The following is a 55,656-nucleotide window of genomic DNA, read 5'->3' on the forward strand; positions in this document are numbered from 1 at the left end:
TTGCGCAAGACGCAAGGACGAGCAAAGTTAACAAGGCGAGGGGTGGAACGCAGAGGTCTAAAACCAGGGCCATAAGAGCGGAGTTCTGTGTCTTCAGCGCGCGCAAGAAATAGCGGGGCACCTCGCTGGCAATCATGCCCAGATGGCCATGTTCCCAGCGTGTGCGTTGGGAATTGACACCTTCGCGGTTCTCTGGAAAAACGCTGGTGACAAGGGCATTGGGGCAGAAGACCGGTGAGAAGCCTTTGTCGGCCAGTTCTATGCCCATTTTTAGGTCCTCGACGATATGACCGCTTGCTAGCGAGACCTGACGAATGACTGACCACGGGAATGCCATGCCGGTGCCCATCAATTGGCAGGGCTGTCCAAGCCGGAGATATCCTAGCGGACGAACAAGATTCTTTACTAACCAGGCGAATTCTGCGATGGGGGCCATCGGTCCGGCTGTGATGGGCGTCTTCATAAGGTACAGAGCTTGCACAGGCCTGCATTGGGCCGCAGATTGACGCGCGATGATGTCAAGGACGTTTGGCTGCACGATACAGTCTGCATCTACGATCACGACGACGTCAGGCGTATCGAGTGCGAGGTGCTCGACGCCAAAAGCTAGGGCGTAACCTTTACCTCGATGCGATGCGTCGTTGCGTTCCAGCACCTCCGCGCCAGCTGTTGCCGCGACTTGTGCGGTGTCGTCAGTGCAGTTGTCTGCCACGACGATGATGCGATCGCCTAGGGTCAACTGCTGCCGGATCGAGTCGAGCGTGGCAAGAATGCCACGGGACTCGTTGTGCGCTGGCACAAGCACTGCCACGCGCGGGTGTGCGGTTGCAGGTGTGGGTGAATGACGTCGGGAGGCGATCGCAGCAATTACTTGAACCAGTAGTAGGGAGCAGACCAGCAGTAGGATTCCCACTGGCATCAGTAAGACAACATTCAATGCAATATTCATGAAAATTTGAGGACCGATTTTGTGAAGGCCGCTATATCAAGCGTCAGGTAAGCAAACCGAAAAGGCCGTCTTTATGTTGTGCGTAGATGTTCAAAGTGGACCTCTTGAAGTATGTGTTGAGTTGCCAATAATGTATGGTTTGTTATGGATGGAGTATTTAGTCAAATTTTAATAATTGCTGGGTTTGAGCGGCGATATCTTTTATTTTGTTTTTGCTTGTAATCAGGGTAAGTTAAATATTTTCCCCCTGGATTGCCACTGTCTTTATTGGTGATTGGTGGAGTATTGTCGTATCTGTCGTGACAGTTTCTTTCCAAGCGAGATCCATTTTAACTCATAGAAATGTGTGGATGCGTATGCAATTGCAACCAAGGCAATGAATAGAATTGGGCGTTTTGCATACTTCTCAAGTAATTCTCCACTACCCAGCCAAGAGTGAGCCAGCATCGGATGTATAACATATAGTGCATACGATATACTTGCGGTAAAAAGCAGTGGCCGAATGCTTAAAAGGCGAGAAAATTTGGATTCTGGATTGAGCATCGTAATGGCTACGAGCAGGGCTGCAAAATAAGGTCTGAGTAAATATAGTTTCCCAATATGCAAACAAGAGGCAATCAGCAAAGGCAAGATCAACCAGAGTGGAAGCCTCTGTATTTTGCCCAGGAGATTCTTGCTAATTTGGCCATGCCAAACAAGTGCGAGAATACATCCGGCGAGTATTTCATCGATTCGATAATAAGTGGCAATCACTGCATCAACGCTGTTCCAGGCCCTCAATGCAGTGAATGAAAGCGCTACCCATGGAAGCCATAAAAGCCCGCGTGTGCCGGCGAACCTGTACCAGATCGCTATTGCGACATAGAACTGTACCTCGACACAAAGACTCCACATATGCTCCGTCATGGGAATGAAGTCTTCGGGCGGCATATTGGCGTAGAAGAAAAAATGGGGCCACCAGCTTCTTGGCGATGCGGTCCAGGCAAGCAGAACCACGCTAAAGTAAAGCCATGCGAGTGGAATAACCCGAAAGAATCGACGTGTCAGAAACTCTGGGACGGAGATACCTGTCAGAAGTATCGAGGTAATGAGAAAGCCTGACAGTATGAAAAAAATCACCATGCCCAAAACACCAGTGGCGAAGTTCAATCCCCAACTTTTAGGCCCCAGGGGCAGTAGGTGTGCTGCAAGGACCAAAAGGATGCTGATGCCTCTCCAGCCGTCCAGAACCTTGATATGCCCGTTTTGATTCATGTATCTTGTTGGATCGGATTTTTGAAGTACTAAGGAATCTGTGCACCTGATGGAGCGCGTCATTGGAAGTTAGGCAGCGAGTTCGAGATAGATTTTTTCGAGTTCGGCGGAGGTTGTAGTGATGTTGAATAAACGACGGCATGTCTCATGCCCTCTTACCCCCATAAGTTGTCGTAGTTCGGCATTATTCGCCAACTGGCTCAGCGCATCGATCCATGGCTGCTCCTGGAATGGATCGCAAAGAAAACCATTTTTTCCGTTTTCGATGAACTCAGCATTGCAGCCCACGCCATCCGACACGACTACGGGTACTTTCATTTTGAGTGCTTCAAGGATGGCGATCGAATGGAGTTCGAGAAATGAAGGAAGTAAAAATATGTTCGATGTTGCCAGTAACCCATACATATCTTGATGAAATCCCATGAAAAGCACATATCGATCAAGGCCTAATTGCCGGCAGCGCTCGCGGTATTCATCAAGATAAGTGCCATTGCCGGCCACCAGAAAAAATACCTGCGGTGCTGCTTGTACAATTTTTTTAGCGATTCGAAGGATCAAATCGACGTTTTTGGTTGGGTCCATGCGTGCGCTGGTCAGGATTACCACGGCATCAGCGGGAATACCGAGCTTTTCCCGAAGATTGCTGGATTCATTTGGTATCAGCTCATCGAAGGGAATACCGTTTTGCATCTCCACAACTTGCTGAGCCTGTGCAAAACCATTCTTAACTACGTAATCGACATCACCCTGAGTAAGCACGATCACACGATCGGCTTGATTTCGAAAGTATTTCGTGAATCGGTATTGGTCCTGGAGGCCATGCCGCCGGGCTAATTCCTGGGTGGATGTGTAGCGAAAATCGTGTACATGCTCGATCAATTTTGTTCGACTCAGTTTTGCGGCCATCAATCCCCATACATGACCATTGAAATTATGGGTTTGAATAATATCAATTTTGTTTTTTTTAATATAGCGTGCGAGTTTTAAGACGATTGATATTGTGTGCAAACTTTTTACGCGATGGCTTTGATTGGCATATTTAAAAAGACGCATACCCGTATCTCTAAATCTTTGCTCTATTTCCCCGCCATAAGAATAGGCGACATGGGTTTCGATTTTTTGATGGTCGAAGGCGCCAGCGAGATTCAATAGATTTGTCTCGGCCCCACCCAAACCAAGGGTTTTGATAATATGTAAAACTTTAATTTTCTTGGTCATACAGCCTTCGTTTGATTTGCTCTTGCTTGGATTTTGATCACGATCGGAGCTGTTGGAGCTAATAAGTAAATTTGGCTGAAATAGTGAAGATATTGCTCTTGTAATCTAACCCTGGATCGCTGGATGTCCGACGGGAGTTTTGCAGTGATGCGCTTACATTTACCGAAGTCAGGGGATGCCAGTCCAGTACCACTGCGGCATCTCTGTTGATATCACTCCGGTCCGAGATGAATCCGAGACCGGGCGATCCGCCGTAGTCTCGGTTTGTTACACCCAGCTGCATACCTAGCCGAGTTTTGCTACTGAGTTGCCACGCAGGTCCGATGGAAAAACGATCGACCGCTGAGTAATTGAAGCTGGACGTCTGAAAGGCTGAAATGTCGCGACGCCATTCGACGTTTAGCGCTGATTTAGCCGAAATGAGCCAGCTGAGCCGGGCATTGCCAGCTAAGCCGCTGTAGTTGCGTTCGGAGAAGTGGGGGTGGTGCCTTTTCAGGTAAATAAGGGCGAAGTTCGCACTTGTCTTTTCACTTACTTGCCAGAGCATGTTCACTTCACCTTCATTTTGTGTGAAGGCGTTTTCAAGTCGATTCGCGCTCGAGGTGGCTTGGTCGGTATAGGTACCATCGTAGTTGCGTAGCGCGAAACCCATATAAGTTCCAGAGGGAAACTCATAACGCAGTCCTGCGTCCGTGACGGTTTGTCGAGATCCACTTTCGGTAATCAAGGGTTGGCGGTTGGTCTGTGCTGTTTCCATAAGTGAACCGAGGACATGCCATCTCGCCCCCATCTCGTAGTTGAGGTCTACGCCAGTACTTGTGTTGACGCGTTCGTTACGCTGGTTGAACCCGAGGAAGTCTGAGAAGCTGTTCAACGTCTTCTCGCGTGAACTGGTCACATTACCGTAGAGATGGGGTGTGACACTCCAGCGCCAGCCCGCGTGGTAGTTGAGCGCGTCAAAGTTCAAGTAACTGAAATTCTGGTAGCGATAGTCAACTGCGCTAACGTCGAGTTGTACCCGCTGAAGGCTGTACTGTTGGTCGAATTTGAGACCCAGCGTAGTTGCGTAAACGGTTTCTGCGGGGGACGATCGACCAATCAAGGCCTGTGCGTTATCAGTGGAGGAGAGTCGGAACAGGTTGCTTTCATGTCGCACGCTTTCTGATGCGTAAAACTTTGTAGCATTTCCCTCTTCGCTGTGCGCCGACCCCATTGCCAGCAGGAAAAAGGCCAAAAAATTCGCTAGATACAAATATTTGGCTGACCTCGTGTGAATGAATGCTCGATGCGTCTGACGACGGTTGTTGAGCGCGGCTGTTGTCGATACGGCCCTTGGTGTGCCCAGGCAAATACGAAAAGAACTAAAGCGTAGCGATGAGGACAAGAGCAAGGAACCTTATGACGGTGGTGGCGAATAATGTTCTAAACAGCTTCGCATTTTTGCTTAAAGGATCAGGATTCTCTCCATCGATTTGAGCCACTGCTGTGTCGATGTGTCTCTTTGCACTTTTATATCGACCGAGGACAAGCGCTGCATCCTGCGGATACCGACGGTCTCATACATGGTGAGTCGGTTTTGTGGGAGTCACCATTAGCTCGCATTGCGAGCTAATGGTTTTTGAAGTTCCACGCGATTTATATCGTTCAGTAGATATCTACTGTACAAGATGAATCAAGAGCTGTGCAGTCTATAACTTTTTTCCGTGGCGTATGAGCAGAGTAGCGGCTATTAGAGCCGGTTACACTCCTCACGATTTTACCCAAAGTGTCATATTTCTGACGCAATCCCCCCTTAGGAGTCTCGCCATGCTGTTTGGCAAGCTGTTGCCGCGTGAAGGCAATTTTTTCGAAATGTTCAACCAGCATGCGGATCGCATTGTGGAGGCGGCGCGGGCTTTTTCCTCGTTGGTGGCGAACTATGGTGATCCGCAGTTGCGCGAGCGCTATACCCGTGAGGTGGATACGGCCGAGCATGCGGCCGACCGCGTCACGCGCGAAGTCAACAAGATGTTGCACAAAACTTTCATCACGCCGATTGACCGGGAGCAGATCCATCAGCTGATCAACACCATGGATGATGTGGCGGACGTGATCCAGGATTCTGCGGAGACCATGTCTTTGTATGACGTGCGCCACATGACGGAGGACATGTCCCGCTTGACTGAGTTGAGCCTCAAGTGTTGTGAGCGCCTGAAGGATGCGGTTTATATGCTGGCCAAGATCGCCGAGCCCAAGGTTGCAGAGGCCGCCCTGAAGACATGTGAAGAGATCGACCAACTGGAGTCGGATGCAGATCGGGTCATGCGCTCCGCCATGAGCAAGCTGTTCCGCGAGGAGCCCGACGTGCGCGAGCTCATCAAGCTCAAAGCTATTTACGAGTTGCTGGAAACCATCACCGACAAATGTGAGGATGTTGCCAATTTGATCGAGGGCGTTGTCCTCGAGAACTCCTGAGTCGGGGCTTTAGATGGCTACGGTGCAGGTGGGTTTGTGGGTGGTGGTAGTGCTGGTCGTCATGGCACTGTTGTTTGATTTCATGAACGGTTTCCACGATGCGGCGAATTCAATTGCGACGGTGGTGTCCACGGGGGTGCTGAAGCCAGTGCAGGCGGTGGTGTTTGCTGCGCTGTTCAATTTCGTCGCCTTGTTTATTTTCCATTTAAGCGTTGCGGCGACGGTAGGCAAGGGGATTGCCGACCCGGGTGTGATTGACGTTCACGTGGTGTTTGGTGCGCTGATGGGGGCGATTTTCTGGAATCTGGTGACGTGGTACTACGGGATCCCCAGCAGCTCCTCGCATGCGCTGATTGGCGGCATTGTGGGGGCGGTAGTGGGTAAGGCGGGTTCGGGGGCGCTCGTGGCTAGCGGCATTTTGAAGACCGTAGCATTTATTTTTGTGTCCCCGATTCTGGGCTTCTTTTTGGGGTCGCTGATGATGGTGGCGGTGGCCTGGATTTGTCGCCGTGCAACGCCATCTAAGGTGGATCGCTGGTTCAGGCGGCTGCAATTGTTGTCTGCGGGGGCCTATAGTCTGGGCCATGGCGGCAATGATGCGCAGAAGACGATCGGCATCATCTGGATGTTGCTGATTGCGACCGGCCACGCGGCTGCTACCGACGCCTCTCCGCCGACGTGGGCCATCGTGAGTTGTTACACGGCGATTGCTGGTGGAACCATGTTTGGTGGCTGGCGCATCGTGAAGACCATGGGGCAAAAGATCACCAAGCTCAAGCCTGTGGGTGGGTTTTGCGCTGAAACTGGCGGTGCATTGACCTTGTTTTTGGCAACGGCCTTGGGCATTCCTGTCTCCACCACGCACACCATCACTGGTGCCATTGTGGGTGTGGGTTCAACCCAGCGTGCCAGCGCGGTGCGTTGGGGGGTGGCTGGAACCATCATCTGGGCCTGGATTTTCACCATTCCCGCCAGCGCTTTTGTGGCTGCCGTGGCCTACTGGTTCAGCCTGCAGATTTTCTGATCATGGAGTGCTTTTGGGCGTTACTTCAATTTGGTATTCGAAGTAACGCTGAAAGCTGAAAGCCAGGCTGGCCATCAGGGTGCCGGTGCCGAACAGTAGGGCGCAGACCAGTGCACCTACTGTCAGCCAGTTGGATTGGCCAGGCGCCGCCTCGGCGTCTGTAGCGGGGTTGTAGGCCGAATTCCATTTCTCTGGCGTCTTGAGTCCATAGACCAAAGCAGACAGCGCGCCTGCGCTAATGGTCAGCCCAAGCAGCGGAATTAATACCCAACTCCAATGGTCGTCCAGACCCATCTGCTGCGCGCGAATGACGCCATACAAGCCTAGTGCCGAGGGAAAGGGGTACAGCCAGCCCCAGATATCGCCCATGCCGCGTAGGTAAAAGCGGTGCAGACCCAGTGGGCCGCCCAGAAAGGCTAGCCAGGCCGCGAGTGTTTTATTTTTCATGTGTGGGTCTATTCGGGGGGGTGGGCGTCGCCCGCGCCGATGGCTTTTTCCATCAGCACCACGTCCAGCCAGCGACCAAATTTCCAGCCGCAAGACTTGAGTATGCCCACCTGGGTGAAGCCCAGGTTGCGGTGCACGCCGATGGAGCCCGCGTTGGCCGAGTCTCCGATGACGGCGATCAGCTTGCGTACACCAACTCTTTCGGCCTGCGTGGCCAGCTCGGTCAACAACAAGCGTCCCAGGCCTTTGCCTCCAATATTTGGGGCCATGTAGATGGAGTCTTCGGCAGAAAATCGGTACGCGGGGCGTGGTTTGAACCAGTTGCAGTAGGCAAAGCCCAACACCTGGTCTGCGTTCTCTAGCACCAGATAAGGCAGGCCTTTGGCGAGTACGTCGGCTCTGCGGCTGGCCATGTCTTCGGCGCTGGGAGGGGTGGTTTCAAAGGTGCCGGTGCCGTGCAGGACGTGGTGGGCATAGATGGCGGTGATGGCGGGAATATCTTTGTCGTGGGCGGGGCGTATGGTTGGCATGTAGAAGGACGTTATAATGGAGGGCTTTTCAGCGTGTCACTGGCTAGGTGGTCAGTTGCGTGTCTCAACGCTGGAATATATCGCTAGGTCCCTACATCAAGTTGGGCCTGGTACATCGGTTGAAATGGTTCAACCATCCCGAAGGATAAATCATGGTCGTTATTCGACTCGCCCGTGGCGGTGCAAAAGCACGCCCGTTTTTCAATATTGTTGTGACCGACAAGCGCACTCGCCGCGACGGTCGTTTCATTGAGCGCATCGGTTTTTACAACCCGATCGCTACCGCCAATGAAGAAAGCATCCGCATTGCCCAGGATCGCTTGACCTACTGGCGCGGCGTTGGTGCACAAGCTTCCCCCACGGTGGAACGCCTGATTGCACAAGCGGCCAAAAAAGCTGCTCCTGCTGCTTAATTAAATGTATTTGGGCAGAGCCGGGTCGCTAATGCGGCCATGCCTGCCCCGCAAAATCCCATGATGCCTCTTTTAGATACCGCTGAATTGCCGGCGGATGCCGTCGAAGTGGGGCGCATCGGTGATGCATGGGGAGTCAAAGGCTGGTTCAAAGTCGTCTCCCATAGCGCCGCACCCGAGGCGCTTTTTTCTTCCAAACGTTGGTATTTGCTCCCCACCGAGCGTGGCGCCAAGCACTTTGAAGGTGCTCGCCTGTTGCGCGTGGCTGAAGCCAAGGAACATTCCGGCGGCGTGGTGGCCCAGGCGCATGAAGTCGTGGGGCGCGATGCCGCTGAGGCTTTGCGTGGCTCTCGTATTTTTATTGCGCGTGCCAACTTTCCAAGCGCTGCGACCGATGAATACTATTGGGTCGATCTGATCGGCCTGGATGTGCTGAACCGCGAAGGTGTGGCCTTGGGGCAGGTCAAGGAGCTGATGTCTACCGGTGCGCAAACCGTGCTGGTGGTGGCTTACGAGGCCCTGGATGCCGCGGGCGTTGCGCAGACGCTTGAGCGCATGATCCCGTTTGTAGCGGCCTATGTGGACAAGGTGGATTTGCCCACGCGCTGTATCACCGTGGACTGGCAGCCGGACTACTAGGCTGTAAGGCGCTGCGTATGCGGTTCGACGTCATCAGTCTGTTTCCCGAGATGTTTTCGCCGTTTTTGACCAGCGGCGTGGCACGGCGTGCGTTTGAATCTGGCCTGGTACAAGTCCAAATTTGGAATCCCCGTGATTTTGCTGACGGCAACTACCGCCGCGTCGATGACCGTCCGTTTGGCGGCGGTCCGGGCATGGTGATGATGGCGGAGCCCCTGGCGCGCTGTCTGCGTGCAATCCAGGCGGATCGTGCCGATGCCTCGCCGACGCCTGTGGTACTTTTTTCTCCCCTTGGGCGGGCCCTGAATCACACAGCGGTTGAGGCCTGGTCCGCCAGCGCTGGTGCTGTGCTGGTGTGTGGGCGTTACGAGGGCATCGATCAGCGCTTCATTGATCAATTTGTGACCCACCAGATCAGTCTGGGTGACTTTGTCCTGTCCGGCGGCGAAATTGCGGCCCTGGCTTTGCTTGATGCGGTGGCGCGGTTACAGCCCGGTGTGTTGAATGACGAGGGCAGCCACCAATTGGATAGCTTCAACCCCGCCCTTGATGGGTTGCTGGACTGCCCGCACTACACCCGGCCTGAAATATGGGAAGAGCACCCGGTGCCGGATGCGTTGATGTCCGGCCACCATGCGCAGATCGAGCGCTGGCGCCGAGACCAGCGCCTGCAATTGACGGCGCAGCGGCGCCCGGATTTGCTGGAGGCGGCGCGGGCTGCGGGTCGCATCAGCCGGCAGGACGAAGCTGCCTTGAAGGCTGCGTCCCGTAGCTGAATGGCGTCGTTGGGGCGAAATGCTATAATCAAAGGCTTTTCGATCCTCTGCCTGGCCGCTTTGCCATCCCGGTAAAAGCATTTTTTAGGCGCATGCATGATCACTAGAGGAAAACCATGAACTTAATTGAAATCCTAGAGCAAGAAGAAATTGCCCGTCTTGGCAAGACCATCCCCGCTTTCGCCCCCGGCGACACGGTGATCGTCAGCGTCAATGTGGTTGAAGGTTCGCGCAAGCGCGTGCAGGCCTATGAAGGCGTTGTGATTGCCAAGCGCAATCGCGGCCTGAACAGCGGCTTCACCGTACGTAAGATCTCCAGCGGCGAAGGCGTGGAACGTACGTTCCAAACCTACAGCCCGCTGATCGCTGGTATTGAAGTCAAGCGCCGCGGTGATGTCCGCCGTGCCAAGCTGTACTACCTGCGTGACCGTAGCGGCAAGTCGGCTCGTATCAAGGAAAAGCTGCCTAACCGTGTCAAAGTGGCCGCAGCAGCAACAGCCGCTTAATTCGCACTGTTCTCCTTGGAAAAACCGCCCAAGCGTCAAGCTTGCGGCGGTTTTTTCTTGGGGCGTACCATCTGCTGCTGTGACCCAGCCTTCCCCCATTCCTTTGTCCAAGCTGCCCAACTTCGATCCGCGCCAGGTGCCGGTGGTGGGTAGCGACGCGCATTTGCCGGCGGTCACCGCCACGGCCTTGCAGCCGGATGCCTTGCGCCAGCGTTTCCTGTTCCCGCCGTCCTGGCAGCCTGAAGTACGGGCCGAGCCGCGTTTTACCGAGCGCGCGCCGGTGCATGCCTCCGTGTTGATCCCCATCGTGCTGCACCCCTGGGAGCGGGGCGGCCCTAGCGTGCTGTTGACTCAGCGCACCACCCGCATGTCCAACCATTCTGGTCAGATTGCCTTTCCGGGTGGCAAGGCCGATGCCACCGATGTAGATGCTGTCGCCACGGCCTTGCGCGAGGCTTGGGAAGAGGTGGGCCTGCCCCGTGCCTATGTGCAGGTGTTAGGTGAGCTGCCGGTTTATTTGACCGGCACAGCCTTCATCGTTACGCCGGTGGTGGCACTGGTGCAGCCCGGCTTCACCCTGGTGCACCAGCCTGAGGAGGTGGCCGATGTGTTTGAAGTGCCCTTGGCATTTTTGATGGACCCGGCCAACCACCGGCGCCACCATTTCGACTGGGAAGGCGGGCAGCGCGAATGGTTTTCCATGCCCTACCAGGATGCCCATGGCGAACGTTTCATATGGGGCGCCACTGCCGGAATGCTGCGAAACTTCTACCGTTTCCTATCGGCCTGAAAGCGCGTCGCCGCAGGTCGTTATGATCGTGGGATGAGCTTTTTCGCGATCATGTTTGCGCTGCTGCTGGAGCAGGTCCGCCCCCTGGCCCGAGACAACCCGATCCACGGCATGCTGCGCGCTTGGGTGCGCGGCTGTAGCCGTAATTTCGATACGGGCTCCGCCCAGCATGGCTGGTTGACCTGGTTGTTGGCGGTAGGCCTGCCCAGCCTGGTGACCTTGGGCTTGCATTGGGTTCTGGCCTGGTTCGCGGGCTGGCCATTCGCGGTGGTGTGGAACGTGGTCGTGCTTTATGTCACTCTGGGTTTTCGCCAGTTCAGCCACCACTTCACCGAGATCCGTGATGCGTTGGAAAGCGGCGACGAGCCCTTGGCGCGCCAGCTGCTCGCGCGGTGGCAGCAGGTCGATGCCACCGAGCTGCCGCGTAGTGAAATCGTGCGCCATGTGATCGAGTATTCGGTGCTGGCCGCGCACCGCCACGTGTTTGGCGTGCTGGCCTGGTATTCCATCGGCGCAGCGTTGGGCCTGGGCCCGGCTGGTGCGGTGTTCTACCGCCTGGGTGAATTTGTATCGCGTTACTGGCGCTACAAGGACCCACAACAACTGGCCAGCCCTGCGCTGCAGCAGGTGGCTAATGGCGCCTGGACTTTGATCGACTGGCTGCCCGCGCGCATCACGGCGTTTGGTTTTGCCGTGGTGGGCAGCTTTGAAGATGCCATCGACGGCTGGCGCAATTACGCCCAGCGCTTTCCCAACGACAACGACGGCGTAGTGCTGGCCGCTACCTCGGGCGCCTTGAATGTGCGCCTGGGCGGCGAGGCCTTGAAGACCACCGAACCCCCGCAGTCCGGCCACGGCCTGCCGCTGGAGATGGATGTGGATACCGAATCCACCCCCGGCCGCGACCCCGAGCTGGGCCATCTGCGTAGCGTGGTGGGCCTGGTGTGGCGCACTGTTGTCCTCTGGATGGGCTTGCTGGCCCTGCTGACCCTGGCAAATCTGCTGGGTTAGTGTTTATAAAAAATCGGGCTCTGGCGCAGGTAATGCCTATGCTGGCAGCTATGAAAGTAGTAGCATTTTGACTTCTTCTCCACCGTCTTTCTGGAGCCCGGTTGTTGCCGGGTTGGTGCCTTATGTGCCGGGCGAGCAGCCCAAGCTGCAGAACCTGACCAAGCTCAACACCAACGAGAACCCTTACCCGCCGTCCCCCAAGGTGCTGGCCGCCATCCAGGCCGCGGCGCAGCAGGGCTTGCAGCTGTATCCCGACCCCGAATCCACGCTGCTGCGCGGTCGTATCGCCCAGCAATACGGTCTGCAGCCCGAGCAGGTGTTCGTGGGCAATAGCTCGGACGAGGTGCTGGCCCATGCCTTTTTTGCGCTGTTCCAGCATGGCGATGCGCCGCTGGTGGTGCCGGATGTGACCTACAGCTTCTACCAGGTGTATTGCGGCCTGTACGGCATCCCTATGCATGTGGTGCCGCTGGACGAAGGGCTGCGCGTCAATGTGGACGCCCTGGTCGGCCCCGGCGAGGTGGCTGGCGTGGTGCTGGCAAATCCGAATGCGCCCACGGGCATCGGCTTGCCGCTGGCGCAGATTGAGCGCCTGTTGCTGCTGCATCCGCAGCGCGTGGTGCTGGTGGACGAAGCCTATGTGGATTTTGGCGGTGCGTCTGCCGTGGGCCTGATTGACCGCTATCCAAATCTACTGGTGACCCAGACTCTGTCCAAATCGCGTTCGTTGGCCGGTTTGCGGGTCGGTCTGGCCTGTGGCCAGCGGCATCTGATCGAGGCGCTGGAGCGGGTGAAGAACAGCTTCAACTCTTACCCCTTGGGTCGCCTGGCGCAGGCCGGTGCCTTGGCCGCGTTCGAGGACCAGGCTTACTTCGCGCAGACCTGCTCCGCCGTGGTGCACAGCCGCGAGGGCCTGACGCTGCAACTGGAAGACATGGGCTTCGAGGTCTTGCCATCGCAGGCCAATTTTGTATTTGTCCGTCACCCCCTGCACGACGCGGCCAGACTCGCTGCTGAGCTGCGTCAACGCGCGGTGCTGGTGCGCCACTTCAAGCAAGAGCGCATCGCACAGTACCTGCGCATCAGCATCGGCACGCCGGCGCAGTGCGATGCCTTGGTACAGGCGCTCGCAGAAATCCTGGGCTAAAACTTCGGGGCGTTCAGCTCGGCGAACAGGTCACTATATATTTTGTAGCGCCTGTCGCTGATACTACCTGCGCTGCCGTCGCTTTTGACTGCTGCCATAACGCCGCAGCCGGGTTCGTGCAAGTGGGTGCAGTTGTAAAACTTGCAGCGTTCCACAAAGGGCTTGATGTCCGGCATCAGTCCCGAGAGATGCCGGGCGTCGATGTGATGCAGGCCAAACTCCTGGAAGCCGGGCGAGTCGATCAGCGCGGTTTTTGCCTCTTTGTCCACCCAGTACCAGGTGGTGCTTGTGGTGGTGTGCTTGCCGGTGTTCAGCGCCTGCGAAATTTCGCGTGTGGCGGCGAGCGCGCCGGGCACCAGATGGTTGGTCAGCGTGCTCTTGCCCGCCCCCGACGGGCCCAGCACCAGCGTGGTCTTGCCGGCCAGCTCGGCTTTCACGGCCTCCAGGGTGCCGCCGCCGTCTTTCAGCGACAGCGGCAGCATGCGGTAGCCCATGTCGCGGTAGGCGGCCAGCCAGCCCCAGGCGCGCTCGAAGGGCACGGTCAAGTCTTGCTTGTTCAGCGCGATCAGCGGCGTGATGCGTTCGGCCTCGGCGGCTATCAGCGCGCGTGACAGCTGGGTTTCGGAGAACTCGGGCTCGGCGGCGATCAGTATCAGCACCTGGTCCAGATTCGCGGCAAAGGACTTGGTGCGGATCTCGTCCTGGCGGTAGAACAGGTTGCGGCGCGGCTGCAGCTTCTCAATGGTGCCGTCTTCGCCCTGGCCGGCGGCCGCAGGCAGCCACAGCACCTTGTCGCCGACCACGGCGCTGCTCTTCTTGCCGCGCGGGTGGCAGATCAGGCGGCTGCCATCCGCGCGCTCCACCATGCAATGCCGGCCATAGGTGGCGACCACCAGGCCCGGGGTCAGGGCAGGGTGCTTGCTCACAGGGCCAATAGCCCGTTGATGCGTGCCGCGCAGTCGAAGTCGGTGGACGTGAGGCCGCCCACGTCGTGGGTGTTGAAGCGCACCGTACAGCGGTTGTAAGACACCTGCAGGTCCGGGTGGTGGTCTTGTGCGTGAGCCACCAGGGCCAGCGCATTCACAAAGGCAATGGTTTCAAAGTAGTTGGCGAAGCGAAAGGTCTTGGTAATGGCTACCTCGGCTCCGTCGCCGTCCAGCGTCCAGCCCTCGACGTGGGATAGCTTTGCTACGATTTGTGCAGCATTCAACGCAGGCCGTTTCTGCGCCGCCCAGTCTTTTTTCTTGAAATCGGAGGTCATGCCGATGCTCCTTGTGCAGCGCCTTGCGCCATGCGTGCCAGCCGCTCGGAGGCGGGTGGATGCGAGTAATAGAACTTCACGAACACCGGGTCGGGGGTGAGCGTGGAGGCGTTGTCTTCGTACAGCTTGAGCAAGGCGGTAGACAGGTCTTGCCCGCTGGTTTGCTGGACGGCGTAGGCATCGGCCTGGAACTCGTGCTTGCGCGATACCTGGGCCGATAGCGGCGCGATGAAGAAGGTCAGCACCGGCGTGGCCAGCATGAACAGCAGCAGGGCCAGCGCGTCGTTCGGTGCGCCTGACATATTCGGGATCACGCCCAGCCCGGTGTAGAACCAGGCCTGGGCCGACAGCCAGCCCAGCAGCGCGAAGCCGACCAGGCTCAGTGCAAACATGGTCACGATGCGCTTCAAGATGTGTTTGTGCTTGAAGTGACCTAGTTCATGGGCAAGCACCGCATCCACCTCGCCGGGGGCCAGCTTGGCCAGCAGTGTGTCGTAGAACACCACGCGTTTGGCCGCGCCAAAGCCGGTGAAATAGGCATTGGCATGTGCGCTGCGTTTGCTGCCGTCCATCACGAACAGGCCCTTGGCGGCAAAGCCGCAGCGCTGCATCAGGGCGGTGACGCGGGCCTTCAGGGTTTCGTCTTCCAACGGCTTGAACTTGTTGAACAGCGGAGCGATGAAGGTGGGGTAAATCATCAGCAACAACAGGTTGATGCCCATCCAGGCGCTCCAGGCCCATAGCCACCACAAATGGCCGGCGCTGCCCATCAGCCACAGAATCAGCGCGGCAATCGGCAGGCCGATGACGATGCCGACCAGGCTGGACTTGAGCATGTCGGCCAGCCAGAGCTTGAGGCTGGTTTTGTTGAAGCCGAAGCGCTCTTCGATCACAAAGGTCTGGTATAGCGCCACGGGGATGTCGATCAAGCCGCCAATCAACACAAAACCGGCCAACACCGCCAGCTGTTGCAGCATGCCGCCGCCCAGCCAGGCCAGCAGGCTTTGGTTCAGCCAGTTCAGGCCGCCCAGCAGGGTCCAGCCCAGCAGCACCGTGGTGCTCAAAGCCATCTCCAGCAGGCCAAAGCGCGCCTTGGTCACGGTGTAGTCGGCGGCCTTTTGATGGGCTTCCAGAGTGATGTTGCTAGTAAAAGCGGCGGGTACGGCGTTCCGGTGGCGGACCACGTGGCGGATCTGGCGCGTAGCCAGCCAAAACTTGACCCACAAACCAATGATCAGGAGGGCGGCAAAGCCCAGCGTGAGGGCGGCCGAGGGCGAAAAAACGGCGGTATCTTGCATGGGCGGGAGTGTAGGCCATCGGTGACAATGCGGTTTATGGCTGAAATCAATACCCTATCCCCCGTGTCATCAGAGACCTTGCTAGCAAAATCGGACCACAACTTGATCTGGCTGGACTGTGAAATGACCGGTCTGGACCCTGAAGTGGACCGTCTGATCGAGATCGCCGTGGTCGTCACCGGCCCCACTCTGGAGCCGCGTGTCGAGGGCCCGGTTTTTGTCATCCACCAGTCGGACGCGCAACTGGACAAGATGGACGCCTGGAACAAGGGCACGCACGGCAAAAGCGGCCTGATCGACAAGGTCAAGGCATCCACCACCACTGAAGCCGAGGCCGAGGCGCAACTCATCGCCTTCCTGGCGCAGTACATCCCCAAGGGCACGTCGCCCCTGTGCGGCAACAGCATCGGCCAGGACCGGCGTTTTCTGGCCAAGTACATGCCCAAGCTGGAGGCTTTCTGCCATTACCGCAACCTGGACGTGAGCACCCTCAAGGAACTGGCCAAGCGCTGGCGGCCCGAAGTGGCGGCCTCCTTCAAAAAGCAGCAAAAGCATACGGCTCTGGCCGATGTGCATGAATCTATTGAAGAACTTGTGCACTACCGCACACACTTTTTGAAGATGGCCGCAGAGTAATTAGGTGGAAACCCGAATTCGGGCTATAATTCGAGGCTGCACTGAAATCAATTAGTGCACTTTGCACATCTCCCTTCACTCATCTGGCGCACAAAGTTGCGCCAACTGATGCCAGGCCAGCAGGCCTATAAAGGTATCGGCTCCGTTTGATGGTTGATGTTTTTTAACCATTTACGGGGCAGTCCGCGGGCCATTGCAGCTTCGCGTTCTCTCCATGTGAGTAATTAAATGAACGACTCTTTTGACGTCGCGGGTGACTTTTCGCCTGCAGCTTCCTTCTCTTCTTCCAACGACACCTTCGTGACCGAGACTTTGCAGTCCGAAACCGAAGTGGCTACTACCGCGCAGCCTGAAGTGCCGAATGGCTTTGTGACCCTGGGCCTGGCGCCTGAACTGGTGCAAGCCGTGGCTGATCTGGGATACACCCAGCCTACCGCCGTGCAAATGCAAACCATCCCCATGGCCATGCAAAGCGAGTCCGCCCGCTTTGTCGACCTGATGGTTTCCAGCCAAACCGGTAGCGGCAAGACCGCCGCCTTCCTGCTGCCCGTGCTGCACACCTTGCTGAAACAGCAAGCCGAAGCCGAAGCCGCTGAAAAAGCCGAATACGAAGCCGCTGTCGCCGAAGCCGCTGCCAAGGGCGAACCTGCTCCCAAGCGCGCCAAGCGCAAGGACCCCACCAATGCCCGCAACTTCAAGGCCGCTACCCCTGGCGCCCTGATCCTGTGCCCGACCCGCGAACTGGCCCAGCAAGTGGCCCACGACGCCATCGGCCTGGTGCAGCATTGCCGTGGCCTGCGCATCGCCAACGTGGTGGGTGGCATGCCTTACCAACTGCAAATTGCCAAGCTGCAAAACGCCAACCTGGTCGTGGCCACCCCTGGCCGTCTGCTGGACCTGCAACGTTCGCAGCAAATCAAGCTGGACCAAGTCCAGTTCCTGGTGGTGGACGAAGCCGACCGCATGCTGGACCTGGGTTTCTCGGACGACCTGGCTGACGTCAACCAGATGACCATTGGCCGCAAGCAAACCATGATGTTCAGCGCCACCTTCGCGCCGCGCATCCAGCAACTGGCTTCCCGCGTGATGCGCGAACCCCAGCGCGTGACCATCGACAGCCCGCAAGAAAAGCACGCCAACATCAAGCAAATCCTGTTCTGGGCCGACAACGCACAGCACAAGCGCAAGCTGCTGGACCACTGGCTGCGTGACACCAGCATCGCCCAGGCGATCGTGTTCGCCAGCACCCAGATCGAGTGCGATGGCTTGGCCAACGACTTGCAACAAGAAGGCTTCAGCGCCGTCGCATTGCACGGCGCGCTGAGCCAAGGTCTGCGCAATCGCCGCCTGATGGCCCTGCGCCAAGGCCAAGTGCAGATCCTGGTAGCCACCGACGTTGCTGCTCGTGGTATCGACGTGCCCAGTATCAGCCACGTGTTCAACTTCGGCTTGCCGATGAAGGCCGAAGACTACACCCATCGTATTGGCCGTACTGGCCGTGCGGGTCGCGACGGTATCGCCGTGACCTTTGCTGAAATGCGCGATCGTCGCAAGATTTTCGACATCGAAAGCTACAGCCACCAGCAGTTCAAGGCGGAAGTGATTCCAGGTATGGAGCCACAACAGCGCCAGCCCGATTCGCGTCCTCCACGCGGTGCAGGCGGTGGTTTCGGCGGCCGTGACGGCGCTCCCCGTGGCCGCAGCTTCGGTCCTTCGCCACGCGGCGATCGTGGTGGTTTCGGCGGCGGCAACCGTGAAGGCGGTGGCGGTTATGGTGGCGCCAGCGGTTTCAACGACCGTAACAGCCGTCCACCAGCACGTACCGGCGGTGGCTATCAAGGCAACCGTGACAACGGCGGCGGCTTCGGCGGTGGCGATCGCGGTGCAGACCGTGGTTTCGGCGGCGGCGCTCCCCGTGGTGACTTTGCACCCCGTGGCGATTTCGCTCCCCGTGGTGACCGTGCCGAACGTGGTGACTTCAATGCACCCCGTCCCGCTTTCTCCAAGCCAGCTTTCAGCAAGCCCGGCGCGGGTGCTGGCAATGGCGGCAAGGTGTTTGTGCCCCGTGATACCAAGAAGCGTTTGACCAAGCCCGCACGTTAATTCGCTGCGCTCTTGTACCTCGCAAACCAGGCCCTTGTGGCCTGGTTTTTTTTCGTCTGCGCGCAGCGCCAGCCGGCGAGGCTCGATGGCAACCTGCACAATACCGGCCAGGAGGTTCTGCTGTGTCCCATGTGTCATCCCCGGCCGATTACGCGCAATTGTTCGATTTGGCCCCCGTTTCGCTGTGGCTGGAAGATTTCAGTGGGCTCAAGCGCCTGTTCGATCGCTGGCGCAGCCAGGGTGTTATCGACCTGAACGCACATGTGCAGACCCATCCGGACTGCCTGGCGGAGTGCGCGGCTTGCCTGCAGGTGCTGCAGGTCAACCAACGCAGCCTGGAGATTTTTGGCGCCCGCAGCCAAGACGAGCTGTTGGCCAATCTGGACCAGGTGTTCCGGGGGGATATGCTGGGCAGGTTGATGGAGCAGCTTTTGCCCATGTGGGAGGGTGCGCTGGGCTTTTCCGTGCAGACGGTGAACTACAGCCTGGACGGCCGGCGGCTGGATGTGAAGGTCCAGGCCTGTGTGCTGCAAGGCTATGAGGGCAGCTGGGCCCGCGTCATGGTGTCCCTGGAAGACATTACGCAAGAGCTGCAGACTTCTCGGCAGTTGGTCGCCAGTGAACAGCACGCACGTGACTTGTTCGACTACTCCCCGGTATCACTTTGGGTGGAGGACTTCAGCGCGGTCAAGTTGCTGCTGGATGAGTTGCGCATGCGCGGCATCGAGGACTTCCGCACCTTCATCAATGTGCACCCCGAATTCGTCTCGCGCTGCATGCAAGAGATCCGCGTCATCGACGTGAACCAGCAGACACTCAGCATGTTTGGTGCGCAAAACAAGGCCGAGTTGCTGGCCCGCCTGAGTGAAGTCTTTCGCGGCGAGATGCGCGACTCGTTTGCCGAGCAATTGATTGAGCTGTGGCAGGGCAAGACCACCTTGATGCGCGAGGTGGTCAACTACCGGCTCAGCGGCGACCTGATCAACATCCATATGCAATTCGCTGTTTTGCCCGACCACCTGGTCAACTGGGATTTGGTGCTGGTTTCGTTGGTGGACATCACGGCCCGCAAGAAGGCCGAGGCTTATCTGGAATACCTGGGTAAACACGACTCCCTGACCCAGCTGCGCAACCGGGCTTTTTACATGGACGAGCTGAACCGGCTTTCGCGCAAAGGCCCTTGGCCGCTGAGCGTGCTGGTCATCGACCTGAACGGTCTGAAGCTGGTGAACGACGAAGACGGCCATGTGGCCGGCGATGCATTGTTGCGCCGCGCGGGCGAGGTGTTGGGCAAGGTGAACAACCCGAATGCCTGTGTGGCCCGTACCGGAGGCGATGAATTCGCCATGCTGTTGCCGGGGGCCGACGAGCGCGGCGCGCAGGCCGTCATTGAACGCATCCAATCCTTGCTGGAATTGAACAACCAGTTTTACTCGGGCCACAAACTGAGCATGGCCATCGGTGCCTCCACCTGCCACGCTGGCGACCAGTTGGAAGCCGCGTTGCACCGTGCCGACCGCGCCATGTACGTCGAGAAAACCCGCTACTACCACGAGAACCAAATTGAGCGGCGCCTGCATTCCTAGGCGGCTATGAGCCAGACGCTGGACCAGGCCATGCAGGCCTTCGCGCCCCAGCTGCCGCTGGCGGTGGCCTTCAGCGGCGGAGCGGATTCCACTGCCTTGTTGTTGGCCTGTGCTGAGCGTTGGCCCGGCCAGGTGCGGGCGCTGCATATCCACCACGGCCTGCAGGCTGCGGCAGACGACTTTGCGCGGCATTGCCAGGTCTTTTGCGGCAGCTTGAACGTCCCACTGCACGTGCTGCATGTCGATGCGAGGCCAGCCCAAGGCGACAGCCCGGAAGATGCGGCACGCCGTGCGCGTTACAAGGCTTTTAGCCAGTTTGCGCAGGCAGACTCTGCGCAGGTAGCTATCAAAACCATAGTATTGGCACAGCATGCCGATGACCAGGCCGAGACCCTGCTGCTGGCCCTAAGCCGGGGTGCGGGCCTGCCCGGCCTGGCCTCCATGCCCGCACGCTGGGAGCGTGACGGCATTTGCTACCAGCGCCCATTGTTGGGCGTGCGTGCCGACCACATCCGCGCCTGGCTGGCGCAACGCGGCGTGGCCTATGTGACCGACCCGACCAATGCGGACGAGCGCTACACCCGCAACCGCATCCGCGCCCGCGTACTGCCCGTGCTGGATTCCGCTTTTCCTCAGTTCCGCGAGACTTTCGCGCGCAGCGCAGCCCATGCGGCCCAGGCGCAATCCCTGTTGACCGAGGTGGCGATGCAGGACTTGGCTGCGGTGGGTAGTCCGCCCGTAATTGCCCGCCTGCAAACCTTGTCGGAGGCACGCCAGGCGAATGTGTTGCGCCATTGGCTGGCTGTCACGCACCAGACCACGCCTAGCACCGCCCAGTTGCAGGAACTGCTGCGCCAGGTGGCAGCCTGCGTGACACGTGGGCAGAAGATCCATATCAAGATCGGCGCCGGCTTTGCCCTGCGTCGTGGCGCGGCACTGGATTGGTACAATCCAAAGGCTTCAGGCGCGGTAGCCGGCATGCGCTCTGCGCTACCTCCTGATCCATCTTGATGCGTGCCCCACGGCAGTCTTTCTAGCGTCTTCTACACTCCATGGCATTGATCGTTCACAAATACGGCGGTACGTCGATGGGCTCTACCGAGCGCATCCGTCTTGTTGCTAAACGCGTCGCCAAATGGGCGCGCGCCGGCCACCAGATGGTGGTGGTGCCGAGTGCCATGAGTGGTGAAACCAACCGCCTGCTGGGCCTGGCCAAAGAGCTGGCGCCCAGCAAACCCGGCGATGCCTACCAGCGTGAGCTGGACATGTTGGCTTCCACCGGCGAGCAGGTGTCGGTCGCATTGTTGGCGATTGCGTTGCAGGCGGAAGGCATGGAGTCAGTCAGTTACGCCGGCTGGCAGGTCCCGATTCTGACCAACAGCGCGCACACCAAGGCCCGCATTGAATCGATTGACGACCAGAAGGTCCGCGCCGATCTGGCCGAAGGCAGGGTCGTGATAGTGACCGGCTTCCAGGGTGTGGACGAGAGCGGCAATATCACCACCCTGGGTCGTGGCGGCAGCGACACCTCGGCCGTGGCCGTGGCGGCGGCCATGAAGGCGGCTGAGTGCCTGATCTACACCGACGTGGACGGCATCTACACCACCGACCCGCGTGTCGTGCCCGAAGCACGCCGCTTGCACACCATCGGCTTTGAAGAAATGCTGGAAATGGCCTCCATGGGCTCCAAGGTGCTGCAGATCCGCTCGGTTGAATTTGCCGGCAAATACAAGGTGCCGCTGCGCGTCTTGTCCAGCTTCACCCCTTGGGACATCGGCATTGAAATCGAAGCCAAATCTGGCACCCTGATCACTTTTGAAGAAGATGAAAATATGGAGCAAGCCATTGTCTCTGGCATCGCGTTCAACCGCGACGAAGCCAAAATCTCCGTGCTGGGCGTGCCCGACACCCCCGGTATCGCCTACCAAATCCTGGGCACCGTGGCCGATGCCAATATCGAAGTCGACGTGATCATCCAGAACGTCAGCAAAGACGGCAAAACCGACTTCAGCTTCACCGTGCACCGCAATGATTTCGCCAAGACGGTGGATCTGCTGAAAGAAAAAGTGCTGCCCACGCTGGGAGCCACCGAGATCATTGGCGACGCCAAGATCTGCAAGGTCAGCATAGTCGGTATCGGCATGCGCAGCCATGTTGGTGTGGCCAGCAAGATGTTCCGCTGCCTGGCTGAAGAGGGCATCAACATCCAGATGATTTCCACCAGTGAGATCAAGACCTCGGTGGTGCTGGACGAGAAGTACATGGAGCTGGCAGTGCGCGCACTGCACAAAGCCTTCGAGTTGGACCAGCCTACGGCATAAAAACGACCCAAAACCATGCCATAATAGCTGGATTGGAAACGTGACCGAGTGGCCGAAGGTGCTCCCCTGCTAAGGGAGTATGGGGTGTAGAGCCTCATCGAGGGTTCGAATCCCTCCGTTTCCGCCAAGATATCCCCTGAGTGCCTAGTGTGCTCAGGGGTTTTCTTATTTTTGGGCTACGAATTGGCGTACACGGTCCCGCTGATCGATGCGGTGTCCATCTTGATGGAATGGCTTACGGGTTGGCTGGCCAAGTGGCACCAAGTGGGGGTACCCACAAGACATTACAGTGCAGCCATGTCCTTACCTGAACACTGCCTTCCTGTTCCGCTTGAAAAAGCTTATCGCCTGCTCAACCACGGCCCCACGGTGCTGGTGTCTTCGGCCTCTGCCGGGCGCAGCAATGTCATGGCGGCGGCCTGGTCCATGCCGCTGGACTTCAGCCCGCCCAAGGTCACGGTGGTGATCGACAAGGCCACGCTGACGCGCCAGCTGGTCGAGGCCAGCGGCGTGTTGGCGCTGAATGTACCCTGCCGCGCCATCGCTGCGCAGACGCTGGCCGTGGGTTCCGAGAGCGCGCTGGATGCACCCGACAAGCTGGCCAGACTGGGTGTCAGCACCTTTGCCGCCAGCCAGATTGAGGCGCCTCTGGTGCACGGCTGTGTGGCCTGGCTGGAATGCCGGGTGCTGCCCGAGCCGCACAACCAAAACCAGTACGACCTGTTCATCGCCGAGGTGGTGGCCGCCTGGGCTGACCCGCGGGTCTTCAGCGACGGCCATTGGCATTTCGACGGCGCGCCGGAAGAACTGCGCAGCCTGCACTATGTGGCCGGCGGGCAGTTCTATATGACGGGCGAGTCGCTGGTAGTGCAAGCCCCTGAAAAGTCTTGAATCTTTTGGGGCTCTGGCGCAGATGGCATCTGCGCTGGAAGCTATTGAAAGTGTAGCAAGCGTCCTGCTCACAGCTGGCTCATGCCGCCGTCCACGATCAGCTCGGTGCCGACGATGAGGGCCGCCAGGGGGACGCCAGGTAGACCACGGCGCTGGCCAGCTCCTCGGGCGTGCCGAAGCGCTTCAGCGGCTCTAGCGCAGATCCCAAGAGAGCCCTGTTTCGCTATATTTTTCAGGTCACGTCAAACCGAGGTGGTGAACGGAGTTCTGACCGCGCTTGCTGGCGGGAAAACGGATTTCCGACCCCGGTCGGTGTTTAGGCCCAGTGGGCCTTGAAGTCCTGCGCGTACTGTTCCAGACGGATCGGCGCCTTCCCGGTGATGCGCTGCACCGCGTCGGTGGTGCGCTCGGCATAGCCGGTCTTGAAGGCACCCAGGATCGCCAGCAGGAACTCGGCGTAGTCCGTCGGCAGGCCCGCGCCCAGCAGGCCCTGGCGCATTGCGTCTTCGGGAACGTCGGTGTAGCCAATGGTCCGGCCCGCGGCCTTCGACAGGATTGCCGCCACCTGGGTGTGGTCGAACGCCTCGCTGCCGGTCAGGTCGTACGACTGGTTCACGAAGTCGTCGCTGCTCAGCAGCTTGGCGGCCACGGCAGCGACGTCGCGCGTGTCGATGAAGCTGCCCTTCGCGGCGCCCACCGGCAGGAGGATCTGACCTTGGGTCTGGATGCCCTGCAGCCAGAAGGTGTGGAAGTTCTGCATGAACCAGTTGGGGCGGATCACGTTCCAGGCCAGACCTGAACGCTCCAGGTGCAACTCGGCGCGGCGCAGCGGGATGCTGTCGTCGGCGTTGGCACCCATGGCGGACATCAGCAGCACCTTGCGCACACCAGCGGCCTTGGCGGCGTCGATGGCGGGAATCAGCAACTCGTCATGGTTGGAATAGCCGGAAGGCGCCAACAGGAACAGCTGGTCGGCGCCGGCCAGGGCCGCAGCCAGGCCTTCGCCGGTGGCCAGGTTGAGGTGAACCTCGCCGGCCTGGGTGGGGGTGCGGCTGGTGGCGCGGCGCACGGTCTGGCCCTGGGCGGCGAGCAGCTCAACGAGGGGGGAACCGTTTTGGCCATTAGCGCCGGTCACGAGGGTGGTGGTCATGCAAAATTCCTGTTTGTGGTTGAGAAGGCTCCCAGTGTGTACGGTGCTCGCAAAAATATGAATGCATGAAATTCCACAATTCATGTCTAAACGTCCTAAAATTTCAATGATGGACATACTCTCTGACATCCTGCGTATCGCCGGACTGCGCCGCCGCCTGCTCAACCTGTACGCGCTCGCGCCCGGAACGTCGCTGCGCTTTCCCTGCGACCGCAGCTTCGGCCTGCACGCGGTCACGCGTGGTCGCGCCTTCGTGCACGCGCCCAACCTGGATGCGCCGCTGGAGCTGCAGGCGGGCGATCTGGTGCTGATGGCCCGCGGCTGCGTGCACCAGCTGTCGCTGGACCGCACAACGCCCACGCACAGCACCACCATGACGATCACACCATTCGCAGGCGCTGGTCTGGCAGACGGAGCACCGTTCTCTAGGGCTGGGGCCGACGACAATCCGCGCACCCAGTCCTCCGCGCAAGTCATCAGCGCGGCCTACCAGTTCTGGCACGACCCGCTGCATCCTTTCCTGCGCAGCCTGCCGCCGTGGTTCGTGGTGCGCGGCCACACTCTCCCGCCACTCTCAGCCCTGCCCCTGACCCTCGGCCTGCTGGACCGCGAGCTGGGTGAAGAGGGGCTGGGCGCCAGCTCGGCCACCCACGGCCTGCTCGACGCGCTGTTTGCCTTTGCCTTGCGCGAGATTGCACAGCGCCAAAGCCCCAACGGACCGGGCTTGCACCACGCAATCGCCGATCGACCGATCCGCCAGGTACTCACACTCATGCATGGCAACCTCGGCCACGGCTGGACGCTCGAAGAACTGGGCCAGCAGGCCGGCCTGTCGCGTTCGGCGCTGGCCGAGCGCTTCCGCAACGCACTGGGCGACACGCCGCTGAACCACCTGCGCACGCTGCGCATGCAAAAGGCCATGCAGCTGCTGGCCGACACCCGGCAGCCGCTGGAACAGATCGCGCAGGCCGTGGGCTACCAGGACGCCTTCGGTTTTTCCAAGGTGTTCAAGCGCACCATCGGTCAGTCGCCACGCCAGTTCCGCGAGCAGGACGCCGCAGACCGGCAGAACCCGTACCGGGCCCAGGAGGCCTGATCCGAAGCTCGGACACCAGTGGGGGAACCGTGTCGGCCATCGTGCTCCTGTGTGCACGACATCCCATGCACCGTGATCTTGCCCGCCAGCTCCCAGTGCTAATCCGCCTTCATCTACGAAGACGGTGAGCTCTACATCTGCCCCGAATGCGCCCACGAGTGGATCAAGACTGCGTCGGCCGAGGCTATCGAGGACTATTGCGACTTCTTGCCCAAACACCATCCCCCGCACGCTACTATCCAATGACCCTTGTGTTGCACTTGGGATTGAATCCGCCCAGTATTTAACTGCGCTGGTAGCTATTTTTTATGTAGCGCGGATAGGCCTTAACCGTTGACCAGCTTGTCGTAGGCAGCCCGGGTTTCGCTGCCTACGGCGTCCAGCACCTGGGCGTAGGCGGTCTGGTGGCGCACCAGCAGGCGGGCCGAGGCCACGTTTTTCGATTTGCAGAACCAGTGGCAGCTGTGCTGCATCAAGAACAGCTCGGCCGACACGGTGAAGGCCTTGTCGCGCGGTGAGCGCTGGGCTTGGTTCGCCACCGCCCGGGTCAGGCCCTGGGCGTGCAGCTTGAACATGGCGCGCAGGTCGAAACTGGCTTGCGGCCACCAGCGGCTGGCATAGGGCAAACCGGCGGGCAGGGTGCTGACGCGGGCCTGCTCGGCATCGACCTTGGAAAATTCATTGGCGAAGCGCTCGAACTGGCTGCACAGCTGGGCCTCGGTGCTGCCCAGCAGGCCCCAGATCTGGTCGCGCCGCTCGGCATCTTTTTCGCCCAGCGCGCGCAGATAACCCTGGGTTAGGGCTTCCATTAGCTTTTCTACCTGGTAGTTGCTGAGGTGGCTGCCCAAAAGCGCGATGCGCTGGCGCTGGTCATAGGCGTTGAGCCCAAAGCCGCCCATGGCGGCCAGAATCGCCAGAGTCAAGAAATCCATGCTGAACCAAGTAAAGGCGTTAGGGGAGGCCTGGAGTGTAGCCACCTAACGCCCCACTTTTGGGCGTAGCCCGCGCTAACTTGGGTTGCAACCTGCCATGGCCGGCTGCAGGGCCACCGGGCGGCGGTCCAGCCGGGCGGTGTATGCGGTCAGCCCCAGGGCGCACACGGCCACGCCGGCCGACACCAGGGGCAGGGTTTGCAGCGACCAGCCAAGGTCAATCACCGCGCCACCCAGCCAGGCCCCCAGGGCGTTGCCCAGGTTGAAGGCACCGATGTTCAGCGTGGACGCCAGGCTGGACGCTTCGCCGGCCTGCGACACCACGCGCACCTGCAGCGGCGCACCCACGGCGAACGAGGCCATGCCCCACACCATCAGCGTGATGATGGCCGGCCACAGCCAGGCGCTGGTGTAGGAAAAGGTGGTCAGCACCGCGGCCAGCGCGGCGAAGATGGCCATCAGCGAGGGCATCAGCTTCCAGTCCGCCAGGCGGCCGCCCAGCAGGTTGCCTATGGTCAGGCCCACGCCGCACAGCAGCAGCACGCCGCTGACGTTTTGCGGCGCCACGCCGGTGACATCGCGCAGGATGGGTGTGATGTAGGTGAACATGGTGAACAGGCTGGTGGAAGCCAGCACACTCATGCCCAGGGCCAGCCAGACCTGCTTGATGCGCAGTACGCGGAACTCGCCCAAGGGGCTGCCCACCAAGGTTTGGCGCAGCACCGGTACCCAGCGCAGCACGGCCAGCGTGGCCAGTACGCCGATCACGGCCACGGCCCAGAATGTGGAGCGCCAGCCGGTGTGCTGGCCCAGCAGTGTGCCCAGCGGCACGCCCAGCACATTGGCCAGGGTCAGGCCGGCGAACATCAGCGACATGGCCTGGGCCCGCTTGTGTGGCTCGACCACGCTGGCTGCCACCACTGCGCCAATGCCGAAGAATGCCGCGTGGCAAAAGGATGTGACCACGCGCGCCACCATCAGCCAGGTGTAGTTGGGGGCCAGCGCGCAGCCCACATTGCCCAGCACGAACAAGGCCATCAACCAGGCCAGCGTGGTCTTGCGCGGCAGGCGCGCGGTGGCCACCGCCAGGATGGGGCCACCCACGGCCACGCCCAGTGCGTAGGCAGAGACCAGCATGCCGGCGGAGGGGATGGACACCGCCAGGTCGGCAGCCACGTCGGGCAGCAGGCCCATGATCACGAATTCGGTGGTGCCAATGCCAAAAGCGGCAACGGCCAGGGCCAGCAAGGGGAGATTCATAGCGTATAGGGGGAGAGCGGTGGGGGCGCAGCCAAGTGCGGGAAAACCCTGTGATTTTAAAAGCGGTGGATAACCTTTGCTCTGCCAGGTCTTGTAGTCAAAAATGCCATTGGCGCAATGGATATAAGCGCAGGTAGCTATTGTTTTAGTAGCGTTTGTGCGGTGCTAGACCGGCGCTGCTAGTATCTGATCGTGCCCAAGCTTGACCCCGCCTCGCCCTTGATCTTCATCATCAACGCCGCATCCGGCCGCAGCGGCGCGGACGCCAAGCGCGCCGTGATCGAGCAGGCCCTGCAAGACGCCGGCCGGCGTGGCGAGCTGCGCTTCACCCGCCCGGCCGATCTGTCGCGTGTGGCGCGCGATGCAGCGGCCCAGGCCCTGGCCACGCATTCGGCCGTGGTGGCGGTGGGCGGCGACGGCACCATCAATGCCGTGGCCCAGGCCGCGCACGCGGCGGGCTGCGCCATGGGCGTGGTGCCGCTGGGCACCTTCAACTACTTCGCCCGCACCCATGGCATACCCACCGAGCCGGCGCTGGCCGCGCAGCAGCTGATGCAGGCCCAGCCGGTGCCGGTGCAAGTGGGCACGGTGAACGGCCATGTATTCCTGGTCAACGCCAGCCTGGGCCTGTACCCGGTGCTGCTGGAAGACCGCGAGACCTTCAAGTCGCGCTTTGGCCGCAGCCGCTGGATTGCACTGGGCGCCGCCTGCATGACGCTGCTGCGCGTGCACCGCCAGCTGCGCCTGCGCATAGACCAGGGCGGCGTGCTGCGGGATGTGCGCACGCCCACGTTGTTCGTCGGCAATAACCGGCTGCAGCTGGAGCAGGTGGGCCTGCAATTGGGCGAGGGCGGTGGTGAGGGGGCTGGCGCGCAACCGCCGCGCGCTCTGGATGCAGGCAGCGTTGCCGCCGTCATGCTCAAACCCATCAGCACCTGGGCCATGGCGGGCCTGATGCTGCGCGGTGCCCTGGGCACGCTGGGCGAGGCCGACACGGTGGAGAGCTTTGCCTTCTCGCACATGGTGGTCAAGCCCAGACTGCGCAAGATGAAGGTGGCGTTTGACGGCGAGGTCACGCGCATGCGCACGCCGCTGGAATTCCGCGTGGCGCCGCAGCCGCTGTACTTGCTGAAGCCGGTTGCGCCCGATGGCGCTGCCGGTCCTGTATGACACTGCTGCTGCACATTTCGGACACGCACTTCGGCACCGAGCAGGCGCCGGTGGTGGAGGCGCTGGTGGACCTGGCCCGTGCGCAGCCGCCAGACCTGGTGGTGCTGTCGGGCGACATCACCCAGCGCGCGCGCGCGGACCAGTTCCGCGCGGCGCGGGCGCTGCTGGACCGGCTGGGCGCGCCGGTGCTGGCTATTCCTGGCAACCACGATATTCCGCTGAGCCTGTGGCAGCGCCTGGTGCAGCCCTATGCGCGGCACAGTGCCGCGTTTGGTGCCGATCTGCAGCCGGTTTTTGCATCGCCCGAGTTACTGGTGGTGGGCGTGAACACCACGCGGCCCTACCGGCATATCGACGGTGCGGTGTCGGCCGCGCAGATCGACCGTGTGGGCCAGTGGCTGGTCGGTGCCACACCGGCACAGCTGCGGGTGGTGGTGGTGCACCAGCCGCTGGAAGTGGCGCGCGCGCGCGATGTGGGCGACTGCCTGCACGGCCATGCCGCTGCGCAGAGTGCCTGGGCCCGCGCCGGGGCTGACCTGGTGCTGGGTGGCCACATCCATCTGCCCTATGTGGCGCCGCTGGCCGGCCTGGCGCGGGCGATGTGGGTGGTGCAGGCCGGCACGGCCGTGTCGTCGCGGGTGCGGGCCGGTGTGCCCAATTCAGTGAACTTGCTGCGCTGGTCGCCCCTCCAAGCCCGCTGCGCGGTGGAGCAATGGGATTACGCCGCAGCCAGCGCCGCATTCGTGTGTGCCAAGACCTATTCCCTGCAAGTAGACAGAGAAAGAAACCTCCATGCCGAATGATGCAGAGCCGCTGCTAGCCTGGGCCCAGCAAGCCGGCGCCCACGCCGTGCCGCTGTACGCCGGCTTGCTGCTGCTCTTGTTGCTGCTGTGCGGCACCAGCTGGTGGTTGCTGCGGCGCTACCACGTGCCGCGCGAAGAAAGCAGCCTGCCGCCATCGCTCTACCTGGCCGTGCGCCTGGCCGGGGGCTTTGCGGTGATCGTGGCGGCCGCCTGGGTGTTTGCCGAGCTGGCCGAGGCCCTGGGTGCCGATGCCGGCCTGGGCCTGGTCGACCAGGCACTGGCTGATAGTTTGCGCCTGCACCTGCCTTTAGCGGTGGCCCAGGCCGCGGCCTGGCTCACGGTACTGGCGAATACCGAAACCCTGGTGGCGATCTGCGTGCTGGTGGCGGCCGCGCTGGTGTGGCGCGGACGGCGTTGGCTGGCCCTGGGCTGGGTACTGGCGGTGGCCGGCAACGGCGCGCTGAACACCACGCTGAAACAGATCTTCGCCCGCGTGCGGCCGCTGCACGAGGACGGCCTGGTGATGGCCCAGGGCTACAGCTTCCCCAGCGGCCACAGTTCGGGCTCGGTGGTGGTCTACGGCATGCTGGCCTATGTGCTGGCGCGCTTTCTGCCCAGCCGCTGGCACCTGCCCCTGGTGCTGGCGGCTGCGGCGCTGGCTTTCAGCATAGGCACCAGCCGGGTGTTTTTGCGGGTGCACTTTGCCAGCGACGTGCTGGCCGGCTTTGCATCTGGCACGGCCTGGCTGGCGGTGTGCATTGCCAGCGTTGAGTTGACCAAGTGGTACCGGCCCCGCAACCCAGGCTGACTTTTTAGCCTTTTGGCCTGATTCGATACTTGGCTCAGACACACCACCAGAACCGTTCGCCCTGAGCCTGTCGAAGGGCTCTATTAGCAAGCCCTTCGACAGGCTCAGGGCGAACGGGGTCTTTAATGTGCGTGGTTGCGATCTGAGGCAGGTGGATATTCAGGCCTTTTGGGCCTGTGCCGCTGGTGGAATCTGCGCTGTAAGCTCTCTTTTTATAGCATTTCATCGGGTGCAAACGGTGCCATCAGCGTGGTGAAGAATTGCAGGCCCAGGCTGGCGTCTGGCTCGTTGCGGGCATCAGAGAACGCGGCACCGGGCGGCGCACGCCATAGCAGCCGCTGGTCCTGCAGTTCGACGTGGTAAGCACCATGGGCCAGCGTGGGCTCGACCAGGCGCGTGGCTTCGGCGGAGATGGCGCTGCTGCGGACGATGATGGCCACCTCGCTGTTTTGCAGCTGCGAGCGCAGGTCCAGGTTCATTGAGCCCACCACCAGCCAGCTGTCGTCCACCACCACCATCTTGGAATGCAGGCTGGCGCGTGTACCGCTGTTGCCGCTGCCCAGGGCTGTGGTCCCCAGACGGCGGAACGTGCCCTTTTGCTCGGCCCGCATTTCATACAGCGCGATGCCCAGGCCGAGCAGGGCCTTGCGGTAGCGTGCGTAGCCGACATGGGCGGCGGGCGCGTCGGTCGAGGCCAGTGAATTGGTCAGCACACGTATTTGCACGCCGCGCCGGCGCAGGTCGGCAAAGGCCTTGAGCATGCGCTCGCCGGGCACGAAGTAGGGCGACACGATCAGCAGCGTGCGCTGGGCCTGCCCCATCAGCTGTAGCAGCCCATCGACAGCGGTGTCCTGCTGGGCATCGGTGGTGTCGGCGTCGGCCGCGATCTTGGAAGGCTTGTCCACCAGCAGTGCAGACGGCGCCCAGGTCCAGCGGAAGCTGCCGAGGTCCATGGTTCCGGGCAATGCGGGCGGGGCGGGTGCCGCATCTGCGGATACGGGCTCTGGCGGGGGCTTCAGGGCCTCGATTTCTTGCTCCGTCATCAGCGATTCCACGGGGTAGGCCAGCGGGTTGTTCCAGTACTGGTCGAAGCTGCGCGAGAGTTCGCGGGCCATGCGGCCTGCTGCCAGCATGTCAATGTCGATGAAGTTGCTGTCCTGGCTCTGGCCGAAATAGGTTTCGCCCAGGTTGCGCCCGCCGGTGATGGCCACCGCGTTGTCGGCCACCAGCATCTTGTTGTGCATGCGCCGCTGCATGCGCGCCGTGTCTTTCAGGTTGCTCAGCACCCGCAGCGCCATGGAGCCGCGGCCACCCGGCAACGGGTTGAACAGGCGCAGGTCGATGTTCCTTTCAAACGCCAGCTTGAGCACCTGGGCGTTCTTGCCCGAGGTGTTGAAGTCGTCCAGCAGGATGCGGATGCGTACACCCCGGTGGGCGGCATCGCGTAGTGCAGCTAACAGGCGCTCGGTGGTGTCGTCGGCAAAGATGGCGTAGTACTGCAGGTCCAGCGTTTTTTGCGCCGCCTGGATCAAGGCCATGCGGCTGCTGAAGGCCTGCTGGGCATCGCCCACCAGCGCAAAACCCGAGTCGTTGCGTGTGCCCGCCTGCTGCGCCCGCGCGGCCACCAGCGCGCCTAGCCGCGTGTCTTCGGGTTGGGCCAGGGCCGTGGACACCGGCCGGTCTACCGTGCTGGGCAGCGATGCGCAGCCTGTCAGTACTGCGCAGATCAGCGCCCCGGCCCAGCGCAGCAGGGCTGTGGTCAGAGGGAGGTGAAGGCGCTGGGACGGCATGGTGCGACCCACTGTAGCGGAAAGCGCCGCCGGCGTACCGTGCCGTTACGATTTGATAAGAACAGGCTGCTGGCGCAGATTCTGCCTGCGTCAGCAGCTATTGTTTCGATAGCTAGAACGCGACGCCGGCGACCAAGATGATGTTGGCGTAGGGTGTGCATTCGCCGGTGCGCACCATGGCACGGGCCTGGCTACAGAGCTTTTTGAAGTCGGCATGGCTGAGGTTGGCTGGTTTGGTGGGCAACTGGTCGGCACACCAGGCGGGCAGTTGGCGTTCGTCGCCGACCAGGGCCTCGGTGGCGATGATGCTGGCCTCTACCTGCAGCTCGCTCAGCACGGCCTTCAGTACTTCTTGCAGTCCCGGTGTGCCGGGGCAGACGGCCAGGTCGATGCGCTGCGGCGCGCCGGGGCCGAAGGGGATGGGCAGGCCCGCATCGCCCAGCACCAGCATGTCGCCATGGCCCATGCTGGCAATGACCTGGGAAAGTTCTGCGTGGAGGAGGGTGGTACGTTTCATTGTTTTGAATAGGGTGCGGTGGACGCGCGCACGGTCAGCGTGGGCTGCAAAAGAACTTGTTTGGCATCCAGCCGCCCACCCTGTATGCGTTCCAGCAGCATGTCCACGGCCAGCATGCCGATGCGCTGCTTGGGCTGGACGATGGTGGTCAGTGGTGGGCTGGTGAAGCGCGCCAGCTCGATGTCGTCGAAGCCGACCAGCGACAGGTCTTGCGGTACGCGCACCCCGGCCTCGTGGGCGGCGCTGAGCGCGCCTATGCCCATCAGGTCGTTGCAGACGAACACGGCGCTGGGTGGCTGAGACGATTGCAGAATCGCCTGCATGGCGCTAAAGCCGCCCTGGCTGGTGAAGTCGCTGTGCCACAGCAAGTTGCTGGCCTCTTCCGCCAAGCCGGCTGCGGCCAGCGCATTGCGCCAGCCCTGGATGCGCTGCGCGCTGGAGCTCAGGTCGGCGGGCCCACCAATGCAGGCAATGCGCCGGTGGCCTAGCTGCAGCAGGTGTTCGGCGGCCATCTGGCCACCTTGCACGTGGGCGGTTTCCACCAGGTCGCAGTGCACATGGGTGAGCTCGCGGTCGAGCAGCACGGTGGGTGTGGTCAGGCCTTGCAGCAGCTGCAGCAGGTCGCTGTCTTCACCGGTGGAGATGATGATGAGTCCGTCCACCCGTTTCTCGGCCAGCACTTGCAGGTAGACGCTTTGGCGGTGCGGCTCGTCGTCGGTGTTGCACAGTATCAGCGTGTAGCCGCTGGCAAAGCAGTGGTCTTCCACCGCGCGCACGATCTCGGCAAAGTAGGGGTTGGAGCAGTTGGGGATCAGCATCCCCAGCGTTTTGGTGGTGTTGCTCTTCAGACTGCGGGCCACCGCGCTGGGTACATAGCCCAGCGCGCGGATCGCGGCTTCCACGTCCTGCCGCGCCTTGTCGCTGACAAAGCGGGTGCGGTTCACCACATGGGAGACGGTGGAGATGGATACGTTGGCGTGCCGCGCAACGTCTTTGATGGAGGCCATGCCGAAATTATCGGGTGGCGGCGCGACGCTGCCGCAGGGTGTCGATGATGACGGCCACCACGATCACGCAGCCGGTGATGATGCGCTTGCTCGGGTCGCTGACGCCGATCTGGGCTAGGCCGGCTTCCAGCACGGCGATGATCAGCACGCCGAAAAAGGTGTTGATGACCGAGCCGCGCCCGCCCATCAGGCTGGTGCCGCCGATCACCACGGCGGCAATCACCTGCAGCTCCATGCCCGAGCCGGCGTTGGGGTCGGCCGCCTCCAGCCGGGCCGACTGCATCAGGCCCGCAAAGCCGGCCAGCAGGCCGGTGGCGGCAAACACCGCGATGCGGATCGGGCTGGGATTGATGCCGGCTAGGCGCATGGCTTCTTCGTTGGTACCAATGCCCACCACATAGCGGCCGAATACGGTCTTGCTCAGCACCAGCTGGGCCACCACCACCAGGGCCACGGCGATGAAGAAGGAGGCCGACACGCCACCCACCCAGGGCGCGGCCAGGCCGCCGATGGCGTCGCCCACGTACTGGGTGCGCGAGTCGGTCACCACATAGGCGCCGCCGCGCACGGCTTCCAGCATGCCCAGCGAAACGATGAACGAGGGCAGGCGCCATGCCACGGCGATCCAGCCGGTGGCGGCACCGCAGGCCAGGCCGACCAGCAGGCCCAGCAGCGCGGCGGGCAGGGTCGCCCAGTGCCACTGCAATATGGCGGTAGCCGTGGCCGCTGCTGACAGCGCCAGCACCGAGCCAACCGACAAATCAATGCCCGCGATGATGAGCACAAAGGTCATGCCCACGGCCATCACCAGCAGGGCCGGGATTTCGTTGGCGATGGCGACAAAGGTCTCCATGCTGAAGAAGTATTCGCTCAGGCTGCCAAACAAAATGGCCATGCCGACCAGCACGGCGCTCAGGCCCAGGTAGGTACCGAGCTGGCTGCTGCTGCGGGGAGAGGGAGAAGTAGACATGGTGGATTGCAAAAATCGGAAGAAAAGATTGGGCGGAGAACGGGGGGCTTAGCCGTGGGTGCCGGTGCGGTCCTGGGTGTCGCTGAAGGCGGCTTCCAGCAGGGACTTTTCGGTCCACTGGCCGCGCTCGAAGATGGCGACCAGGCGGCCCTGTGCCATCACGCCGATGCGGTCGCACATCTGCATCAGCTCGCGCAAATCGCTGGAGACCATCAGCAGGCCCTTGCCGGCCTCGGCCATTTTTTCCAGCTCGGCATAGATGTCGGCGCGTGCGCCCACGTCTACGCCGCGTGTCGGTTCGTCCAGCAGCAAGATGTTGCATTCGTGGTGCAGCCAGCGCGAGAACACCACTTTTTGCTGGTTGCCACCGCTGAGCGTGCCCACCGGCTGTTCGGGGCCGTTGCAGCGCACGGACAGGCGCTGCACCATGGCCTGGGCAATCGCGCTTTCGCGCGCAAAGTTGAGCCAGCCGGCTTTGGATACCGCGCCCACATCGCTGAGTGTGGTGTTCACGCGGATCGGCTGGCTTAGCAGCAGGCCCTGGGATTTGCGGTCTTCGGTGACCAGGCCGATGCCGGCGGCAATCGCCTGCAACGGCGAGCGCCAGCCCTTGTTGTCGGTGGGCGGCTGCCCGGTGACGTTGATCTCGGCATGCTCGGCGCGGTCGGCGCCAAACAGCAGGCGCAGCACCTCGGTGCGGCCGCTGCCTACCAGGCCGGCCAGGCCGAAGACCTCGCCAGCATGCACATCCAGGCTGACGTCCTGCACTGCACGGCCACGGCGCAGGCCGGTGGCGCGCAGCAGCAGCTTGCCCTGCGGGCGGCGTGGGCGTTCCATGTCCTGGTCCACCGCGTGGCCGACCATGAGCTGGACGATGTCGGCCTCGTTCACGGTGTGCATGGGGCAGACCTTGACCAGGCGGCCGTCGCGCAGCACGGCCAGGGTGTCGGCAATCTGCACCAGCTCTTCGAGGCGGTGCGATACGTAAATGATGGCCACGCCCTGGGCCTTGAGGCGGGCGATCTGGTCGAACAGGTGGCGCGTCTCGCGCGGCGTCAGCATGGCCGTGGGCTCGTCCAGTATCAGCACGCGGGTGTTGTCCTGCAGGTTGCGGGCAATCTCCACCATCTGCTGCTGGCCTATGCCCAGTTGCGACACCGGGGTGCGCGGGTCGATGTCGTGGATGCCCATCTTGGCCAGTTGCTGCGAGGCCTTGGCGTATAGCTGGGCCTTGTCGATCCAGTGGGCGCGCCAGCTGCCATGGTGGGGCAGGGCGCCAAGCAGCAGGTTTTCGGCCACGGTCAGCGTGGGGATCAGGCTCAGCTCCTGCATCACCATGCGTACGCCCAAGGCCTCGGCCTCGCGGCGCGCGGCGGGCGCGTAGGGCTGGCCGGCCAGTGTGAGTTCACCGGCGCTGGGTTTTTCCAGGCCGGAAATAATTTTGGACAGCGTGCTTTTGCCCGCGCCGTTTTCACCGGTCAGCGCCAGTACTTCGCCCGCGCGCAGCGACAGGGAGACGTCATGCAGAACCTGGGTGACATAGGTTTTGCTGACGGAACGGATGGTGAGAACAGGTGTGGCGGTCATGGCAATGTGTGTGAGACGCAACGCGGCTGGGGCTGCCGCGTTGCGGTTCTGGGGCTTACTTCGTGTCTTTGGTCACCAGCACCACGTCGGTCTGGATGGCCGCAGGCATGTCGGCTTGCTTTTTCTTCTCGGCGATGGCCTTCAGGGCGATCTCGATACCGAACACGGCTTGCTTGGCGCCGTACTGGTCGGCGGTGGCCAGCATGCGGCCGTCCTTCAGCATGGGCTTGACCGCGGTGATGTTGTCGTAGCCCACCACTTGTACCTGGCCGGTCTTGCCGGCGGCCTTGACGGCAGCCACGGCACCCAGGGCCATGTTGTCGTTACCCGCCAGCAGGGCCTTCAGGTCGGGGTGTTCACGCAGCATGCCGGATGCCACGGTGTTGCCCTTGTCGATTTCCCAGTTGCCGGACTGCACGCCGACCACGGTGGCGCCAGCGGCCTTCATCGCGTCCTGGAAGCCCAGCGTGCGCTGCTGTGCGTTGAAGGTGGTGGACACGCCTTCGATGATGCCGACCTTGTCGCCGGCCTTCAGGCTCTTGGCCAGGAAGTCGCCGACCAGCTTGGCGCCAGCGCGGTTGTCAGGACCGGCGAAGGGAATCTGGATGGCTTTCTCTTTTTGCGCATCGGCGTCGAGCTGGTTGTCGATGTTGACCACCAGGATGCCTTTGTCGATGGCGGTCTTCAGCACCGGCACCAGGGCCTTGGAGTCGGCCGGGGCGATGATGATGGCGTCAGCCTTCTGGGCAATCATTTGCTCGACCATACGGATCTGGGCGGCGGTGTCGGTTTCATTCTTGATGCCGTTGGACACCAGGGTGTACTCGGACGCATGGGCCTTGTTATGGGCCTTGGCGCCGTCTTCCATGGTGCGGAAGAACTCGTTGGCCAGGGATTTCATCACCAGCGCGACCTTGGGTTTTTCGGCGGCGAAGGCGGGCGCACCCGTCAGGGCAGCCAGCAGGCTGAGGGCGAGGGTGGTTTGGGCGGTGCGGCGGGTCAATTTCATGCGGCTGTCTCCATGTATGAGGGGCTAAGAAAAACACGTACAAAAGCAATTCCACGGCCTTGTGGCGAGACGCCGAGGCCAGGGTGGAACTCTTTTGTGGGTTGAATAATAGTGTGGAAAACGTTTGCGCAATCGTTTTCCTTGTAATGATAAACCCGTATTGGTGCGGCATGGGCCATCTTGGTGCCGACCTGCGGGGCAGGCGCTGCACATGCAGGGTATGCTCGTAAACCTGACACTTCAGATGCTGCTTTCGCGTACATTTGCTATGAAATTAATAACATCTTGCGCAGACAGTGTGTGCGCTTGCTGTTGTTTTGTGCTTTGAAGGTCGGCCAGGTGTTAATACCTGCCAGGGTGCGCTTGCGGCAGCAGTACCTTTGATTCGGGGGCCAGGCATGGCAGGATGCACTGCCAGGTCGGCTTGGGCAGTGTGTCGCAGTGGTTTTCAATCCTCTACGAAAGGTGGGCGTAATGCTGCATTTTCTTAAAAACATGAACATCGGCCCACGTCTGGGGGCCGGTTTCGCCATCGTGATCGGGCTGCTGATCGCCATGGCGTCGGTCGGTATCAGTCGCATCAATGCGGTGGACCAGAACATCGAAATCATCCTGCACGACCGCTACCACAAGGTGGCGCTGGCGCAATTGATCGAGAACCAGATGAACCGGCAGTCGCGAGCGTTGCGCACGGCCTTGATTGCCTCCGAGCCGCCGGTGGTACAGGGAGAGCTTGCCAAGGTGGACGACTCGGCTGTGGTGATCGCCAAGGCGGTGGAGGAACTGACGGGCATTGTGCACAGCGACAAAGGCAAGGCCGCCCTGGGCGCCATGCTGGAGGCGCGCGCCAATTTCAAGCAACACGAGCAAACCCTGCTGGAGATGATCAAGACTGGCAAGATCGACGAGGGCCGTACCTTCCTGGTCAAGGAAATGTTGCCACCGCAGACTGTCTACCTGTCGGCCATCGAGGCGTTTTTGAAAAGCCAGACCGACGGTATGGAGGAGTTCGGCGTCCAGGCGGCCGAGATGGCCCATGGCGCGAATGTGCTGATGCTGTCGCTGACGGTGGGCGCCACCTTGCTGGCGGTGGCCCTGGCCTATACGCTGACGCGCTCGATCACGGGGCCGATAGGCACGGCCGTGCAGCTGGCGCAAACCGTGGCGTCGGGTGATTTGACTTCTGTTATCCAGGTGGACTCCACTGACGAAACCGGCCAGTTGCTGACGGCTCTGCAGGCCATGCAGGCCAGCCTGTTCGACGTAGTGGGGCGGGTGCGCCAGGGGGCGGACAGCGTGTCGAACGCCAGCGCGGAGATTGCCACCGGCAACCATGATCTGTCGGGCCGTACCGAGCAGCAGGCCAGCGCGCTGGAGCAGGCGGCGGCGTCCATGGAAGAGCTGAGTTCCACCGTGCGCATGAACGCAGACAACTCGCGCCATGCCAACACGCTGGCGCTGAACGCTTCCCATGTGGCGACTCGCGGCGGAGCGGTGGTGAGCCAGGTGGTGGACACCATGAAGGGCATCAACGACAGCTCGAAGAAGATAAGCGACATCATCAGCGTGATCGACGGCATCGCCTTTCAAACGAACATCTTGGCCTTGAATGCGGCCGTGGAAGCCGCGCGTGCGGGTGAGCAGGGCCGGGGCTTTGCCGTAGTGGCCAGCGAGGTGCGTAGCCTGGCCAGCCGTAGCGCGCTTGCCGCCAAAGAGATCAAGGCCCTGATCGGCGACAGCGTGGAGCGCGTGAGCCAGGGCACGGCCCTGGTGGACCAGGCGGGCAGCACCATGAGCGAGGTGGTGCAGGCCATCCAGAAGGTGACTGAGATCATGGGCGAGATCAGCACCGCCAGCTCTGAGCAGGCGCAGGGCATGTCGCAAATGGGCGAAGCGGTGGTCCACATGGACCAGACAACGCAGCAGAACGCGGCGCTGGTGGAAGAAATGGCTGCTGCCGCCAGCAGCCTGAAGAGCCAGGCTGCGTCCCTGGTGCAGTCGGTGGCGGTGTTCAAGCTGGGCCATGGCGGCACGGCATCCAGCCCGCAGATTGCGTTTGCCCGGTAGTTGTTGTAAGCAAAAATAGCTGCCAGCGCAGGTAGTACCTGCGCTGGCAGCTATTTTTTTGGTAGCAACCGGAAGCTTAGTTGCGCACGGTGGCCATCACGGCGGCAAAGCCTACGAACACACCGCCAGTGGCGCGGTTGAACATCTTCAGCACGCTGGCGCGGCGCAGAAAGTTGGCCAGCGTCTTGCCGCTGCCGGCATACACCAGGTACCAGCCGGCCTCGATCACCGCAAAGGTCAGCAGCAGCACCGTGAACTGCGGCAACTGGGGGGCGCGGGCGTCCAGGAATTGCGGCAAAAAGGCCACGGCAAACAGAATCGCCTTGGGGTTGCTGCCGGCCACCAGCACGCCCTGGCGGAACAGGCTGGCGTTGCTGGGCACGACGCTGGCTTTGGCAACGCTGCCATCCGCCTCCTGGGCCACCGGTGCGCGCCAGCATTGGATGCCCAGATAGGCCAGGTAAGCGGCGCCCAGCCAGCGCAGGGTGTTGAAGACGGTCGGGAAGCTTTGCAGCAGCGCGCCCAGGCCGGCGGCCGAGATGCCCATCATCAGAATCATCACCACCATGCAGCCGGCCATGGTGGCCAGCGCGGCCTGGAAGCCGAAGCGGGCGCTGGAGCTCATCACCAGCAGCATGTTCGGCCCTGGCGTGGCCGACACCAGAAAGGTCATCATCAAAAACAGCCACCAGGTGTGCAGGCTCATGGGGTACTCCAGAGGTAAGAAACTCTCGAACAGGCAAAAGATTGTAGAAGTCTACGCCGCAGGCTGTTGGACAGGGTGTATCGAGGTTCCAGACGTCATGTCGGCGTTCTCTTGTTGCATGTGCCTGTGCTGGTAATTACTGGGAGTACTCCATGAATTCAAGGTATGGGGGACCTCGATTAGCGCAAGCTGGTTGCGGCCATTGTTTTTGGCTTGGTACAAGGCTTTGTCTGCTTCGCCAATCAACATCTCCGCTGTCATGTGAGCCCCTGGTGGCATGAGGGCAACACCGCTGCTGATGCTGATGCAGGGCCCGGTGGAGGATTTGCGGTGGGGAATGCGCAAGCTGGAAATTGCGGTATGGATAGTTTCTGCAATATGTATAGCGCCGATGCGGTCTGTATCAGGTAGCACCAGAGCAAATTCTTCGCCGCCATAGCGTGCGGCCAAATCAGTTGGACGTTGGCAGCAGGAGTCCAGCGCGATGGCAATCTGCTTGAGACACTCGTCTCCAGCCAAGTGGCCATACTCATCGTTGTACTTCTTGAAATGGTCCACATCCACCAGCACGAGCGCAAGTGGCCGCTTGTGGCGCAGCGCAACCGCCATGTGCTCAGCCAGATGCGTGTCGAAAAAACGGCGATTGGCGAGCTCGGTCAGGCCATCCTTCATGGAGATTTGCCAGAGAGTGTCGTTTGCAGTTCGCAGCTCTGCGGATACTTTGAGGAGCCGGGCGTAGTGGCGTGCGTTTTCACTAAGCAGCACAATCAGCAAGAAACCTGCGGCCAGGAGGCCGTACACGCGCCCCATGTACCACCCGAGGTCGTATCGGCCCGTATTCAAGACAGCTGCCAAGGCCAGATCGAAAAGCCATACGCACATCACAACCTGAAGCCACACGTCCAGCACGGTGTGAAGTTTGCCGCGCCGTAGGACCCAGAGCGCGCCCAAACTTAGCATCCAGACACTCACCAAGAACACCTTGCCGATGATAGTGGTGCGATTTCCATCCAGAAACACAGGCAACAGCGCCTGCCCGGAGGTGGCGAACGCGGTAAACGCTGCCACCACGAGCAACACCATGAAGACGGCGGCAGCTACTGCGAACCGTGTGTTCCTGGCCTTTAACCGTTGGAACGTGAACATGTCTGTATGCTTCGTTTTACCCCTCGCATACGCCATTACGGCCAGTGGGAATCCTGTGTGCCACAGCATGTACATGGCCGAGGAAGTTTGGGGGCCTGATCCGAGCAGCCCCGTGGGGGCAAACAGCCCCGGGAAAATCAGCGCGTAGGCGCTGGTCGCGGTTGCCGTGAAGAGATAGCCACTCCCCAGTACCAATAACGGAACAGATCCCAACGCCCGAAATTGCCCGAAGAGCAAAACAGCGGTGATAAGGTCCAAAATCACCAATGCAGTGACATAAATTGGGATAAAAACCGGGAATTGCGCCAGCGGTGTTCTGGCATAGAACACAGCGACAGCAAATAGAACGGCAGAGACCAGCACAGTGGTTCGGGCTGACCAGATTTCGCGGGGTCCCGCAGGTTCATTTGCGATGTGTGTCGAAGACGACCGGCGGTAGGGAGTGCTTTTCATTGTGGCTAGTTATGACCAGCCTGATTCTCAGGAGGATGGGCCGAGGTCGTGAAGTTTCTAGTCTACCCTTTGTTACATGTGTGGTTGGGGCCCCATGGCTCGTGGCGTCGGGTTGGCGCGCTATTTCAGACTGACTAGGATGACCAGTCCCCGGCCGCGAAGGCCTTGGCATGCAAGGGGCGGCTGAAAAAGTAGCCCTGGCCCTCCAGGCAGCCCTGTGACTTCAGGTAGTTGAGCTGCTCGGAGGTCTCGATGCCCTCGGCGAGCACCCGCAGGTTCAGGCTCTTGCCCATGGCGATGATGGCCACCACCAGCTTGGATTCGCCGTTGTCGCTCTGGATATGGCGCACAAAGGACTGGTCTATCTTGATGGTGTCGATCGGGAAGCGCCGCAGATAGCTCAGGCTGGAGTAGCCGGTGCCGAAGTCGTCGATGGAGATGTGCACGCCCATGTCCTTGAGCGCCTGCAGCAGCAGGATGGTGGGCTCGGTGTGCTGCAGCAGCCCGCTTTCGGTCAGCTCCAGCTCCAGCAGGCCGGGGTTCAAGCCGGTTTCCTGCAGGATGGCTTGCAGGCTCGCCAGAAATCCTTTGCTGTGGAATTCCACGGCCGACACATTGACCGCCATCTGTCCGAAGGCAATGCCCTCGCGTGTCCAGGCCGCCGCCTGGGTGCAGGCCTCGCGCAGCACCCAGCGGCCTATCGATACGATCAGGCCGCTTTCTTCGGCAATGCCGATGAAGTGCTCGGGGTGCAGCAGGGTCCGGTCGGGCCGCACCAGGCGCAGCAAGGCTTCCACACCCAAGACCTGGTTGTCCTTCAGATTGATTTTGGGCTGGTACTGCAGCATAAAGCCGCCCTCGTCCAGCGCATGGTGCAGAGCGTTGTGCATGGACTGGCGCGCGACCGCCCGCACATTCATCTCCGGTGAGAACATCTGGTAGTTGTTGCGGCCGCTCTTCTTGGCGTAGTACATCGCCGTATCGGCGTCGCGCATCATGGCCTCGGCGTCCCCGCAGTCATCGGGGTAGATGGTCACGCCGATGCTGAGCGTGACGTGCAGCCTGTGGTGCTGGATCAGATACGGCTCTGCGGTGGCTTCGATGATTTTCTGTGCCGTCAGCGTGGCGTCGTTCACGGAGTGGATCTGCGACAGCAGCACCACAAATTCGTCCCCGCCCTGGCGGAAGACCGAATCGGACTGCCGCACGCAGTCCTGCAAGCGCTTGGCCACGGCCTGCAGCAGTGAATCGCCCACCGCGTGGCCGAGCGAGTCGTTGATGTGTTTGAAGTGGTCCAGGTCCAGGTAGGCCAGTGCCACCCGGTTGCCTTGCCGTAGGGCCAGCGTGATGGCTTGGGCCAGCCGGTCGGTCAGCAGGGCCCGGTTCGGCAGGCCGGTGAGTTCATCGTGCTTGGACATGAAGCTCATCTGGGTGGCGGCGGCTTCGGCGGCTTCGGTCAGGGACTGCGCATGGATGGTCGCCACCACCAGGCGCTCGTTGGCTTCCACCAGCTGCGCGCTGGCGATCGAGGCCATTTCGTCCTTGATGAAAGAGCGGTCTTCCCGGGCCTGCACGGCGCTTTCGCGTTGCCCTATCGCCGTCTCGCCAGCCTTCAACGCCGCCTCGCGCTGGGCCAGAGCGGCGCGCCGCAGGTCCTCGTCGCTGTCTCCGGGCGCTGGCGGTGGGCCATCTATCCGATCATGGGTCATGGCGTGGGGTCTCGTGGGGTGGGGGGGAGCGCGTGCGTGCGCCGGGGGCGGCCGCTGAACAGGCCTTTGTGGTCGGCTACCTGGTCGCCAATACAGATGCCCTCGTCGCTGATGGTGTACTGCCGGATGGCATCGCTGTGGGCGCTGCCACGCACCTTCACCACGGCCATCACACGTTGCAAACGGCTGCGCGCTCGGCCAGGTCGGGCGATACGCCGCCGATCCAGTTGGCCGTGGACGGCATGAACTGTGTCAGCCCCAGTGCACCCACAGGGCTGCGGGCGTTCTCGCGCCAGCGGCTCACTTGGTGCACTTGGGCGGCGAAGGTGGCGACCGGTGCCTGCAGACCCCAGACGCGCTGGGCTTCACGCTTCAGGGTGCGCTCGTGCTTGTGGGCCTGAGCGGGAGTCTCTGCAGCCTGCGCCTGGTTGAAGAAAACGAACTTCACGACCAGGACAATGGCCACCACCAGGACAGCCCACGCATAGAAGCGAACTTCAGAGCGCGTGCACTCCTTTTGCAGCCGGTGGTATTCCTCCAGCCCGCGCAGTTGGGCCGGTGCGTAGCCGTGGGGCGTAGACATTTAGGCCCCCAAGCCCACGCAGATCAGGCAGGCGGCCACGATGACGGCGCGGCGCATCATGGCCGTGCCGAATTCACCCGACGAAACCAGTGTGCCCGTGACGTAGCCTTCATCGTGCTCTGGCCCGCCGTACAGCTCGTCCAGATCCTCTTCCAAGTAGGTGTGCGGCCGGTTGTACGGGAACAAGGCCCGGTCCAACCTGTAGCCACCCCAGCCGCCGAAGGCCAGCAGGTGGGCCTTGTACAAGGTGACGGCGACGATGCTGCCAGGAATGGCAATTTGCGACCAGAGCGTGAGGCACATCAGCAGCACGCTGAGCACGCCCCACCACAGCATGCGGGGGAAGACTTGAGACATAAACCACTCCTTTGAGGACGCAAGAAAAAGGGCTTCTAAGCAGAAGCCCTAAGTGTCTGGAAAGGGGTGGTTTTAGGCTTGGTGAACTACTTCACCAGAGGTGCGGCTATGAGATGAAGTCGGCGAAGAATCGACGCAGCCAGTGCGGCCGTTTTACATTGTCGGGTTGACCTTGCGAGACAGACGTTTCCCACTCGCAGATAGTCACCAGAGTTTTGAGGGCTGGCATCTCCTTCCCGTTCAATCGGGAAAAATCGCCTTCGAACTGGGCCGCTTGATCGTCCGTGAAACTAGAGAAGTCTATTTCTTCAATCCGGGCCTGCATCTGGAGCGCCGCCTCTGCCATTTCTTTATGTGCAGTTTTTCTGTCACCGTAGCCATAGACGAGAGACAGAAGCCCAATCACGGACACCAATCCACCTGCTAAGGGCCAGTTCACACGGAACCATTCAATTAGCAACGGAGATGCGCCGAGAAAAATCGTAAAGGCTTTTGTGTTCTTGTCGAGCAGGTCAAAAAATCTTTGCCGCTTGCGGTGATAGCGCTGAGTGACCTCTAATTTATAAAGCACTACGTGGCGGCGCGCAAAAAGATAGTCCCGATGCTGCGCCTCAGACTCCGATGTTGAGAATAGGCGCTTGAGCATTGACATCACTTCTTCGGGGGTGTTGGGGGAGGACGCGTAGGGGAGAAATTTGTTGTGACGTCGTTGCTATCCATTCCGACGCCCTCACGTACTGGACGTGAAGGCGGCGGTGGGCTCGGCGCCGGTCTTGGGGCTGGCGCTGGCGGACGAGGCGCTGGGGGCGCTGGCGGTTTAGTGCTCATGGGTGGCTCTCTTCATTTCTTCGGTGGAGTTGTAGGTGGCCGCGTCGGGGCAAAACTCGTGGTTACATTGGTGGGTTTTCCCTTGCTCCCATCAATCGTTTTCGAGCGATTTTCGTTAGCTAGGCGCCCTCGTGAAGGTGCAGGCGGCCGAGCTTTAGCGGGTGGGGCTGGTGGTTTTGTGACCATCGGGTGCTTTCTTTTTAATTGAGGTGGCATTACGCCACAGCCACCCAAATTTGAACTGACTCGCGGTCTAGTTCTTTTGTCGGCATCTTGAACTTCATCAATATTGATGAAGCTAAGAAACGTGAACTAGCTCAATGCTGCATAAAGGAGAAAGCCACCAACGATGACGCCCAACGCGACCTGCACGCTTTCCTTCTTCCCTGTCGACACAAATTTGGCAAAGTGCTCGCAGTTATTGCCGAACAGGTCATAGTTTGGATTCTCCAGCGCCAGGCGTATGCGATCCAAAGCCAAGGACTCGCCAATCAAGGTATCTAGTAGTTCGGTGAAGTTCTCCAGCAGCAGACGGCTGGCTTCTATGCTTTCGCTGGCACTTTGGGTCTCCAGTGCTGCGATCAGATTCGGTAGCGGGTCTGCTTCTTTGCCTGGGTCCGAGGACGGCTGGAGCCAGCCATGCTGCTTGGTAGTGAGGTACAGCGCCCTGTCCAGCAGCACGCCAACACCACGCCGGCCCACCACTTTTTCCAACGCGTCAGCGATTTGTTGCCAGGTGCTGGCAAAGGCCAGGGCTACCGCGCGCGCGTCGGTGCATTTGCCGATGCGGCGTGTCAAGGCTGTGGTGACGGCTTCACGCTTCATACGTTTCCCCGCTGTGCATGCCGTGCTTCGCTTCTAGTCCGTCAAAGAGAGAAGGCGCACGTAGCATGTATGGCCGCGTCTTACAGAAAACGCAGCCATGAAATCCATGGAGAAATCGGTGCCCTGAAGGTCTGACACCGGAAGAGGTTGCCGCTTGGGTGGGCAAGCGCAGGTATGAAACGAAGCTTTACGCCAAATTTACGCCAAAAGGCCTATTTCCCGCACTGTAACTGACCCCACTAAGAGGCACTTGTCATGTTAGGTGAATTTACACCGCGTGGATATTGGATTTAATGTAGTTTGATGTAGGACGGCAAGCTGTCCACAGCTGCATGTGCAGCATTTAAGGGTCATGATGGTTATTAGTCATTTTGGCCTATAGCGCAGATATTACCTGTGCTGGTAGCTATATATTTTGTAGTGCCAAGGGTGGCGGCTGCCAGATACGCTGCAGCGCAGGCAGCAGCGCCAGGTACACCGCCGAGAACAGCACAAAGGCGATCGACAGCACCTGGGTGGGGAAGGCGGCATGCAACGCCAGGAACAGCGCAATGCCCGCCATGCGGCCCGCGCCCAGCGGGATCTCGCGCACCACGATGTAGTCCAGCTTGTGCTGTGCGTAGTCGGGCGCGGACTCGATGGCGGCGTAGCTCCAGGCCATCAGGCTGGTGGTGATGAGGTTGAAGCCTATGGCGCTGGCCACGCCATAGGCCACCAGGCTGGCGGTCTGCGGCAGCAGCGCCAGGCCCAGCGAGGCGACGAACACCAGCACCGCGCCGCTGGCGTAAATGCCCATGCGGTGCCGGGCCTGCGAGCTGTGCGACAGGGCGATGCTGGACAACAGGCCCACCAGCCCGACCAGCGCGCTGTAGGCACCCATGGCCAGCTCGTCTTGCAGGATGGAATAGGCCATGATGGTCACCAGAAAGCTGGTGTACGAGCCCTCTACCATGGCCGAGCCCACGCTGACCCACAGCATGCCGCGCCAGCGCGGCTGTCGGTTGCGCCAGGCGCCCAGCAGATTCGACTGGCGGGCCAGCGGCTGGCCCTGCACCCGGTACGACCACCAGGCGGCCACGGCAAAGGTCAGCAGCGACAGGCCGAACACGGTGAAGTAACCCGTCGGCCCGGCGATATGGCGTATCAGCCAGCCCGACAGCAGCGGCGCCACGATGGCGGCAAAGCTGGTGAGGAAGTTGGCGGCGTACAGAAAGCGGTCGCGCTGCGCGTCCTGCGCGTTCTCCAGAAACTGCATGTGCTGGCCGATGACGAAGAAGCTCACCGCCAGGCCGAACAGGCCGCCCAGCAGCACCACGTGCCGGGCACAGTCCTCGCGCAGCCAGAGGATGGTGGCATAGGTCAGCATGAACATCACCAGCCCCATGCGGCTGCTGGCCATGGGCGAGGTACGCCGCGCGTGCAGGCTGCATAAAGGAAAGCTCAGCAAAATGGCCGCCGAGCTGCTCAGGCTGTAGCTGGCCTGGGTGAGCAGCGAGCGGTCAATGTTCCAGATGTACAGGTTGACGAACAGGCTGGACAGGCCGACCGCAAAGGCCTGCAACAGCATCAGGACCAGGAAGCGGCGGGCATTCGCTTGCATGGGCATACTCTGCCTATAGGCTATAGCCGTTGGCCGCTTTCGGTGTCAAACAGCGACACCCGCTGTGCATCGCAACGCAGGCCCAGGCTGTGGCCGCGCTGGTGCGGTGTGTGGCTTTCTGCCACCACCGACACGGCGTTGCCGCCCAGGTCCAGCCACAGCACCACGCTGGCGCCCATGGGCTCGGCCAGGGTTACCGTGGCTTGGCCGGCCGATGCGTCGGGCGCGGTGAGCTGGATGTGCTCGGGGCGTATGCCCAGCACGGCCGGCTGGTTGGGTACAGGCAGGGTGGCGAAAGGGTAGGCGCTGACGTCCACAGTCAGCGCGGGCGCGCGCCACAGCAGGCGGCCGTTTTCGCCCACCAGCTTGCCTTCCAGGAAGTTCATGGTCGGCGAGCCCAGAAAGCCCGCCACGAAGCGGTTCACCGGCCGGTCGTAGACCTCGGCGGGCGTGCCGATCTGCTGGATCTTGCCGTCGCGCATCACGGCGATGCGGCTTGCCAGGGTCATGGCCTCGGTTTGGTCATGGGTCACGTAGACCATGGTCTTGCCGATGTCGTGGTGCAGCTGCTTCAGCTCGCGGCGCAGCTCGTTGCGCAGTTTGGCGTCCAGGTTGCTCAGCGGCTCGTCGAACAGGTACACGCCGGCCTCGCGCACCAGCGCCCGGCCAATCGCCACCCGCTGGCGCTGGCCGCCGGACAACTGCGAGGGCTTGCGCTGCAGCAGCGGCTCCAGGTGCAGCATGGCGGCGGCGTTCTTGACGCGGCGGGCGATTTCATCCTTGGCAATGCCGCTGATGCTGGGGCCGAAAGACATATTGCGCTCCACGCTCATGGTGGGGTAGAGCGCGTAGCTTTGGAACACCATGCCGATGGAGCGGTCCTTGGGGTCGGCCCAGGTCACGTCCTTGCCGCCAATGTGGATGGCGCCATCAAACACGTCGATAAGCCCGGCAATGCTGTGCAGCAGGGTGGACTTGCCGCAGCCCGAGGGGCCCAGCAGTACCAGGAATTCGCCGTCCAGAACCTCCAGGTCCATGTCTTGCAGGATGTCCACATGGCCCAGGCGGATGTGGAGTTGTTGGATCGAAACGCTAGCCATATTGATTCCCTAATTCTTGTAAATGCCCAACGGCAGCTGGATTAGTAGCCTTCCAGAAACACCGCAGAACTGGCTCCGCCAGGCTGCAGGTGTTGCCCCCTGCGTGTCGTTTCGATTTTTCAAATCGACCCGAGGGGGGGTGGCGGAAAGCGCTTGCGCTGTAGCCTGGGGGTGTTACCCCTTCACTGCACCGGCGGCGATACCGCGTACAAACCAGCGACCGGATATGAAATAGATGAACAGCGGCACCGAAGATGTGAGGATGGTGGCCGCCATGTTGACGTTGTACAAACGCTCGCCGGTGGTGGTGTTGATGATGTTGTTCAGCTGCACCGTCATGGGCAGGTTCTCGCGCCCCGCAAACACCAGGCCCAGCAGAAAGTCGTTCCAGATATTGGTCACCTGCATGATCACCGCCACGATGATGATGGGGGTGGACATGGGCAGCATCAGCTGGAAGAAGATGCGCCAGAAGCCACCACCGTCGATGCGCGCGGCCTTCACCAACTCCTCGGGTAGCGATGCGTAGTAATTGCGGAACAGCAGCGTCATCACCGGCATGCCGAAGATGGTGTGCACCAGCACGATGGCCGGCAGCGTGCTGAACAGGCCCAGCATCGACAGGCCACGTACCAGCGGGTACAGATGCACCTGGTAGGGTATGAAGGCGCCCAGCAGCAGCACTGCAAAGAACCAGCCCGCCCAGGGCCGGCGCCAGTAGGCTAGTGCATAGCCGTTCAACGCACCCATGAAGATGGACAGGGCCGCGCTGGGGATGACGATCTTCAGCGAGTTCCAGAAGCCGACCTGTATGCCCTCGCACTTCAGCCCGGTGCAGGCGCTGGTCCAGGCCGCTACCCATGCGTCCAGGCTGGGCTGGCTGGGCAGGGCAAAGATCTGGCCCAGGCGGATTTCTTCCATGGGTTTGAGCGATGTCACTACCATCACATACAGCGGCAGCAGGAAGAACACCGCGCTCATCAGCAGGAAGGCGTAGATGCCCACGCGCGCTGGCGTCAGCCAGGGCTGTGGCGGGCGCGGCCTGCGCACTTTGGGTTGGGAAGTTGTTGCCATGTTCAATGCCCCTTGCTCTGTGCGCGTTCAATTCTGTTTTTGGCATACAGCCATGGCAGCAGCAGGACCAGCACGGTCAGTAGCAGCACCACCGATGCGGCCGAGGCCAGGCCAATGTTGGCGCGGTTGAACAGGTAGTCCATGATGAACTTGGCCGGCACTTCGCTGGCTATGCCGGGGCCGCCGCCGGTCATGGCCACCACCACGTCAAACACCTTGATCACCGCCAGCGACAGCAGCACGGCGGCAGTGGCGACGCTGGGCGCAATCATGGGCAAAACGATGCTCAGGTAGACGCGCCAGACGGGTATGCCGTCGATGCGCGCAGCCTTCCAGATCTCTTCGTCCACACCGCGCAAACCGGCCAGCATCAGGGCCATCACCAGGCCGGCGGACTGCCAGATGGCGGCGATGGCGATGGCGTAGATGACCTTGTCCTGGCTGATGATCCAGTCGAACTCAAAGTTGGGAAAGCCCAGCTGGCGCACTGCTTCCTGCAGGCCCAGGCCGGGGTTCAGCATCCACTGCCAGACCAGGCCGGTGGCCACGAAGCTCATCGCATAGGGGTATAAAAAAATGGTGCGCAGCAATCCCTCGCCGCGCACCTTCTGGTCGATAAACACGGCCAGTAAAAAACCGAGTACCAGGCAGGCCAGCACAAACACCAGGCCAAACACCGCCATGTTCTGTAGCGACAGCGTCCAGCGCTCGGTGCTGAACAGGCGCTCGTACTGCGCCAGGCCCACGAAGTTGCTGCTGGGAAATGTCTTGGAGCTGGTCAGCGAGATGGCGATGGACCAGACCACGGTGCCGATGTAGCACAGCAGCACGGTCGCAACCATGGGCAGCAGCGCCAGGTTCAGCGCCCAGTTCTGGCGCTTGCCACGGCGGCGCGCGGCGGGGGGAGAAGATGCCATTAAAAATCCTAGGGGACACACATGGGGCAGCGACAGGGATGCGGGCAATTGCCCAGCACCCCTGCGCGGCGTTTAGCTCTTCATTGCGGTCTGAAGTGCCTTCACGACGTCATCCACCGACTGGTTGGTGTTCCAGTACTTGGAGATGATGTCGGTCAGCGGGCCCACCACGTCGGGCGGCAGAAGCATGTCGGGGTTGGCCAGGTGGCGGCTCTTGTCCTTCATGATGGCCAGGCCAGCCTGGGCGCACTGGTCCATCTTGCTGCTGTCCACATCGGTGCGGATGGGGATGGAACCCTTTTTGTTGTTGAACGCCACCTGGGTGGTGGCCGAGGTCATGGACGTGGCCAGCAGCAGCTGGGTCTTGATGGCGGCCGGGTCCTTTGTGCGTGGGAAGACGAACACATCACCCGCGATGATGTAGGGCGACTTGGGGCCAAAGCCGGCAAAGCAACCGAACTCCTTGCCCGCCGTTTGCTTGGCGTTGGCGAACTCGCCCTTGGCCCAGTCGCCCATGATCTGGATGCCGGCCTTGCCGGTGATGACCATGGAGGTAGCGTCGTTCCAGTTGCGGCCGGGGGAGCCGGCATCGGTATAGCTCTTCAGGCGCTTGAAGTCGGTCAGGATCTTGCGGAACGCGGGCGAGTTGATGGTGGCCGGGTCGCGGTCCTTCAGCACCTTCAGGTACATGTCGGAACCGCCTTCATGCGCCAGTATGCTGTAGAAAGTGATGAACTCTTGCCAGCCCTGGCCGCCCAGGGCCAGGGGCACCAGGCCAGCGGCTTTGAGCTTGTCCAGCGCGGCAAACAGCTCGTCCGGGGTTTGCGGCTCGGAGGTGATGCCAGCTTTTTGGAAGGCGGCCTTGGAGTACCAAAACCAGCTGGGCATGTGGATGTTCACCGGCGCGGCATAGTAGTGGCCGTTGACCTTGATGCTGCTGACCACGGGGGCTGGCAGCATGGTGTCCCAGTTTTCCTTGGCTGCTACCGGGTCGATGTCGTTGAGCATGCCCTCTTTGATGATGTCCAGGTACTGCTGCGAGGTGTTGAACTGGGCCGCGGTAGGTGGGTTGCCACCGACGATGCGGTTAATGGCCGCGGCGCGGGCGTTTTCGCCCAGGGCGATGGCCGAGTCCACCCACATGCCGCCGGATTTATTGAAGGCGCTGGCCATTTCCTGGATGGCGGCGGATTCGCCACCGGACGTCCACCAGTGGATGACTTCGGCCCGGTTTTGCGCCTGTGCGCCGGTGCCGGCCACGACCGCCAGGGTGGTGATGGCGCTGGCCACCAGGGTACGTGCAAATGTCTTCATGTAGTCTCCGTTTTTATAAAAAGGGGCTTGCCGCCCCGGGGCTGAAATGGCTGGCCCTTGCGCCCTGGGGCTGCAGGCCGGCCGTTTACGCTTGCTTGCGTTGCTGCAAAAAGGCTTGTACTGCATGGGCGCTGTGTTTGGGGGTGCGCACCTGGGTGGTGTAGTCCACATGGGTGATGCCGAAGCGGCGCTCATAGCCATAGGCCCATTCGAAGTTGTCCATCAGCGACCAGATGAAGTAGCCGCGCACGTCCACGCCGGCCATCATGGCTTCGTTCACCGCCATCAGATGGCGCTCCAGGAAGCGTATGCGCTGCGGGTCGGCCACGCCGTTGTCGCCCACAGAGTCGTCGCTGGCCATGCCGTTTTCGGTGATGTAGATGGGCGGCAGTGTGGGGTAGCGCGAGCGGAAGTCGATCAGCAGGTCGCGCAGGCCTTGGGGGTAGACCTCCCAGCCCATTTGCGTGCGCTCTACCGACATGTCGTGCGGGGCTTCGGTGTAGCGGCCATGGCCGTCGGCCTGCACCACGGTGCGGAAGTAGTAGTTGATGCCCAGGAAGTCCAGCGGGGTGGAGATGGTCTTCATATCGCCTTCCAGCACCAGTGGCTCGGTGCCGGGCCACAGGCGGAAGATGTCCTGCGGGTAGCTGCCCTGCAGCAGCGGGTCCAGCACCCATTGGTTCTGCTGCGTCAGGCTCAGGTGGGCGGCGTCGCGGTCTTGCGGGCTGTTGCTGGCGGGGGTGGCCGCGCCGATGTTGCAGACTATGCCTTTCATGGATTGCGGGTCGTGCGCCTGCAGTGCTGGCAGGGCCAGGCCGTGGCCCAGCAGCAGGTGGTGCAGGGCCTGCGTGGTCTGGCGCAGGTCGGTGATGCCGGGCGCATGGCGGCCAATGCCATAGCCCAGGTAGGCCGAGCACCAGGGCTCGTTCAGTGTGGCCCATGCCGTGACCTTGCCGGACAGCTCACGCGCCATCAGCTCGGCGTAGTCGGCAAAGCGGTAGGCCGTCTCGCGGTTGGCCCAGCCGCCCTTGTCCTGCAGGTGCTGGGGCAGGTCCCAGTGGTATAGGGTGACGTAGCTTTGCAGGCCCTTTTCCTGCAGGCGGTCCAGCAGGCGTTTGTAGAAGTCCAGGCCTTTGGCGTTGGGCCGGCCTTTTTCGTCCATCACGCGGGGCCAGGCGACGGACAGGCGGTAGGCGTCCACGCCCAGGTTGGCGATCAGGTCCACGTCGGATTCCCAGCGGTGGTAGTGGTCGCAGGCCACTTCACCGGTGTCGCCATGCAGCACGCGGCCGGGTTCGTTGCAGTAGGTGTCCCAGATGGAAGGCAGGCGGCCGTCTTCCTTGGAGGCACCTTCGATCTGGAACGAAGCGGTGGCCACGCCGATCAGGAATTCGCGCTGCGCGATCGCCGAGTTGGCGGGAATATTCAGAGGGGGAATGCTTGGCATGGTGCTCCGTGGAAGGTGGGTGGGCTTGGTTGGAGGCGATGGTAGGAGGGGGGCGCCGCCCCGTATGTCGGGAAAGTTTGACAATCGCACTATCGGTATCCCTGAGTGCCCGCAGCTGGCGGCCGGCTGACAATTGGTGGACCTTTTTTCAACTTCCCCATGCCAGATCTACCCCCAACCGCGGCCGACGGCGCCGGTGCCGACGGCCTGCCCGGCGTGCACATCCACCCCCACCGCCTGCAGACCGACCCGCACTTCGGCCAGGGCACGGTGTGGCGCTGGCTGTCCGAGGCGGTGCTGCTGGACCCGCGCGGCGAGACCCAGGCCCAGTCCGTGGTGGCGGCCAACAGCCAGCGCGTGTGGCAGATGCTGCGCGAAATGCCGGTAGGCCTGGTGCTGTATGACAGCGATTTCCACGTGGTCTACCAGAACCGGGCCAGCGAGCTGATGACCGGCTTCAGCCAGGCCGAGGCCCTGGGCCGCTCGCCCGTGGGCCTGTGGATGCCGCAGGAGCAGGAGGCCAGCGCGCATGAATCCCTGCGCCGCATGCGCCAGGGCCGCATCGCGCTGAACGGGCGCGGCATGCAGGTGCGCCGCAATGGCCGCGTAGCCTGGGTGCAGTGGTACACGACGCCGCTGTTCGACGGCGAGACCTTCATCGGCTATCTGGGCACGCATACCGACATCAGCGAAGAGTTGCGCGCCCACACTGCGGTGCGTGCGGCCAAGCAGCAGGTGGATTTGCTGGTGGACGCGGCGGTGGACATCGCCATGCTGCAGCTGTCGCCCATGGGCCTGGTGCAAAGCTGGAACCGCAATGCCGAGGCCCTGTTTGGCGTGGCCGCGCTGGAGGTGCTGGGCATGGACGTGCGCCCGCTGTTGGCCCAGACCCCGCACGAGCAAGCGCGTGTGCAGCAGATGCTGGACGGCGCCGCTGGTGGCGAGCGCATGGAGTTCGAAGGCTGGCTACCGCGCTGGCCGGGCAGCCGATTCTGGGGCAACTTGCTGCTGTACCCGCAGCGTGATGAAGAGGGCTCGGTCGTGGCCGTGGTGCTGGTGGCGCGTGACTTGAGCGACCGCCGCCGGGCCGAGCAAAAGATCCGTGAGAGCGAGGCCCTGCTGTCCGCCATCGTCGCCACCACCAGCGACGCGATCCTGGGCCTGGACGCGCAGGCCTGCGTGGTGTTCTCCAACCCCGCCGCGCAGCGTATTTTTGGCCGCAGCGATGCGCAGCTGTTGGGCCTGCCGCTGGCCGAGGTGCTGCCGCTGGCCGACCTGCCCACCCTGATAGGCGCGGTGCGCACCCTGTCCGGCAAACGCCATGGTGGCGCGGCGCTGCACCTGGAGGCTTCGGCCTCCGAGACCCGTGTCAACGGCGAGGTGCTGTTCACCCTGACCGCGCGCGACGTGACCGAGCGGGTTGAGTCCGAGCAGGCCCTGCTGCGCTACCGTGAACAGCTGTCGGCCCTGTCGCGCCAGCTGCTGGAGGCCGAGCAGCAGACCAACCGCCGCCTGGCACAGCTGCTACATGACCAATTGGGCCAGACGCTGACCACGCTGCGCATTTCGGTCGATGCCCTGCGCGCCCAGTTGCCGCCCAGCTCCACCGAGGCCATCGACAAAAGCTGGAGCCGTGTCTCCAGCATGATCGACCGGGGCATGCGCGAGGTGCGCGAGGTGCTGGTAGAGCTGCGCCCGCCGCTGCTGCAGGAGCAGGGCCTGGGCGTGGCGCTGGACAACGAAATCCAGGCCGAGGCGGCGGGCCACGCCGCCGTGTCCATCCGCTTGCACATTCCGCCGACCATGGCCGACCGGCGCTGGAGCCCCGAGGTGGAATACGCCGTCTTCATGGTGGCGCGCGAAGCCATTGCCAATGCGCTGTGCCACGCCCAGTGCCAACGCCTTACGGTGGGCATCGAGCCCCTGGGCAGCCTGGGCCTGCGCCTGCTGGTGCAGGACGACGGCATAGGCCTGGGCCCCATAGGCCGCGCCGTGAAGCCCGGCCACCTGGGCTTGGTGGGCATGCGCGAGCGTGCGCAGGCCATAGGCGCTTCGCTGAGCGCGCGCAGTGCCGACAATGAGCGCGGCACCCTGATTGAACTGAACTACTCACCATGAACGATAGCGTGTATCTGGTGGACGACCACGCCATCCTGCGCGAAGGCCTGCGCGCGCTG

General features: G+C 61.4%; 55 protein-coding genes and 1 tRNA gene (2 of these 56 running past the window's edge). 24 read left to right on the plus strand and 32 right to left on the minus strand.

Annotated elements, in window-relative coordinates:
- The 4 genes from AC07R0_RS22390 to epsL all read right to left on the minus strand — a co-directional run.
- Window positions 1–949, minus strand: the 5' portion of a protein-coding gene (locus AC07R0_RS22390) for a glycosyltransferase family 2 protein (protein ID WP_495106526.1). Its footprint begins 239 nt before the window's first position; 949 of the gene's 1,188 nt are visible here — the first part of the coding sequence; the start codon lies at window positions 947–949; its stop codon lies off the left edge, out of view.
- Between the two features lie 264 nt (window positions 950–1,213).
- Window positions 1,214–2,203, minus strand: coding sequence for an acyltransferase family protein (locus AC07R0_RS22395; RefSeq protein ID WP_495106527.1), 990 nt, complete (start codon window positions 2,201–2,203; stop codon window positions 1,214–1,216).
- Between the two features lie 69 nt (window positions 2,204–2,272).
- The gene (locus AC07R0_RS22400) at window positions 2,273–3,421 is read right to left on the minus strand and encodes a glycosyltransferase family 4 protein (RefSeq protein ID WP_495106528.1); all 1,149 of its coding nucleotides are present in this window, start codon (window positions 3,419–3,421) and stop codon (window positions 2,273–2,275) included.
- Window positions 3,422–3,479: 58 nt separating this feature from the next.
- Complete coding sequence (gene epsL, locus AC07R0_RS22405) at window positions 3,480–4,805, minus strand: XrtB/PEP-CTERM-associated polysaccharide biosynthesis outer membrane protein EpsL (RefSeq protein WP_495106529.1); 1,326 nt, start codon at window positions 4,803–4,805, stop codon at window positions 3,480–3,482.
- Window positions 4,806–5,227: 422 nt separating this feature from the next.
- Here epsL and AC07R0_RS22410 point away from each other — a divergent pair, with 422 nt between their 5' ends.
- Both AC07R0_RS22410 and AC07R0_RS22415 read left to right on the plus strand, forming a co-directional pair.
- The gene (locus AC07R0_RS22410; RefSeq protein ID WP_495106530.1) at window positions 5,228–5,875 is read left to right on the plus strand and encodes a DUF47 domain-containing protein; all 648 of its coding nucleotides are present in this window, start codon (window positions 5,228–5,230) and stop codon (window positions 5,873–5,875) included.
- A gap of 13 nt (window positions 5,876–5,888) precedes the next feature.
- Complete coding sequence (locus AC07R0_RS22415) at window positions 5,889–6,899, plus strand: inorganic phosphate transporter (RefSeq protein WP_495077388.1); 1,011 nt, start codon at window positions 5,889–5,891, stop codon at window positions 6,897–6,899.
- Here the strand turns inward: AC07R0_RS22415 and AC07R0_RS22420 are convergent, their stop codons facing one another.
- Both AC07R0_RS22420 and AC07R0_RS22425 read right to left on the minus strand, forming a co-directional pair.
- Window positions 6,900–7,346 carry a TM2 domain-containing protein gene (locus AC07R0_RS22420; RefSeq protein ID WP_495106531.1) on the minus strand — a complete coding sequence of 149 codons (447 nt, stop codon included), beginning with the start codon at window positions 7,344–7,346 and terminating at the stop codon, window positions 6,900–6,902. It lies immediately after the preceding gene.
- A gap of 8 nt (window positions 7,347–7,354) precedes the next feature.
- Window positions 7,355–7,876 (minus strand): GNAT family N-acetyltransferase, encoded by a 522-nt coding sequence (locus AC07R0_RS22425; protein WP_495106532.1) that lies wholly within the window; start codon window positions 7,874–7,876, stop codon window positions 7,355–7,357.
- A 152-nt stretch (window positions 7,877–8,028) separates the two neighbouring features.
- Here AC07R0_RS22425 and rpsP point away from each other — a divergent pair, with 152 nt between their 5' ends.
- The 7 genes from rpsP to hisC all read left to right on the plus strand — a co-directional run bounded on the left by rpsP (window position 8,029) and on the right by hisC (window position 13,158).
- Window positions 8,029–8,289, plus strand: a complete 261-nt coding sequence (gene rpsP / locus AC07R0_RS22430) for a 30S ribosomal protein S16 (RefSeq protein ID WP_495077391.1) — start codon at window positions 8,029–8,031, stop codon at window positions 8,287–8,289.
- 60 nt (window positions 8,290–8,349) lie between these two features.
- Complete coding sequence (gene rimM / locus AC07R0_RS22435) at window positions 8,350–8,928, plus strand: ribosome maturation factor RimM (RefSeq protein ID WP_495077392.1); 579 nt, start codon at window positions 8,350–8,352, stop codon at window positions 8,926–8,928.
- Between the two features lie 17 nt (window positions 8,929–8,945).
- Entirely contained in the window at window positions 8,946–9,704 is a 759-nt protein-coding gene (gene trmD / locus AC07R0_RS22440; protein WP_495106533.1) for a tRNA (guanosine(37)-N1)-methyltransferase TrmD, read from the plus strand.
- Between the two features lie 116 nt (window positions 9,705–9,820).
- Window positions 9,821–10,210 carry a 50S ribosomal protein L19 gene (rplS, locus tag AC07R0_RS22445; RefSeq protein WP_490593509.1) on the plus strand — a complete coding sequence of 130 codons (390 nt, stop codon included), beginning with the start codon at window positions 9,821–9,823 and terminating at the stop codon, window positions 10,208–10,210.
- A 79-nt stretch (window positions 10,211–10,289) separates the two neighbouring features.
- Window positions 10,290–11,000 (plus strand): CoA pyrophosphatase, encoded by a 711-nt coding sequence (locus tag AC07R0_RS22450; RefSeq protein WP_495106534.1) that lies wholly within the window; start codon window positions 10,290–10,292, stop codon window positions 10,998–11,000.
- Between the two features lie 33 nt (window positions 11,001–11,033).
- Window positions 11,034–12,011, plus strand: coding sequence for a CobD/CbiB family protein (locus AC07R0_RS22455; protein WP_495077395.1), 978 nt, complete (start codon window positions 11,034–11,036; stop codon window positions 12,009–12,011).
- Between the two features lie 67 nt (window positions 12,012–12,078).
- The gene (hisC, locus tag AC07R0_RS22460) at window positions 12,079–13,158 is read left to right on the plus strand and encodes a histidinol-phosphate transaminase (protein ID WP_495106535.1); all 1,080 of its coding nucleotides are present in this window, start codon (window positions 12,079–12,081) and stop codon (window positions 13,156–13,158) included.
- Here hisC and rsgA read toward each other — a convergent pair.
- From rsgA to AC07R0_RS22475, 3 genes are read right to left on the minus strand one after another with little or no spacing between them, the layout of a single operon-like run.
- Window positions 13,155–14,024 (minus strand): ribosome small subunit-dependent GTPase A, encoded by an 870-nt coding sequence (gene rsgA, locus AC07R0_RS22465; protein ID WP_495106586.1) that lies wholly within the window; start codon window positions 14,022–14,024, stop codon window positions 13,155–13,157. The two genes, hisC and rsgA, sit on opposite strands and share 4 nt — an antisense overlap.
- A 56-nt stretch (window positions 14,025–14,080) precedes the next feature.
- Complete coding sequence (locus AC07R0_RS22470; RefSeq protein ID WP_495106536.1) at window positions 14,081–14,419, minus strand: 4a-hydroxytetrahydrobiopterin dehydratase; 339 nt, start codon at window positions 14,417–14,419, stop codon at window positions 14,081–14,083.
- The gene (locus AC07R0_RS22475) at window positions 14,416–15,717 is read right to left on the minus strand and encodes a M48 family metallopeptidase (protein ID WP_495106537.1); all 1,302 of its coding nucleotides are present in this window, start codon (window positions 15,715–15,717) and stop codon (window positions 14,416–14,418) included. The genes AC07R0_RS22470 and AC07R0_RS22475 overlap by 4 nt, the downstream gene beginning before the upstream one ends.
- Window positions 15,718–15,744: 27 nt before the next feature.
- Between AC07R0_RS22475 and orn the strand changes: the two genes are divergently transcribed.
- The 7 genes from orn to AC07R0_RS22510 all read left to right on the plus strand — a co-directional run bounded on the left by orn (window position 15,745) and on the right by AC07R0_RS22510 (window position 23,254).
- Window positions 15,745–16,353 (plus strand): oligoribonuclease, encoded by a 609-nt coding sequence (orn, locus tag AC07R0_RS22480; RefSeq protein ID WP_495106538.1) that lies wholly within the window; start codon window positions 15,745–15,747, stop codon window positions 16,351–16,353.
- Window positions 16,354–16,581: 228 nt separating this feature from the next.
- Window positions 16,582–18,456: a DEAD/DEAH box helicase gene (locus AC07R0_RS22485; RefSeq protein ID WP_495106539.1), complete on the plus strand. Its 1,875-nt coding sequence runs from the start codon at window positions 16,582–16,584 to the stop codon at window positions 18,454–18,456.
- 122 nt (window positions 18,457–18,578) lie between these two features.
- Window positions 18,579–20,042 (plus strand): sensor domain-containing diguanylate cyclase, encoded by a 1,464-nt coding sequence (locus AC07R0_RS22490; RefSeq protein WP_495106540.1) that lies wholly within the window; start codon window positions 18,579–18,581, stop codon window positions 20,040–20,042.
- A gap of 6 nt (window positions 20,043–20,048) precedes the next feature.
- Entirely contained in the window at window positions 20,049–21,053 is a 1,005-nt protein-coding gene (tilS, locus tag AC07R0_RS22495; RefSeq protein WP_495106541.1) for a tRNA lysidine(34) synthetase TilS, read from the plus strand.
- A 41-nt stretch (window positions 21,054–21,094) separates the two neighbouring features.
- A complete protein-coding gene (locus AC07R0_RS22500) occupies window positions 21,095–22,363 on the plus strand; it encodes an aspartate kinase (protein ID WP_495099579.1) in 1,269 nt (422 codons plus the stop codon).
- A 34-nt stretch (window positions 22,364–22,397) separates the two neighbouring features.
- Window positions 22,398–22,490 (plus strand) — tRNA-Ser (locus AC07R0_RS22505).
- A gap of 170 nt (window positions 22,491–22,660) precedes the next feature.
- Window positions 22,661–23,254, plus strand: coding sequence for a flavin reductase family protein (locus AC07R0_RS22510; protein WP_495106542.1), 594 nt, complete (start codon window positions 22,661–22,663; stop codon window positions 23,252–23,254).
- Between the two features lie 316 nt (window positions 23,255–23,570).
- Here AC07R0_RS22510 and AC07R0_RS22515 read toward each other — a convergent pair whose 3' ends face one another.
- Window positions 23,571–24,404, minus strand: coding sequence for an SDR family oxidoreductase (locus AC07R0_RS22515; RefSeq protein ID WP_495106543.1), 834 nt, complete (start codon window positions 24,402–24,404; stop codon window positions 23,571–23,573).
- Window positions 24,405–24,513: 109 nt separating this feature from the next.
- On the opposite strand from AC07R0_RS22515, the gene AC07R0_RS22520 reads away from it, so the two are divergent.
- Window positions 24,514–25,500, plus strand: coding sequence for an AraC family transcriptional regulator (locus AC07R0_RS22520; protein WP_495106544.1), 987 nt, complete (start codon window positions 24,514–24,516; stop codon window positions 25,498–25,500).
- 111 nt (window positions 25,501–25,611) lie between these two features.
- Complete coding sequence (locus AC07R0_RS22525) at window positions 25,612–25,746, plus strand: hypothetical protein (RefSeq protein WP_495106587.1); 135 nt, start codon at window positions 25,612–25,614, stop codon at window positions 25,744–25,746.
- A gap of 80 nt (window positions 25,747–25,826) precedes the next feature.
- On the opposite strand, the gene AC07R0_RS22530 is transcribed toward AC07R0_RS22525, so the two are convergent.
- Together AC07R0_RS22530 and AC07R0_RS22535 are read right to left on the minus strand one after the other, a co-directional pair.
- Complete coding sequence (locus tag AC07R0_RS22530; RefSeq protein ID WP_495106545.1) at window positions 25,827–26,432, minus strand: hypothetical protein; 606 nt, start codon at window positions 26,430–26,432, stop codon at window positions 25,827–25,829.
- 75 nt (window positions 26,433–26,507) lie between these two features.
- Window positions 26,508–27,692: an MFS transporter gene (locus AC07R0_RS22535; protein WP_495098788.1), complete on the minus strand. Its 1,185-nt coding sequence runs from the start codon at window positions 27,690–27,692 to the stop codon at window positions 26,508–26,510.
- A gap of 192 nt (window positions 27,693–27,884) precedes the next feature.
- Here AC07R0_RS22535 and AC07R0_RS22540 point away from each other — a divergent pair, with 192 nt between their 5' ends.
- The 3 genes from AC07R0_RS22540 to AC07R0_RS22550 are packed head-to-tail and all read left to right on the plus strand — an operon-like array spanning window position 27,885 to window position 30,473.
- A complete protein-coding gene (locus AC07R0_RS22540) occupies window positions 27,885–28,862 on the plus strand; it encodes a diacylglycerol/lipid kinase family protein (protein WP_495106546.1) in 978 nt (325 codons plus the stop codon).
- Window positions 28,859–29,665 (plus strand): metallophosphoesterase family protein, encoded by an 807-nt coding sequence (locus AC07R0_RS22545; protein WP_495106547.1) that lies wholly within the window; start codon window positions 28,859–28,861, stop codon window positions 29,663–29,665. Before AC07R0_RS22540 ends, AC07R0_RS22545 begins: the two co-directional genes overlap by 4 nt.
- Window positions 29,655–30,473: a phosphatase PAP2 family protein gene (locus AC07R0_RS22550; protein ID WP_495106548.1), complete on the plus strand. Its 819-nt coding sequence runs from the start codon at window positions 29,655–29,657 to the stop codon at window positions 30,471–30,473. The genes AC07R0_RS22545 and AC07R0_RS22550 overlap by 11 nt, the downstream gene beginning before the upstream one ends.
- A 212-nt stretch (window positions 30,474–30,685) precedes the next feature.
- On the opposite strand, the gene AC07R0_RS22555 is transcribed toward AC07R0_RS22550, so the two are convergent.
- The 6 genes from AC07R0_RS22555 to AC07R0_RS22580 form a co-directional block, all read right to left on the minus strand.
- Window positions 30,686–32,263: a phospholipase D-like domain-containing protein gene (locus AC07R0_RS22555; RefSeq protein WP_495106549.1), complete on the minus strand. Its 1,578-nt coding sequence runs from the start codon at window positions 32,261–32,263 to the stop codon at window positions 30,686–30,688.
- Window positions 32,264–32,375: 112 nt separating this feature from the next.
- The gene (gene rbsD, locus AC07R0_RS22560) at window positions 32,376–32,780 is read right to left on the minus strand and encodes a D-ribose pyranase (protein WP_495106550.1); all 405 of its coding nucleotides are present in this window, start codon (window positions 32,778–32,780) and stop codon (window positions 32,376–32,378) included.
- A complete protein-coding gene (locus tag AC07R0_RS22565; RefSeq protein ID WP_495106551.1) occupies window positions 32,777–33,787 on the minus strand; it encodes a LacI family DNA-binding transcriptional regulator in 1,011 nt (336 codons plus the stop codon). Before AC07R0_RS22565 ends, rbsD begins: the two co-directional genes overlap by 4 nt.
- A gap of 7 nt (window positions 33,788–33,794) precedes the next feature.
- Entirely contained in the window at window positions 33,795–34,757 is a 963-nt protein-coding gene (locus AC07R0_RS22570; protein ID WP_495077416.1) for an ABC transporter permease, read from the minus strand.
- Between the two features lie 48 nt (window positions 34,758–34,805).
- Complete coding sequence (locus AC07R0_RS22575) at window positions 34,806–36,344, minus strand: sugar ABC transporter ATP-binding protein (RefSeq protein ID WP_495106552.1); 1,539 nt, start codon at window positions 36,342–36,344, stop codon at window positions 34,806–34,808.
- A 55-nt stretch (window positions 36,345–36,399) separates the two neighbouring features.
- On the minus strand, window positions 36,400–37,353 hold the full coding sequence (locus AC07R0_RS22580) for a sugar ABC transporter substrate-binding protein (RefSeq protein ID WP_495077418.1): 954 nt from the start codon (window positions 37,351–37,353) through the stop codon (window positions 36,400–36,402).
- Window positions 37,354–37,827: 474 nt separating this feature from the next.
- Here AC07R0_RS22580 and AC07R0_RS22585 point away from each other — a divergent pair, with 474 nt between their 5' ends.
- Window positions 37,828–39,420 (plus strand): methyl-accepting chemotaxis protein, encoded by a 1,593-nt coding sequence (locus AC07R0_RS22585; RefSeq protein ID WP_495106553.1) that lies wholly within the window; start codon window positions 37,828–37,830, stop codon window positions 39,418–39,420.
- Between the two features lie 76 nt (window positions 39,421–39,496).
- Here AC07R0_RS22585 and AC07R0_RS22590 read toward each other — a convergent pair whose 3' ends face one another.
- The 14 genes from AC07R0_RS22590 to AC07R0_RS22655 form a co-directional block, all read right to left on the minus strand.
- A complete protein-coding gene (locus tag AC07R0_RS22590; RefSeq protein ID WP_495106554.1) occupies window positions 39,497–40,126 on the minus strand; it encodes a LysE family translocator in 630 nt (209 codons plus the stop codon).
- Window positions 40,127–40,177: 51 nt separating this feature from the next.
- On the minus strand, window positions 40,178–41,635 hold the full coding sequence (locus AC07R0_RS22595) for a GGDEF domain-containing protein (protein WP_495106555.1): 1,458 nt from the start codon (window positions 41,633–41,635) through the stop codon (window positions 40,178–40,180).
- Window positions 41,636–41,859: 224 nt separating this feature from the next.
- Window positions 41,860–43,434 (minus strand): putative bifunctional diguanylate cyclase/phosphodiesterase, encoded by a 1,575-nt coding sequence (locus tag AC07R0_RS22600; protein ID WP_495106556.1) that lies wholly within the window; start codon window positions 43,432–43,434, stop codon window positions 41,860–41,862.
- Window positions 43,431–43,616, minus strand: a complete 186-nt coding sequence (locus AC07R0_RS22605) for a hypothetical protein (RefSeq protein ID WP_495106557.1) — start codon at window positions 43,614–43,616, stop codon at window positions 43,431–43,433. Before AC07R0_RS22605 ends, AC07R0_RS22600 begins: the two co-directional genes overlap by 4 nt.
- Window positions 43,604–44,017, minus strand: a complete 414-nt coding sequence (locus tag AC07R0_RS22610; RefSeq protein ID WP_495106558.1) for a transglycosylase SLT domain-containing protein — start codon at window positions 44,015–44,017, stop codon at window positions 43,604–43,606. Before AC07R0_RS22610 ends, AC07R0_RS22605 begins: the two co-directional genes overlap by 13 nt.
- Window positions 44,018–44,374 carry a putative holin gene (locus AC07R0_RS22615; protein ID WP_495106559.1) on the minus strand — a complete coding sequence of 119 codons (357 nt, stop codon included), beginning with the start codon at window positions 44,372–44,374 and terminating at the stop codon, window positions 44,018–44,020.
- A 106-nt stretch (window positions 44,375–44,480) separates the two neighbouring features.
- On the minus strand, window positions 44,481–45,026 hold the full coding sequence (locus AC07R0_RS22620) for a hypothetical protein (RefSeq protein ID WP_495106560.1): 546 nt from the start codon (window positions 45,024–45,026) through the stop codon (window positions 44,481–44,483).
- 488 nt (window positions 45,027–45,514) lie between these two features.
- Window positions 45,515–46,027 carry a hypothetical protein gene (locus AC07R0_RS22625; protein ID WP_495106561.1) on the minus strand — a complete coding sequence of 171 codons (513 nt, stop codon included), beginning with the start codon at window positions 46,025–46,027 and terminating at the stop codon, window positions 45,515–45,517.
- A 406-nt stretch (window positions 46,028–46,433) separates the two neighbouring features.
- A complete protein-coding gene (locus tag AC07R0_RS22630) occupies window positions 46,434–47,627 on the minus strand; it encodes an MFS transporter (RefSeq protein ID WP_495106562.1) in 1,194 nt (397 codons plus the stop codon).
- Between the two features lie 20 nt (window positions 47,628–47,647).
- Window positions 47,648–48,727 carry an ABC transporter ATP-binding protein gene (locus tag AC07R0_RS22635; RefSeq protein WP_495106563.1) on the minus strand — a complete coding sequence of 360 codons (1,080 nt, stop codon included), beginning with the start codon at window positions 48,725–48,727 and terminating at the stop codon, window positions 47,648–47,650.
- Between the two features lie 174 nt (window positions 48,728–48,901).
- Complete coding sequence (locus AC07R0_RS22640; protein ID WP_495106564.1) at window positions 48,902–49,801, minus strand: carbohydrate ABC transporter permease; 900 nt, start codon at window positions 49,799–49,801, stop codon at window positions 48,902–48,904.
- Between the two features lie 2 nt (window positions 49,802–49,803).
- Window positions 49,804–50,718, minus strand: coding sequence for a carbohydrate ABC transporter permease (locus AC07R0_RS22645; protein ID WP_495106565.1), 915 nt, complete (start codon window positions 50,716–50,718; stop codon window positions 49,804–49,806).
- A gap of 72 nt (window positions 50,719–50,790) precedes the next feature.
- Complete coding sequence (locus tag AC07R0_RS22650; protein ID WP_495106566.1) at window positions 50,791–52,032, minus strand: ABC transporter substrate-binding protein; 1,242 nt, start codon at window positions 52,030–52,032, stop codon at window positions 50,791–50,793.
- 85 nt (window positions 52,033–52,117) lie between these two features.
- Complete coding sequence (locus tag AC07R0_RS22655; RefSeq protein WP_495077430.1) at window positions 52,118–53,479, minus strand: GH1 family beta-glucosidase; 1,362 nt, start codon at window positions 53,477–53,479, stop codon at window positions 52,118–52,120.
- A 159-nt stretch (window positions 53,480–53,638) separates the two neighbouring features.
- Between AC07R0_RS22655 and AC07R0_RS22660 the strand changes: the two genes are divergently transcribed.
- The gene (locus AC07R0_RS22660; protein WP_495106567.1) at window positions 53,639–55,597 is read left to right on the plus strand and encodes a sensor histidine kinase; all 1,959 of its coding nucleotides are present in this window, start codon (window positions 53,639–53,641) and stop codon (window positions 55,595–55,597) included.
- Window positions 55,594–55,656, plus strand: the 5' end (the start) of a protein-coding gene (locus AC07R0_RS22665) for a response regulator (protein WP_495098804.1). Its footprint extends 585 nt past the window's final position; the window shows 63 of its 648 coding nt (coding positions 1–63); the start codon lies at window positions 55,594–55,596; its stop codon lies off the right edge, out of view. The genes AC07R0_RS22660 and AC07R0_RS22665 overlap by 4 nt, the downstream gene beginning before the upstream one ends.

The sequence above is a fragment of the Rhodoferax sp. GW821-FHT07F03 genome (assembly GCF_059418745.1).

Bases quoted from the DNA above. Each gene is read 5' to 3' on its own strand.
- rpsP (WP_495077391.1), top strand. From the start codon at position 8,029: ATGGTCGTTATTCGACTCGCCCGTGGCGGTGCAAAAGCACGCCCGTTT.
- AC07R0_RS22535 (WP_495098788.1), bottom strand. From the start codon at position 27,692: ATGAATCTCCCCTTGCTGGCCCTGGCCGTTGCCGCTTTTGGCATTGGC.
- AC07R0_RS22615 (WP_495106559.1), bottom strand. From the start codon at position 44,374: ATGTCTCAAGTCTTCCCCCGCATGCTGTGGTGGGGCGTGCTCAGCGTG.
- AC07R0_RS22515 (WP_495106543.1), bottom strand. From the start codon at position 24,404: ATGACCACCACCCTCGTGACCGGCGCTAATGGCCAAAACGGTTCCCCC.
- AC07R0_RS22485 (WP_495106539.1), top strand. From the start codon at position 16,582: ATGAACGACTCTTTTGACGTCGCGGGTGACTTTTCGCCTGCAGCTTCC.
- AC07R0_RS22620 (WP_495106560.1), bottom strand. From the start codon at position 45,026: ATGTCAATGCTCAAGCGCCTATTCTCAACATCGGAGTCTGAGGCGCAG.
- AC07R0_RS22575 (WP_495106552.1), bottom strand. From the start codon at position 36,344: ATGACCGCCACACCTGTTCTCACCATCCGTTCCGTCAGCAAAACCTAT.
- AC07R0_RS22640 (WP_495106564.1), bottom strand. From the start codon at position 49,801: ATGGCAACAACTTCCCAACCCAAAGTGCGCAGGCCGCGCCCGCCACAG.
- AC07R0_RS22545 (WP_495106547.1), top strand. From the start codon at position 28,859: ATGACACTGCTGCTGCACATTTCGGACACGCACTTCGGCACCGAGCAG.
- tilS (WP_495106541.1), top strand. From the start codon at position 20,049: ATGAGCCAGACGCTGGACCAGGCCATGCAGGCCTTCGCGCCCCAGCTG.
- AC07R0_RS22625 (WP_495106561.1), bottom strand. From the start codon at position 46,027: ATGAAGCGTGAAGCCGTCACCACAGCCTTGACACGCCGCATCGGCAAA.
- AC07R0_RS22410 (WP_495106530.1), top strand. From the start codon at position 5,228: ATGCTGTTTGGCAAGCTGTTGCCGCGTGAAGGCAATTTTTTCGAAATG.
- AC07R0_RS22630 (WP_495106562.1), bottom strand. From the start codon at position 47,627: ATGCAAGCGAATGCCCGCCGCTTCCTGGTCCTGATGCTGTTGCAGGCC.
- rsgA (WP_495106586.1), bottom strand. From the start codon at position 14,024: ATGGTGGAGCGCGCGGATGGCAGCCGCCTGATCTGCCACCCGCGCGGC.
- AC07R0_RS22550 (WP_495106548.1), top strand. From the start codon at position 29,655: ATGCCGAATGATGCAGAGCCGCTGCTAGCCTGGGCCCAGCAAGCCGGC.
- AC07R0_RS22425 (WP_495106532.1), bottom strand. From the start codon at position 7,876: ATGCCAACCATACGCCCCGCCCACGACAAAGATATTCCCGCCATCACC.
- rplS (WP_490593509.1), top strand. From the start codon at position 9,821: ATGAACTTAATTGAAATCCTAGAGCAAGAAGAAATTGCCCGTCTTGGC.
- AC07R0_RS22530 (WP_495106545.1), bottom strand. From the start codon at position 26,432: ATGGATTTCTTGACTCTGGCGATTCTGGCCGCCATGGGCGGCTTTGGG.
- AC07R0_RS22455 (WP_495077395.1), top strand. From the start codon at position 11,034: ATGAGCTTTTTCGCGATCATGTTTGCGCTGCTGCTGGAGCAGGTCCGC.
- AC07R0_RS22570 (WP_495077416.1), bottom strand. From the start codon at position 34,757: ATGTCTACTTCTCCCTCTCCCCGCAGCAGCAGCCAGCTCGGTACCTAC.
- AC07R0_RS22415 (WP_495077388.1), top strand. From the start codon at position 5,889: ATGGCTACGGTGCAGGTGGGTTTGTGGGTGGTGGTAGTGCTGGTCGTC.
- rbsD (WP_495106550.1), bottom strand. From the start codon at position 32,780: ATGAAACGTACCACCCTCCTCCACGCAGAACTTTCCCAGGTCATTGCC.
- AC07R0_RS22610 (WP_495106558.1), bottom strand. From the start codon at position 44,017: ATGTCTACGCCCCACGGCTACGCACCGGCCCAACTGCGCGGGCTGGAG.
- AC07R0_RS22470 (WP_495106536.1), bottom strand. From the start codon at position 14,419: ATGACCTCCGATTTCAAGAAAAAAGACTGGGCGGCGCAGAAACGGCCT.
- AC07R0_RS22590 (WP_495106554.1), bottom strand. From the start codon at position 40,126: ATGAGCCTGCACACCTGGTGGCTGTTTTTGATGATGACCTTTCTGGTG.
- AC07R0_RS22500 (WP_495099579.1), top strand. From the start codon at position 21,095: ATGGCATTGATCGTTCACAAATACGGCGGTACGTCGATGGGCTCTACC.
- AC07R0_RS22655 (WP_495077430.1), bottom strand. From the start codon at position 53,479: ATGCCAAGCATTCCCCCTCTGAATATTCCCGCCAACTCGGCGATCGCG.
- rimM (WP_495077392.1), top strand. From the start codon at position 8,350: ATGATGCCTCTTTTAGATACCGCTGAATTGCCGGCGGATGCCGTCGAA.
- AC07R0_RS22600 (WP_495106556.1), bottom strand. From the start codon at position 43,434: ATGACCCATGATCGGATAGATGGCCCACCGCCAGCGCCCGGAGACAGC.
- AC07R0_RS22400 (WP_495106528.1), bottom strand. From the start codon at position 3,421: ATGACCAAGAAAATTAAAGTTTTACATATTATCAAAACCCTTGGTTTG.
- AC07R0_RS22520 (WP_495106544.1), top strand. From the start codon at position 24,514: ATGGACATACTCTCTGACATCCTGCGTATCGCCGGACTGCGCCGCCGC.
- AC07R0_RS22475 (WP_495106537.1), bottom strand. From the start codon at position 15,717: ATGCAAGATACCGCCGTTTTTTCGCCCTCGGCCGCCCTCACGCTGGGC.
- trmD (WP_495106533.1), top strand. From the start codon at position 8,946: ATGCGGTTCGACGTCATCAGTCTGTTTCCCGAGATGTTTTCGCCGTTT.
- AC07R0_RS22635 (WP_495106563.1), bottom strand. From the start codon at position 48,727: ATGGCTAGCGTTTCGATCCAACAACTCCACATCCGCCTGGGCCATGTG.
- AC07R0_RS22565 (WP_495106551.1), bottom strand. From the start codon at position 33,787: ATGGCCTCCATCAAAGACGTTGCGCGGCACGCCAACGTATCCATCTCC.
- AC07R0_RS22645 (WP_495106565.1), bottom strand. From the start codon at position 50,718: ATGGCATCTTCTCCCCCCGCCGCGCGCCGCCGTGGCAAGCGCCAGAAC.
- AC07R0_RS22395 (WP_495106527.1), bottom strand. From the start codon at position 2,203: ATGAATCAAAACGGGCATATCAAGGTTCTGGACGGCTGGAGAGGCATC.
- orn (WP_495106538.1), top strand. From the start codon at position 15,745: ATGCGGTTTATGGCTGAAATCAATACCCTATCCCCCGTGTCATCAGAG.
- AC07R0_RS22580 (WP_495077418.1), bottom strand. From the start codon at position 37,353: ATGAAATTGACCCGCCGCACCGCCCAAACCACCCTCGCCCTCAGCCTG.
- AC07R0_RS22420 (WP_495106531.1), bottom strand. From the start codon at position 7,346: ATGAAAAATAAAACACTCGCGGCCTGGCTAGCCTTTCTGGGCGGCCCA.
- AC07R0_RS22650 (WP_495106566.1), bottom strand. From the start codon at position 52,032: ATGAAGACATTTGCACGTACCCTGGTGGCCAGCGCCATCACCACCCTG.
- AC07R0_RS22585 (WP_495106553.1), top strand. From the start codon at position 37,828: ATGCTGCATTTTCTTAAAAACATGAACATCGGCCCACGTCTGGGGGCC.
- AC07R0_RS22510 (WP_495106542.1), top strand. From the start codon at position 22,661: ATGTCCTTACCTGAACACTGCCTTCCTGTTCCGCTTGAAAAAGCTTAT.
- AC07R0_RS22660 (WP_495106567.1), top strand. From the start codon at position 53,639: ATGCCAGATCTACCCCCAACCGCGGCCGACGGCGCCGGTGCCGACGGC.
- AC07R0_RS22555 (WP_495106549.1), bottom strand. From the start codon at position 32,263: ATGCCGTCCCAGCGCCTTCACCTCCCTCTGACCACAGCCCTGCTGCGC.